The organism is Parabacteroides sp. AF18-52, assembly GCF_003479145.1.
Lineage (GTDB): Bacteria > Bacteroidota > Bacteroidia > Bacteroidales > Tannerellaceae > Parabacteroides > Parabacteroides faecis.
Genome location: NZ_QUGR01000015.1, coordinates 30,389 through 88,059, shown reverse-complemented (window position 1 = coordinate 88,059; position 57,671 = coordinate 30,389). Strand labels below are relative to the sequence as shown.

The 57,671-nt window shown below is 41.4% G+C and carries 38 protein-coding genes, 1 pseudogene and 1 CRISPR repeat array (1 of these 40 cut by a window edge); of the genes and pseudogenes, 26 read left to right on the top strand and 13 right to left on the bottom strand.

The window, feature by feature from the left end; translation table 11 throughout:
* From DWX23_RS19805 to DWX23_RS19775, 7 genes are all read left to right on the top strand, one after another.
* Positions 1–2,557, top strand: the 3' portion of a protein-coding gene (locus tag DWX23_RS19805) for an SUMF1/EgtB/PvdO family nonheme iron enzyme (protein ID WP_122375732.1). Its footprint begins 1,433 nt before the window's first position; only the last 2,557 of its 3,990 coding nucleotides appear in the window; the start codon falls outside the window, past its left edge; its stop codon occupies positions 2,555–2,557.
* Between the two features lie 7 nt (positions 2,558–2,564).
* Positions 2,565–4,118 carry a hypothetical protein gene (locus DWX23_RS19800; protein ID WP_122375731.1) on the top strand — a complete coding sequence of 518 codons (1,554 nt, stop codon included), beginning with the start codon at positions 2,565–2,567 and terminating at the stop codon, positions 4,116–4,118.
* Positions 4,119–4,325: 207 nt separating this feature from the next.
* Positions 4,326–5,207, top strand: a complete 882-nt coding sequence (locus DWX23_RS19795; protein ID WP_233587696.1) for a FecR family protein — start codon at positions 4,326–4,328, stop codon at positions 5,205–5,207.
* A 128-nt stretch (positions 5,208–5,335) separates the two neighbouring features.
* On the top strand, positions 5,336–8,710 hold the full coding sequence (locus DWX23_RS19790; protein WP_233587694.1) for a TonB-dependent receptor: 3,375 nt from the start codon (positions 5,336–5,338) through the stop codon (positions 8,708–8,710).
* Positions 8,711–8,724: 14 nt separating this feature from the next.
* On the top strand, positions 8,725–10,485 hold the full coding sequence (locus DWX23_RS19785) for a RagB/SusD family nutrient uptake outer membrane protein (RefSeq protein ID WP_122375730.1): 1,761 nt from the start codon (positions 8,725–8,727) through the stop codon (positions 10,483–10,485).
* Between the two features lie 69 nt (positions 10,486–10,554).
* Positions 10,555–13,695 carry an FAD-dependent oxidoreductase gene (locus tag DWX23_RS19780; protein WP_122375729.1) on the top strand — a complete coding sequence of 1,047 codons (3,141 nt, stop codon included), beginning with the start codon at positions 10,555–10,557 and terminating at the stop codon, positions 13,693–13,695.
* A 1-nt stretch (position 13,696) separates the two neighbouring features.
* Entirely contained in the window at positions 13,697–15,586 is a 1,890-nt protein-coding gene (locus DWX23_RS19775; RefSeq protein WP_122375728.1) for an FAD-dependent oxidoreductase, read from the top strand.
* Positions 15,587–15,599: 13 nt separating this feature from the next.
* Here the strand turns inward: DWX23_RS19775 and DWX23_RS19770 are convergent, their stop codons facing one another.
* From DWX23_RS19770 to trmD, 4 genes are all read right to left on the bottom strand, one after another.
* Positions 15,600–16,157 carry an RNA polymerase sigma factor gene (locus DWX23_RS19770; RefSeq protein ID WP_147382557.1) on the bottom strand — a complete coding sequence of 186 codons (558 nt, stop codon included), beginning with the start codon at positions 16,155–16,157 and terminating at the stop codon, positions 15,600–15,602.
* A gap of 104 nt (positions 16,158–16,261) precedes the next feature.
* Positions 16,262–17,116, bottom strand: coding sequence for a sugar phosphate isomerase/epimerase (locus DWX23_RS19765; RefSeq protein ID WP_122356186.1), 855 nt, complete (start codon positions 17,114–17,116; stop codon positions 16,262–16,264).
* A 21-nt stretch (positions 17,117–17,137) separates the two neighbouring features.
* Complete coding sequence (locus DWX23_RS19760; RefSeq protein ID WP_122375726.1) at positions 17,138–18,652, bottom strand: Gfo/Idh/MocA family oxidoreductase; 1,515 nt, start codon at positions 18,650–18,652, stop codon at positions 17,138–17,140.
* 379 nt (positions 18,653–19,031) lie between these two features.
* Positions 19,032–19,712, bottom strand: coding sequence for a tRNA (guanosine(37)-N1)-methyltransferase TrmD (gene trmD / locus DWX23_RS19755; protein WP_122356190.1), 681 nt, complete (start codon positions 19,710–19,712; stop codon positions 19,032–19,034).
* Positions 19,713–19,977: 265 nt separating this feature from the next.
* Here trmD and nrfA point away from each other — a divergent pair, with 265 nt between their 5' ends.
* The gene (nrfA, locus tag DWX23_RS19750; RefSeq protein ID WP_122375725.1) at positions 19,978–21,456 is read left to right on the top strand and encodes an ammonia-forming cytochrome c nitrite reductase; all 1,479 of its coding nucleotides are present in this window, start codon (positions 19,978–19,980) and stop codon (positions 21,454–21,456) included.
* Here nrfA and DWX23_RS19745 read toward each other — a convergent pair.
* Positions 21,445–23,738: pseudogene (locus DWX23_RS19745) on the bottom strand (ATP-binding protein). The gene nrfA and the pseudogene DWX23_RS19745 sit on opposite strands and share 12 nt — an antisense overlap.
* Before the next feature lie 311 nt (positions 23,739–24,049).
* On the opposite strand from DWX23_RS19745, the gene pheT reads away from it, so the two are divergent.
* The 3 genes from pheT to DWX23_RS19730 all read left to right on the top strand — a co-directional run bounded on the left by pheT (position 24,050) and on the right by DWX23_RS19730 (position 28,283).
* On the top strand, positions 24,050–26,512 hold the full coding sequence (gene pheT / locus DWX23_RS19740) for a phenylalanine--tRNA ligase subunit beta (protein ID WP_122375724.1): 2,463 nt from the start codon (positions 24,050–24,052) through the stop codon (positions 26,510–26,512).
* 35 nt (positions 26,513–26,547) lie between these two features.
* On the top strand, positions 26,548–27,282 hold the full coding sequence (locus DWX23_RS19735) for a YebC/PmpR family DNA-binding transcriptional regulator (protein ID WP_122375723.1): 735 nt from the start codon (positions 26,548–26,550) through the stop codon (positions 27,280–27,282).
* Between the two features lie 260 nt (positions 27,283–27,542).
* Positions 27,543–28,283, top strand: a complete 741-nt coding sequence (locus DWX23_RS19730; RefSeq protein ID WP_122356200.1) for a hypothetical protein — start codon at positions 27,543–27,545, stop codon at positions 28,281–28,283.
* 19 nt (positions 28,284–28,302) lie between these two features.
* Here DWX23_RS19730 and DWX23_RS19725 read toward each other — a convergent pair whose 3' ends face one another.
* From DWX23_RS19725 to DWX23_RS19715, 3 genes are all read right to left on the bottom strand, one after another.
* Positions 28,303–29,349: a 6-bladed beta-propeller gene (locus DWX23_RS19725; protein WP_122375747.1), complete on the bottom strand. Its 1,047-nt coding sequence runs from the start codon at positions 29,347–29,349 to the stop codon at positions 28,303–28,305.
* A gap of 107 nt (positions 29,350–29,456) precedes the next feature.
* On the bottom strand, positions 29,457–30,221 hold the full coding sequence (yaaA, locus tag DWX23_RS19720; protein ID WP_122356202.1) for a peroxide stress protein YaaA: 765 nt from the start codon (positions 30,219–30,221) through the stop codon (positions 29,457–29,459).
* Between the two features lie 16 nt (positions 30,222–30,237).
* Positions 30,238–31,434: a peroxiredoxin gene (locus tag DWX23_RS19715; protein WP_122375722.1), complete on the bottom strand. Its 1,197-nt coding sequence runs from the start codon at positions 31,432–31,434 to the stop codon at positions 30,238–30,240.
* Positions 31,435–32,468: 1,034 nt separating this feature from the next.
* On the opposite strand from DWX23_RS19715, the gene DWX23_RS19710 reads away from it, so the two are divergent.
* The 3 genes from DWX23_RS19710 (at position 32,469) to DWX23_RS19700 (ending at position 36,296) form a co-directional block, all read left to right on the top strand.
* A complete protein-coding gene (locus DWX23_RS19710) occupies positions 32,469–34,520 on the top strand; it encodes a DUF4595 domain-containing protein (RefSeq protein ID WP_122375721.1) in 2,052 nt (683 codons plus the stop codon).
* Positions 34,521–34,701: 181 nt separating this feature from the next.
* Positions 34,702–35,766 carry a YhcG family protein gene (locus DWX23_RS19705; protein WP_199673349.1) on the top strand — a complete coding sequence of 355 codons (1,065 nt, stop codon included), beginning with the start codon at positions 34,702–34,704 and terminating at the stop codon, positions 35,764–35,766.
* Positions 35,767–35,780: 14 nt separating this feature from the next.
* Positions 35,781–36,296, top strand: a complete 516-nt coding sequence (locus DWX23_RS19700) for a phospholipase D-like domain-containing protein (RefSeq protein ID WP_122375719.1) — start codon at positions 35,781–35,783, stop codon at positions 36,294–36,296.
* A 54-nt stretch (positions 36,297–36,350) separates the two neighbouring features.
* Here the strand turns inward: DWX23_RS19700 and DWX23_RS19695 are convergent, their stop codons facing one another.
* Positions 36,351–36,725 (bottom strand): lipocalin family protein, encoded by a 375-nt coding sequence (locus DWX23_RS19695; protein ID WP_122375718.1) that lies wholly within the window; start codon positions 36,723–36,725, stop codon positions 36,351–36,353.
* Between the two features lie 150 nt (positions 36,726–36,875).
* On the opposite strand from DWX23_RS19695, the gene DWX23_RS19690 reads away from it, so the two are divergent.
* Positions 36,876–37,661 carry an ADP-ribosylglycohydrolase family protein gene (locus DWX23_RS19690; protein ID WP_122375717.1) on the top strand — a complete coding sequence of 262 codons (786 nt, stop codon included), beginning with the start codon at positions 36,876–36,878 and terminating at the stop codon, positions 37,659–37,661.
* A gap of 21 nt (positions 37,662–37,682) precedes the next feature.
* Here DWX23_RS19690 and DWX23_RS19685 read toward each other — a convergent pair whose 3' ends face one another.
* The 4 genes from DWX23_RS19685 to DWX23_RS19670 form a co-directional block, all read right to left on the bottom strand.
* Complete coding sequence (locus DWX23_RS19685; RefSeq protein WP_122375716.1) at positions 37,683–38,060, bottom strand: 4-fold beta flower protein; 378 nt, start codon at positions 38,058–38,060, stop codon at positions 37,683–37,685.
* A gap of 95 nt (positions 38,061–38,155) precedes the next feature.
* The gene (locus DWX23_RS19680) at positions 38,156–38,938 is read right to left on the bottom strand and encodes a hypothetical protein (protein ID WP_122375715.1); all 783 of its coding nucleotides are present in this window, start codon (positions 38,936–38,938) and stop codon (positions 38,156–38,158) included.
* A 208-nt stretch (positions 38,939–39,146) separates the two neighbouring features.
* Positions 39,147–39,737 carry a hypothetical protein gene (locus DWX23_RS19675; protein WP_122375714.1) on the bottom strand — a complete coding sequence of 197 codons (591 nt, stop codon included), beginning with the start codon at positions 39,735–39,737 and terminating at the stop codon, positions 39,147–39,149.
* Positions 39,738–39,743: 6 nt separating this feature from the next.
* Positions 39,744–40,250, bottom strand: a complete 507-nt coding sequence (locus DWX23_RS19670) for an RNA polymerase sigma factor (protein WP_122375713.1) — start codon at positions 40,248–40,250, stop codon at positions 39,744–39,746.
* A gap of 103 nt (positions 40,251–40,353) precedes the next feature.
* On the opposite strand from DWX23_RS19670, the gene DWX23_RS19665 reads away from it, so the two are divergent.
* From DWX23_RS19665 to cas2, 11 genes are all read left to right on the top strand, one after another.
* Entirely contained in the window at positions 40,354–40,932 is a 579-nt protein-coding gene (locus tag DWX23_RS19665) for a Crp/Fnr family transcriptional regulator (protein ID WP_122375712.1), read from the top strand.
* Between the two features lie 69 nt (positions 40,933–41,001).
* Positions 41,002–43,374, top strand: coding sequence for a carboxypeptidase-like regulatory domain-containing protein (locus DWX23_RS19660; protein WP_122375711.1), 2,373 nt, complete (start codon positions 41,002–41,004; stop codon positions 43,372–43,374).
* Positions 43,375–43,562: 188 nt separating this feature from the next.
* Entirely contained in the window at positions 43,563–46,151 is a 2,589-nt protein-coding gene (clpB, locus tag DWX23_RS19655) for an ATP-dependent chaperone ClpB (RefSeq protein ID WP_122375710.1), read from the top strand.
* Positions 46,152–46,169: 18 nt separating this feature from the next.
* A complete protein-coding gene (gene cas6, locus DWX23_RS19650; protein ID WP_233587693.1) occupies positions 46,170–47,051 on the top strand; it encodes a CRISPR-associated endoribonuclease Cas6 in 882 nt (293 codons plus the stop codon).
* A gap of 240 nt (positions 47,052–47,291) precedes the next feature.
* The gene (locus DWX23_RS19645; protein WP_147382556.1) at positions 47,292–49,085 is read left to right on the top strand and encodes a hypothetical protein; all 1,794 of its coding nucleotides are present in this window, start codon (positions 47,292–47,294) and stop codon (positions 49,083–49,085) included.
* 13 nt (positions 49,086–49,098) lie between these two features.
* Entirely contained in the window at positions 49,099–50,052 is a 954-nt protein-coding gene (cas7b, locus tag DWX23_RS19640; RefSeq protein ID WP_122375708.1) for a type I-B CRISPR-associated protein Cas7/Csh2, read from the top strand.
* An 8-nt stretch (positions 50,053–50,060) separates the two neighbouring features.
* Positions 50,061–50,759, top strand: coding sequence for a CRISPR-associated protein Cas5 (cas5, locus tag DWX23_RS19635; protein WP_122375707.1), 699 nt, complete (start codon positions 50,061–50,063; stop codon positions 50,757–50,759).
* Positions 50,756–53,173 (top strand): CRISPR-associated helicase Cas3', encoded by a 2,418-nt coding sequence (gene cas3, locus DWX23_RS19630; protein WP_122375706.1) that lies wholly within the window; start codon positions 50,756–50,758, stop codon positions 53,171–53,173. The genes cas5 and cas3 overlap by 4 nt, the downstream gene beginning before the upstream one ends.
* Positions 53,173–53,691: a CRISPR-associated protein Cas4 gene (gene cas4 / locus DWX23_RS19625; RefSeq protein WP_122375705.1), complete on the top strand. Its 519-nt coding sequence runs from the start codon at positions 53,173–53,175 to the stop codon at positions 53,689–53,691. The genes cas3 and cas4 overlap by 1 nt, the downstream gene beginning before the upstream one ends.
* Positions 53,688–54,704 (top strand): type I-B CRISPR-associated endonuclease Cas1b, encoded by a 1,017-nt coding sequence (gene cas1b / locus DWX23_RS19620; protein WP_122375704.1) that lies wholly within the window; start codon positions 53,688–53,690, stop codon positions 54,702–54,704. Before cas4 ends, cas1b begins: the two co-directional genes overlap by 4 nt.
* Entirely contained in the window at positions 54,705–54,968 is a 264-nt protein-coding gene (gene cas2, locus DWX23_RS19615; protein ID WP_122375703.1) for a CRISPR-associated endonuclease Cas2, read from the top strand.
* A 223-nt stretch (positions 54,969–55,191) separates the two neighbouring features.
* Positions 55,192–57,543: direct repeats of the CRISPR family, unit length 29 nt; unit sequence CTATAAATAGAACCTGACGGAATTGAAAC.
* Positions 57,544–57,671 lie beyond the last annotated feature (128 nt).

Below are 57,671 nucleotides of genomic sequence, written 5' to 3'. Positions count from 1 at the left end.
CTGGCTGCCTTCCGGTAAGATCATGGCCATATCTAATATCGGTTATAACGGCGTGCCTTGTGTCAACGGTAACGACGAAGTAGGTAATATGTGCCTGTACGATCCGAAGGACGGTTCGTTGCGCCGTCTGACATTCGACCAGGATGCTAACTGGTCGCCGGTGTTGATGAATAACGGCAAGGTGATGTACACCCGTTGGGAATATACCGACCTGACGCATTATTTCTCCCGCTTTGTCATGCACATGAATCCGGACGGAACGGAACAGAAAGCACTTTACGGTAGCGGTTCTTATTTTCCGAACAGTACGTTCGATGCCAAGCCGATCCCTGGACAGGCATCCGGTTTTATCGGAATTATTTCCGGTCATCATGGCGTTGCACGTTCCGGTCGCCTGATCCTGTTCGATCCGTCCAAAGGACGTAAGGCTGAACTGGGAATGGTGCAGGAGTTACCTTTCCGTGACCGAAAGATAGAACCGATCGTTAAAGACCGTTTGGTGGATGATGTCTGGCCTCAGTTCATTAAACCTTATCCATTGAATGATAAATATTTCCTGGTAGCTGCCAAATTGAATCCGAATGCTCTGTGGGGTATTTATCTGGTGGATGTATTCGACAATTTAACATTGATTGCAGAATTTGAAGGCGAAGGATTGATCCATCCGATACCGGTCAGAAAGACACCGGTTCCTCCGGTTATCCCTGATCGTACGAAACCCGGAACGAAAGAGGCGACAGTCTTCATTCAGGATATTTACGAAGGAGAAGGATTGAAAGGCGTACCACGCGGTACGGTGAAAGCCTTCCGTGTGCTTTCTTATGAATATGCTTATAACAGAACACCGTCCGATCATTGGGCGCAGGGTGTTCAGAGCGGATGGGATATTAAACGTTTGCTCGGAACCGTTCCGGTAGAAGAAGATGGTTCAGCCTTGTTCACTATACCGGCGAATACGCCTATCTCGCTTCAGCCGCTCGATTCGTGCGGACGTGCGGTACAATGGATGAGGAGCTGGCTGACCGGTATGCCGGGTGAAACCGTTTCCTGTATCGGTTGCCATGAGGATCAGAATCAGATACCTATCCCGAAACGGGTGGTAGCTTCGACAATCAAACCGCATGCCATCACCCTCCCGGAAGGAGGCCAGCGTCCGTTCACCTTTGAACTGGAAGTTCAGCCGATCCTCGACCGGGCTTGTATTGCTTGTCATGACGGTTCCAATAAATTAGCTGACTTTACCGGTGGACGTATCGACAAATTCTCCGGATTTGGTGAAAGTTACCTGAACCTGCATCCATACGTACATCGCCAAGGGCCGGAAGCGGAAATCGAAGTGTTGAACCCTTATGAATATCATGCCTCCACCAGCCAGTTGATCAAGATGCTGAGAACGGGACATCATGGTGTGGAATTAACAGATAAGGAATGGGGTACGCTATATAACTGGATTGACTTTAATGCTCCTTACCATAGTAAGTTTAAGGCAAATATATTTAAAGGCATAGAACAGATCAGCCGTCGTACGGAACTGACCGAAAAATATGCCGGCTCGGGTGTGGACTGGCAGATAGAAATCCGCAACTATGCCGACTATTTGGCTAAACAGCCGAAACCGTCTCCTGTAAAACCTGAACGTCAGGAATATAAAGATAAAGAGGTGAAGGTGAAAGGCTGGCCTTTTGATGCGGATGCAGCCAAAGATATGTTGGCAAAAGAACAGGAGACAAAGAAAAGTATCGAACTGGCTCCGGGCATTGTCATGAATTTTGTCCGTATCCCTGCCGGTCAGTTTGTCATGGGTACAAACCGGAAACATTCCGATTATTCGCCGGCAAACAAGCAGGAAGTGAAAAAAGCCTTCTGGATGGCGGAGATCGAAGTAAGTAACGAACAATTCCGTACGATCTTCCCGGATCATAACAGCCGTTTCGTCAACCAACTTTGGAAAGACCATGTACACGAGGGATATCCGGCTAACAATCCGGAGCAACCTGCTATCCGTGTCAGTTGGGAAGAAGCAATGGCTTTCTGCAAGAAGTTAAGTGAGAAAACAGGCTTGAAAGTGACATTGCCGACAGAGGTGCAATGGGAATGGGCTTGTCGTGCGGGTAGCGGAGACGATTTCTGGTACGGAGCGTTGAATACGGACTTCTCCCAATATGAAAATATGGGTGATAAGCAGTTGAACAAACTGGCGGTAAGAGGTGTGAATCCCCAGCCGATGAGTCCTTCTGATCCCTGGTATAAATATTATACTTTCCAACCGAAAGATAATAATGTAGACGACGGTAACATGCTGATGGTGAAAGGTGGTGGTTATCAGGCAAACCCGTGGGGATTGTATGACATGCAGGGCAATATAGCCGAATGGACACGTTCCGATTATCTGCCTTATCCGTACAGCGAGAAAATGCAGGGTAGCGGATCGGAAAAAGTTGTTCGCGGCGGTTCATGGACCGACCATCCGAAAACGGCAACAGCGTACTATCGCAAATCTTACCTGCCCTGGCAGAAAGTTCATAATGTAGGTTTCCGTGTGATTATAGAAGATTAAGTATAAAGTGAGCGCATTTAAATATGTAATAATTGGATTGGCAGTCGGGGTAACATTCGTTTGTAATGCGCAAACGAAGTTACCTCCGGCATGGCAATCTTCCCTCGTCAGAATCAGTGATGAAGGCACTTTGACGTATGTTCCGGATGAAGACGGAAATACGATCCCGGATTTCAGCCGGGTAGGTTATCACCACGGGGATAAAAGTATTCCCGTATATTCGGTCGTAAAAGAGGTCTTTCCTGCTGAAGAGGGAGATAGCGGTGCATTGATCCAGCAGGCTATCGATGAAGTTGCACGCAGAAGTCCGGATGAGAACGGGCATCGCAGGACCATATTGTTGAAACGGGGTGTGTATAAGATAGCCGGTACGATTGTCATCCATACGAGCGGCATTGTCCTGAAAGGAGAAGGAGACAATATCAATGAAACCCGTTTGATTGCTACCGGAAAAGAAAGACGTTCGTTGATACAGGTGAAAGGTCGTGGGGATATGCAGGAAGTACAGGGTACAAGAGTGAAGATCACAGATGATTTTGTACCGGTCGGCAGTCATTCCTTCTGCGTATCTTCAACCGGAGGATTCAAAGCGGGTGACCGTGTGATCGTTTACCGTCCCGGCACACAGGAGTGGATACATGCCATTAAGATGGACCAGATCGTGGAACGGAAAGGTACGCGCCAATGGACACCGCAGGAATATAACCTGGCGTTTGAACGGGAGATCGTCAAAGTAGAAGGAAACCGTATTTTTATCGACAATCCCGTCGTTATGCAAATGGATAAAAGATTCGGTGGTGGAGAGGTCTATACATATCGTTTTGACGGACGTATCAGCGAAGTCGGTGTATCTGATATCTGCTTTGAGTCTGAATTCGAAGATTACGAGGATCTGGAACATGCTTGGATCGCCGTCGAACTGGATAAGGCGGAGAATTGTTGGGTGAAAAATATTACCGCCCGTTATTTTGCTTACTCGGCTGTCAGTTGTGAACGTTCTGCCAAAAATGTTTCTGTAATAGATTGCCGTTGCCTGGAATCGAAATCTTTGATAACAGGGGGATATCGTTACTCTTTCAACAACTGGGGACAACAAAACCTCTTTATGAACTGCCAGGCTACGGAAGGCCGTCATGATTATGTGACCGGTGCACAGGTTTGCGGACCGAACGTATTCTATAACTGCACGGCTTCCCAGACATTTGCGGATATAGGTCCGCATCATCGTTGGGCGATCGGTACCTTATATGATAATATCGTAACCGATGGAGAAATAAATGTACAGGATCGCGGACAGATGGGAAGCGGTCATGGCTGGGCAGGTGTGACGCAGGTCGTATGGAACTGCCGGGTAAAACGCGCAGCGGTACAGAGTCCGTGGACTTCCGGAAAGAATTATTGTATCGGCTTGAAAGGGGAGAAGTATCCCGGTCATTTTACAGATCGTCCGGATGGCATCTGGGAAGGACGGAATGAAATCAATATCTTCCCCCGTTCCTTGTATATGGCCCAATTGATGGCCCGGCAGAAAAAGAAAGATTTGTGTATTTTAATTAGATAGGTAGTTAGCAACAGCGTAAAGGCGCAGACGATTTTTTTCGTTCTGCGCTTTTTATTTGGGGAGTATATCAGATATGTGCTGATAAATACATCTGTTTGTCAAAAAATACAGCCTTGTTTGTAAGTAATGTCTTGTTTAATTGTGTCATACTATTGAAAACGATACAGATATAGTTAAAGAATAAGAGATATAAGTACACAAACAATAATGATGAACAAGCAGATCAATAAAATATTGGAAGAGAATTTGCTGGATGAAGTAAATGTGAATAAAGAATGGGAACGACTTTATGACACGATTTTACAGGAATCTATGGCTCATTCTGTTTTGAAGAGAAAAAGAAAACTTTTTTCCCATTTTCTGAAATTAGTTGCAGCTGTATTGTTAGGAGCTTTTCTTGCAACCGCTTTTTTTCAGATGAATCCGAAAGATCACTCTTTGAAAAGCTGTTCCTATAAAATAATGACAGGTAAAGGCGAGAAAAGTTTCCTGCAACTTCCTGACGGGACTAAAGTATGGTTAAATACTTGTACTTCACTTGAATATTCGGTGGATTATGGAGTAAATAACCGGAACATAGTCTTGGTTGGTGAAGCCTATTTCGAAGTAGCCAAAAACAGGGATATACCGTTTATTGTAAAAACAGATGGCTTGGAAGTAAAAGCGTTAGGTACGGCCTTTAATGTCTGTGCGTATGAAAATGAAGCCAAATTGACGACAACACTTTTTTCCGGACAAGTGATGGTACATCCTTTCTCTACAAAACAAGAAATCTTATTGAATCCCGATCAGGTAGCTATTTATCATAAAAATGAAAACAAGATAGAGACAATGCCTTATCAGACGCAACTGTTCACTGAATGGAGAGCAGGAGGATTGTCTTTCGAAATGATGTATCTGGAAGAAATAGCGAAGTTACTGGAGCGTAATTATGATGTTGTATTTCATTTCAGGAACCAGCGGATAAAGACATTACGTTTTAGTGGTTATTTTAATAATAATGAATCACTTACGGATATCCTGAAAGTAATAAAAATAAATACATCTATTAATTTTCGGATGGTCAAAGATACGGTTATTATTGAATAGATAGTGTGAATATATAAATATCATAGCCTATGGAATAAAAAGTATAGAAGAAAAAATCATGTATTGTTGTACTTATTATAGCCTATATTCTTATAAACTGATAGTTGTTTAATCTTAAATTAATGATTATGCTAAATTATTTTTCCATAAGGAGTCAGAAAAAATACGGTAGAGTTTGGTATTGCTTTTTCAGGTATATTATACTCATCTGCCTTTGTGCTTTTGTGCTTCCGGTACAGGCTACAACCGGTAAATCGCAAGTGATTACCCTGAATATTTCGCAGGGGAACATTACGGATATATTTAAAGAGATAGAAAAGCAGAGTGACTATCATTTTTTTTATAATGATGAGCAGATCGATACCAATAAGCAAGTGAAAATAAATGTTTTCTCTTCTTCTATAGAGGATGTTCTCAAACAATTGTTTAAAGGAACAAATATTACATATAAGGTAGTAGATCACAGTTATATTGTGTTGACCAATAAATATTTTAAAAATATATCTCCTAATCCGGGTCAGAAAGGTAAGCGTATAACCGGCAGGGTTGTAGATCCGACTGATTCTCCTTTAATAGGTGTAAATGTGGTAGTCGAGGGAACAACTTCGGGTACGATAACCGATCAGAACGGGCAATATTCATTAGAAAATGTTCCGGACAATGCTAATTTACTTTTTTCCTATGTGGGTTATTTACCCCGGACTATAAAAACCGGGAATGAAACCTTACTTAATGTAATCCTGGAAGAAGACACGAAAAGGTTGGACGAAGTGGTGGTGGTAGGATATGGAACCCAGAAAAGGATCAATCTTACCGGAGCGGTACAGAATATTACCAGCCAGGATCTTATCAAACGTAATGTCGGTAATACGTCTACAGCTCTGCAGGGATTGATCCCCGGTGTTTCTGTGGTACAATCATCCGGTAGGCCGGGAGCCGACGGCGGTAATATTACTATCCGGGGAACGGGATCCCTGAACTCTTCTACCTCTCCTCTTATTCTCATTGATGGAGTAGAAGGAGACATCAACAACGTCGATATGAATGCCATTGAATCTGTTTCTATACTGAAAGATGCGGCATCTGCATCTATCTACGGATCGAGAGCTTCCAATGGGGTAGTCCTGGTTACAACGAAACGTGCCCAGGGGGAAGGTGTAAAAGTTTCCTATAACGGTTATGTCGGTTTGAATACACCAACTTCCATGCCTGATCCGGTAAATGCGATCGAGTACATGGAAGCGGTGAATGTTGCTCGTGCCAATGCCGATATGGATCCCCAGTATTCGGAGGATATTCTTAATATATACAGAACACAAGGGGCGGATAACATTAATTATTACGATACGGATTGGAGAAAGGCTGTGATTAAAAATACGGCATTAGTACATAACCACTCTGTCAGTTTAAGCGGAGGATCCAAGATGTTCCATGTTTTTGCAAATGGCGGTTACTATTATCAGGATGGACAAATCTCGAATAACACCTATTCCCGTATGACCTTGCGTCTAAATACAGATGCCCAGTTGACCAAATGGCTGAAGGTTGGTTTGGATGTCAATATTCGTCAGTCGAAAGCAACTAATCCCTGTCTGGACAGCCCGGAAAGCATAATCAACAAAGCTCTTACTTTCACCCCTGTCTTTTCAGGTGTGAATAATGACGGCAGTTGGGGATTCGGACAGAATGGCGACAATCCTATAGCTGTATCCAAAGTAGCCGGTGTTGCGACAGGTGTAACGCCTGAGTTGGGTATAAAAGGATTTGTCTTACTACAGCCTTTCAAAGGTTTTGAAGCATTGGCTAGTTACAGCAGTCGTAAAGTCGAGTATAAGTCGGATTCATTCATCAATCCTTACGACACCTATGAAAACGGTGTTTTTAAAACGACTTATCCGGCTAACGGAAATTCGAAATATGAAGGATGGAGCCAGACGATCACCAATCAGTTCAATGCCCAGGCCTCTTATGAAACGAACATACTCAGAAATTATTTGAAAATATTGGCAGGTATGCAGACAGAAGAACTGACCAACCGGGGATTTTCTGCAAGCAGAAAAGGTTTTGAGTTTGAAGGATTTGAAGAGTTGAATCATGGTGATATTTCAACAGCATCTAATGCCGGAACACGTAACGAATGGGCGATGATGTCGTATTTTGCACGTGTGAATTATGCTTTTGCAGATCGTTATTTGCTGGAGTTGAACGGCAGATGGGATGCTTCTTCCCGTTTTATGAAAGGGCATCGGTGGGGCTTTTTTCCTTCATTTTCTGTTGGTTGGAGAATCTCTGAAGAGTCTTTTTTTCTCCCGGCTAAAAAGTGGGTGGATAATTTAAAAATACGTGCTTCTTATGGAACCTTGGGAAATCAGGATATTATTTTAGGAGGTAATCCCGTTTATTTCCCCTATGCTGCGTCCATAGCTTCCGGTTACGGTTATTGGTTTGATAAGAAAGAAGGGACAGGTGTTGCACAGACCCAGGTAGCCAACGAAAAGATTTCATGGGAAAAGTCGACCCAGTTCAATGCCGGAATAGATGCCGCATTACTCAATTCACGTTTGAGCGTGAATTTTGATTATTATATCCGGAATATAAATAATATGCTTCAACAATTTCCTATCCCGATGTATGTAGGATTGTCATCACCCTGGGAAAATGCCGGTTCTATGCGAAATAACGGCTGGGACCTGTCGGTTTCCTGGCGTGACCGGATAGGAAATGTCGGTTACCATATTACCGGAAATTTATCGGATGTGAAAAATGAAGTTACCAATCTGTATGGGAATGAATATATAGATACACAAATTATCCGCGAAGGACTTCCGCTCCGTTCCTGGTACGGATATGTATCTGATGGTTATTTTCAGACTCAGGAAGAGATCGATGCCTCACCTGTATATGGCGGAAACAAAGAGAATATAAAACCGGGATATATAAGATATAAAGATATTAGCGGACCGGACGGAAAACCGGATGGCGAAATAAATGATTACGACCGTACCGTGATCGGTAATCCGTATGCTCGGTATGAATTTAGTTTAAATCTCGGAGCAGAATGGAAAGGTTTTGATTTTACTGTATTCTTACAAGGTGTTGGAAAACGGGATATCCTATATACTGAAGCGGGGGCACGTCCTTTCTATGTTGGGCGTACTATTTTTAAGAACCAGTTGGATTATTGGACACCGGAAAACAGGAATGCAGAATTCCCGTTGCTTCTGATCGACGGATCCGGCAATAATCCGAATAATATCGTATCTGATTTCTGGATCAAGAGCGGAGCTTATTTACGTATGAAAAATATGGTTGTCGGATATACGTTGCCTAAAAAAATATTAAGTAAATTGCATATCGATAATTTACGAATCTATGCCAGTGCCCAGAATTTATTTACGATTTGTAGTGCTTATAAAGGTTATGATCCTGAAAATTCAGTAGATAGAGGTAGTTTCTACCCGGTAATGCAGACTTTTACATTTGGTGTTGATATTCGTTTTTAAAAAATTATAGATATATGAAAAAGTTATTATTCAATATAATACCAGGAATCATTGTCATAATGCTGGCAGGATGTTCCGATTTTCTCGACAAAACATCTTCCGATTATTCATCTTCCGGTTTCTATCAGTCTGAAGCGGCTATTAAAAGTGGAGCTGAAGGAGTGTATAATTATTTATATATGGAGCTTGGCTATGCCATACCTTTTAATATTTCACTTGATCATTATACCGGTATGGCCTTTGAACGAAATGAAAATACGACGATAGGAGCGGGTGGCGGACTCAATCCGGATAATAATGAAGTAAAAACATTCTGGAATAAATTATATATTGTGATTGCCCGCGCCAACTCCGTGATATACGGATCAAAAGAGTATATTGACGGACTGGGTGATAATGCTCATCAGTATTTGGCAGAAGTGAAAGTGCTCAGGGCGTTCGCCTATTATAATCTGATAGCGACATATGGGGATGTTCCTTTCTTCACAGATCCGGTCACTATTGAGCAATATAAAGAAACTAGGGTTTCCAGAGAAGATATACTTGATTTTATTCTGACTGACCTGGAAGAATCCGCATCAGCTTTACCCTGGATTGCTACAAGCCGTGGACGTGTGGATAAAGCGGTTGCATACGGTTTAAAAGCCCGGGCTGCTCTTTTAGGCGGTAGTCTCAATTATAGGGGACAAGGGGCGGATTATTTCCGTATATCGGCCGAGGCCGCTGGGAAAGTGATCGGACAGAGATCACTGGCTCAGAGTTTTGATGATTTGTTTAATATAACCGGACAGGCAAAGGCTGATGTCAGGAACGAAATGTTATGGGAATTAATGTATTCTGACCAGGGAATAAAAAAGACCCATGTGGTTGCCTTCGGTCAGGTATCCAGAAATACCGGGCAGACAGGTAGACATCCGTCCATGCTTTTAGCAGATACGTATGAATGCATAGACGGAAAGCGTATCGACGAATCTTCATTATACGATCCGCGATATCCGCAGAAGAACCGTGATCCCCGTTTCCGTTCTACACTTTGGATGCACGGCGATACGGCCACTGTGAATAATGGCAATCTTGTACGCCAGATAATCAATGCCTATGATATAGAGGCTCAGTTTTATGATTTCTCTTCAAATACCTGGTATCTGGCAAATAATGCAGATATAAACAGTTCGGCGGCATGGGCCAGTTTTTGTAATGCCGGTGTTGGATATATCTGGGCTAAATTCAGTAATGAAACAGCCGAGAATATCAGTGCCCAAAGTTGTAATATACCGATTATGCGTTATGCTGAAGTCTTATTGACTTATGCAGAGGCTAAAATAGAGTTGAATGAACTGGATAATACGGTATATGATGCTATTAACCAGGTGCGTAACCGGGTAGCTATGCCGGATGTATCGGCAGACCGGATAGGAAATCAGGATAAAATGCGCCAACTGGTCCGTCGTGAACGTAAAGTGGAATTTGCTTTGGAAGGATTGCATCATGTGGATATGAGACGATGGGGGATCGGTGATTTGGAAAATGGCCAACCTACCTACGGACTTCCTTTGCCGGAGATTGGTTATGAAGGTCTGGCTTCTACGGATATACCCAACTTTAAAACGTCTGAACGGACTGATTTGAATGATATCCCCAATTATGACGCTTATAAAAGTAAACTGAAAGTTCGTGACCGGAATCGTTTCTGGAATAAAAAATTTGAATTATGGCCTGTTCCTCAGTTGGAAAGAGACCGGAATCCAAATCTTTCGCAGAATGAAGGTTATTGATAAACCAAAGCGACACAGGTGCCTGTATAGGCATCCTGTGTTGTCCTCAAATAAACGATTTTAGAATTTATGGTAACACGTCGAGATTTTCTTAAAGTGACAGCTGCCGGAAGTGCCTTGCTTACTGTGGGGGATTTTACGGAAGCGAAGAACAGGATGCATCCTTTTATCCAGTCTCCGGAATATTGTAATGAAACTTCACGTGATATTCCTTTTCTGGAAGAAACGGATGTTATTGTTGTAGGTGGCAGTTCCGGAGCTGTTGCAGCAGCCGTAGCAGCCAGGCGTGCCGGAAGTAATGTTTTTCTGATAGCTCCGCTTCCCTATTTGGGAGATGATATTTGCGGCTCATTCATGTATCAGGTCGATAAACGGAAAGAACAGCCTCAAACAGCCCTTGCCCGGAAAATATACTTTCCGGAGAATGATCCCCGTGAAACGTATCCGGATAAATCCGAGAGCCAGATACTTTATACACAATATAAAAGCCCTCTTCCCCTTCATGTGAAAACCATATTGGAGAATGAACTGATCGATAACGGTATCCATTTTCTTTATAGTAGCTATGTAACCGATGTAATAAAAGATATAAAAGGTACTTTGGCAGGCGTGGTACTGGTGAACCGTTCAGGCCGGCAGGCTATCCGTGCCAAAGCAGTGATCGATGCAACACCACACGCTTTAATTGCGGAATTATGTGGTATCCCTTTCACTCCTTTTACTCCTGGAAATCATATTTTTGAGTATACGGTTGTCGGTAATTCCGTTAAAGAAGCTCCGGAGATCTGTTCAGCGGAAACGATGCCTTTTACTTTCTCATCCGAGGGGAAAGAGTATCCTGTTATCCGTTATACTTTCAATTATCCCCTGAAAGGGAAGACGCATGCTTCTTTTATGGAAGCCGAGCAGTTTATCAGAGATATAACCTGGGATGCCGACCAGGTGGATAGCTCGGATGTACTTTGGTACATTCCGTCCTGGCATATCATTCCGGAAAGCAGTTATTCCGAAAAAATACAGTCTTTAGCGTCGCTTCCGCAAACCACATATGTTCCTAGCCTCATTAAATATCAGGAAGATGGAATAGATACAGTTCTTTCTGTTCATGCTTTGCCGAAAGAGGCGTTTACTTGTAATAAAGTCGAAAACCTCTGGCTAATGGGACCTTGTGCCGCTTTACCGAGAGATATTGCAGCTTGGTTGTTCCGTCCGGTAAACGGTATGACTTTAGGTGAAATTATAGGCGAACATGTTTCAAACAGTATTGCCGGAATAAAAATTGAAAAACAGATACAGGTCGTACCGGTAACGGCTCACGGCAGTAACTTTGGAGAAGTCAGAGAAATGCTGCATCCCCTGCGTCCCCAATCTGATAACGGTTATGTTCATTTGCCGCAAGGGGTATTACCTGTTTGGGGTAATTATGACGTGGTGGTAATGGGAGGAGGGACAGCCGGAGCCCCTGCCGGAATAGGTGCAGCCCGTCAAAAATCTAAAACATTGGTCCTGGAATATTTGCATGGTTTGGGTGGACTGGCAACACTGGGATTCATCGGTTGTTATTGGGATGGATTCCGGGAAGGATTTACGTCGGAGATAGATGAGGGTGTTAGAAAAATGGCTCCCGCCGATCATCCCAGGCAGATAAAATCGGATGGCAGATTCAGGGCTGACTGGAAAATGGAGTGGTACCGTCGGGAATTACGGAAAAACAAAGCAGATATATGGTACGGAGTAATAGGTTGCGGAGCGTTGGTGAAAAATGATAAGGTGGAGGGGATCATTATTGCTACCCCTTGGGGAAGAGGAGTCGTTTTAGCCAATACCGTAATTGACAGTACCGGAAGTGCTGATATCGCTATTGCAGCCGGAGCAAGTTACGAATACACCGGCAAAAAAAATATAGCAGTACAAGGCGGAGGACTTTCCCGTTTTAATCCGAATGACTATTATAACAATACAGACTGGACCCTGATTGACGATTCGGATGTGTTGGATGTTAGCCGGTTGTTCGTTCAGAGTAAAGTGAAATACAAAGGTCAGTATGATGTAGGAAAACTTCCTCAGACGCGCGAAAGAAGGCGGATGATCGGTGAATATGTTATCTCTGTGTACGATATCATTCATCATCGCCATTATCCGGATACCATTTCTTATCATCGCAGTTCCTTTGATACGCACGGTATGACTGTCGACCCTTTCTTTACCTTGAATCCTCCGGGTAAGCGGCATGTCATTTATGATGCGGATGTCCCGTTGAGGGCTTTGTTGCCGAAGGGATTGGATGGAATATTAGTAACGGGGCTGGGAGCGAGTGCCCATAGAGATGCTATGCCTGTGATCCGTATGCAGCCATGTTTGCAGAATCAAGGATATTCGGTCGGTTATCTGGCGGCTACAGCCAATAAAGAGCAGAAGCCGTTACGAAAAGTAAATATAAAACAGATACAAAAACATTTGGTCGGTAAAGGGATCCTTCCGGAGAGAGTATTGAAAGAGAAGGAGTTTAAAGGATTTACCGGTAAAGATCTGGAGGTTGCCGTCGAAAATGTCACCGATAATTATAAAGACCTGGAGGTTCTTTTAGCTGAAAAAGATAGATGTATTCCTTTGCTGAAAAAGAAAATAGGAACAGTCTCGGGTGAGGCGGAATTAATTTATGCCGGTATTTTGTGTACTTTGGGTGACAAGGAGCACGCCCGGATAATAGCAGAAAAGATCCGGTCTTGTAAAGAATGGGATAAAGGTTGGCATTATACTGCATCTGCGCAATTCGGGGAGTGTATGAGCACATTGGATCGTCTGATCATGGTGTTGGGTAATACCGGTGATCCTGCCGTATTGCCGGTGATATTGGAAAAGGCACAATTGCTCCGGCTGGAAGATCATTTCTCTCATTTCCGCGCGATAACTACCGCTTGCGAGTGTATCTGTAGCCGGGATGCGGTTCCTGTATTGCGAAAACTGCTTACGCTGGAAGGGATGCGTTATCATGATTTACCTTCTTATGCAGTGGCAAGAAACCGGGTGGTCCCCTATATCCATGATATAACTTATCGCAACCGGATATTGAAAGAATTATTAGTTGCCGGAAGCTTATATATTTGTGGTGATGCCGATAAATTAGGCGAGAGTGTACTACGGAGGTATGCTGGTGGCTTGGAAGGGCACTATGCCCGTTTTGCTTATGAAACATTAAAAGACGGATGAAATGAAATATGATCTATTGAAAAGAATATGGATAATTTATCTTTTGTTTTTAACGGGGTGTCATCCGGAAACAAAAGTGGATGTTCTGATCATCGGCGGTGGTGCAAGCGGTAGTACTGCAGGCATTCAGGCTGCACGGATGGGAAGCAATACGTTGATCCTGGAAGAACATGAATGGTTGGGTGGCGCATTGACTTCAGCGGGGGTGAGTTGTATCGACGGTTGTTATAATTTGCCTGGTGGTTTGTTCGGGGAATTCAGAAAAGGATTGATAGAACACTATGGTAGCGAAGACGTGATGCATACTGCTTGGGTTTCGACTATTGCTGCGGAGCCTTCGGCTATGAATAAGGTTCTGAAGGGGATGGCTGCCAAAGAAAAGTTACTTTCCGTATGGTATAATTCGTTGGTGAAGGAAATTACTCCTTTGCAGGAAGGTTGGCTTGTGACGATCGACAAATCGGGAGAGCAGCAGACAATCCGTACCAAGGTTTTGATCGATGGAACGGAATTGGGAGATGTAGCGAAACTATGTAACGTGAAATACGACATCGGAATGGAGGCACGTAGTATTTGCGGTGAGTCGATAGCCCCGGAGCAAGCCAATGATATTGTACAGGATATTACGTATGTCGCTGTTCTGAAAGACTATGGGAAAGATGTCACTATCCCTTGTCCGGAAAATTACGACCCTTCCGTCTTCTATTGTACATGTAAAACACCTGAATGTACGGATCCTAAAGAACCTGATCGGGTGTGGGACTGTGATCACATGATGCGGTACGGGAAATTGCCGAACAATAAGTATATGATTAACTGGCCAATCGAAGGCAATGACTTTTACGTGAATTTGATTGAAATGTCCTCTTCCGAACGTGAAGTGGCTCTGGATATGGCAAAGAACTTTACAATGTGTTATTTGTATTTTCTTCAGACGGAACTGGGATATAACACACTAGGCTTGGCCGATGATGAATATCCTACAGCTGACAAGTTACCCTTCATACCTTATCATCGTGAATCACGCCGTATACATGGAAAAGTGCGTTTCACGCTAAATCACATAACGGACCCTTACAATCAACCGGAAAAATTATATCGAACCTGTATTGCAGTCGGTGACTACCCGGTAGACCATCATCATGCCCGTTACTCAGGCTGGACCGAGTTGCCTAATCTGTATTTCTATCCGGTTCCCTCTTTCGGACTACCGTTGGGTTCTCTTTTGCCGGAAGATATAGAAAATCTGATTGTTACCGAAAAATCTATATCTGTGTCTAACCTGGCTAACGGTACTACCCGGACCCAACCTGTTTTGATGCAGATAGGCCAGGCGGCAGGAGCTTTGGCTGCTCTTGCCGTCCGGGGAGAAAAGTACCCTTCGGAAATTCCGGTGCGGAATGTTCAGAACGTTTTGTTGGATGCAGGTTGTTATTTGTTGCCTTATCTTGATCTGCCGGTGGAAGATAAACATTTCGGAGCTTTGCAACGGATCGGTTCTACAGGAATTTTACGGGGAAGAGGAGCTAATTATGGTTGGGCTAATCAGACCTGGTTCGACGCAGATTCCCTGTTAACCGGAAATACCGTACGGAAAGGTTTAAAAGACTGTTATCCTCAACTTGATCCGGATTTGCCGGATTCTACCTTAACATTAGCAGAGGCATTTACTTTTATAAGTGAATTAGGAAAGGCCGTGAAGGCGAATAAAGAGAGTTTTATGGAGGATGAACCTGCGTCTTTGTGGAAAAAGCTTGGGTTGGCCAATTATAATTCGTCCAGGAAAATAACGCGCAGGGAATTTGCCGTTTTGCTGGATGAATTGATAGACCCGTTCAATAATATTCCGGTAAATGTAAAAGGGGAGATAGTAACGGAAGGGAAGGAATAGGAAAAGCCTATTATCAAAAAAGAGCCAGATAGTCTTTCAATCGGGCTTTCAATATTTTTAGCGCACGGTAGATCTGGGTATCTACCGTGCGTACTGATATATTTAGCTTTTGTGCGATCTGTTGATTTTTTAGCCCTTTGAGACGGCTCAGGATAAATATTGTTTTACATTGGGGAGGGAGTTGTTTGATGGTGTTCTTGATGATTTGTTCCATTTCGATGATACTTAGTACCGTGTCGGGAGTTGCATGGGAATCGGAGATATCCGCCTGAGTATTTTCCTGAATATTTTTTTCGCTTATATGGAAAGGAACAGATCGCAGATAGTTAAGACATTCATTTTGAACGGAGCGGAATAAATAAGCTTTCAAAGAAGTATGTATATCTATTTCTTCTCGTTTTTCCCAAAAGCGTAAGAAAACATTTTGTAAAAGATCCTTTGCTTCATCCGAAGAAGCAATGAATTTCCGGCAAGAAAAATAGAGTGGCATATAGAACGCTTTGAATAAAGCATTGAACGCATCTATGTTTCCTTCTTTGATTCGCTTGATTATTTCTTCGTCTCGTATCATTAATACATTTGTATATGAATAAAAAAAACATGGGAATGTCACCGGATAGATTTCCGGTTGAACATTCCCCATATAAAGCAGACGGTTAACATGTACGCATGGGATTAAAGTATCTCATTTGTTACTTTATTAAAATAAATTATACATTTTTGGATATCAGGAACGGAATTATCCCAGTTATATTCATATTCGATTGAGAATACGCCTTTAAAACCCTGTGCTTTCAGTTCCTTCAACATCCCTTCGACATCCAGTATGCCTGTCCCCCAGATCACATCGTGTTGTTCCTTTTCTCCCGCCTTTTTAGCTGCGATATCCTTGAAGTGAAGTGAGATGAGGCGTCCGTTCAGTTTTTTCAGGCATGCTATCTGATCGAGTCCTTCCCTGCGCCAATGTCCGACATCGGCACACGAACCGAGCGAAGGGTTACGTCCGGAGATAGCCTGCAATAAGTTCTCCGGTTTCCAGTAATCGGATGGTTGGGGATGGTTGTGTACCGATATCCGGACTCCGTACTGTTTTGACAGTTTTTCTACCAGGTCCCAGTCGCCGAGTGCCGGTTCGCAGGTGATGAACTCCATTTCCATCGCCTGGGCAAAACGGAACATCTTTTCCCAGTCAGAGGATTTCTCCGCAACATATACACCGCAACCGACGATCTTTATCCCTTTGGATGCAGCCAGTTCTTTCAGTTCTTTTTGGGCTTGGGCATCCAGATTGAAGTCGAAAACCCGGTCACCCCATTTGCCGCCCAGCTTATGTCCGGGGTATACTTCTATGTATTTCAAGCCTAACTCCCGGGTTTTGTCGAGTGCTTCCGTCAGTGTGAACAGATGGAAACTATACGACTGCATTCCCAGTCGCCAGCCGTTCTTTTCCGCTTTGGTCTGTGCCTGCACGGGGATGACAAGCAAGCCGCAAGCCAGTACCAGTAAGATATTGAATATTCGCTTTTTCATGATCGATTCGTTTTAGTGGGGTTATTGGGGCATATCCGGTAAGGAGAAACCATTGTTGTAGGTGTGCCTGATCCATTCGTCGGCCATTTCTGCCGCGTTGAATTCGGCAAAGCGGCGGTCGAAACGGGGATCGCCGTCTATCACTTTGAAATCGTCTACCGTTACGATCTTTATTTTGTCCGTCGGAGAGATATTCGTGAAGCGCATGTGTTCACCGTCCCACTGCAACTCGCGGTGCAATCCCTGTAATCCGGAGAGCCGCACTGCCAAGACACCCATCACGACCATCTCGTTGAACGGGCCTGAGAACTGGAAATTGGAAGAGGATTCCGTCCGGTTTTCGGGCGACTCCTTGCAGGCACGTATCCAGTCTTGTTCATGGGCGTTAGTCGACCAGATATCGCCGTTACCGCCTTTGATCCTGGCAAGGGTCGGTTTTGGTTGGTTGAAATGTTCCATATCGGAGACAGGCAATAAAGTCGGGTTCATTCCGTAACAGCCGGTCATGATCTTTCCTTTCGTGCCGATGAAAATGATCCCCCCGTTTTCATCACCCATCATCTGACCGTCTTTCAGTTCGTCCGGTCGTGGAGGCATCAAGCCACCATCGTACCAGTAGACTTTTACTTCCGGCATTTTCACATTTCCTTTGACCGGACGCTCCGGGAAGGTATAGGTTACGATCTGGGCATGAGGGGGAGAATACAGGTTACTCAGTGTGGAGCTACCAATAACGCTGGTCGGATATTTGAGGTCGAGTGCCCAGTACAGCGGGTCCATGATATGGCAGGCCATATCGCCTAATGCTCCTGTACCGAAGTCCCACCAGCCGCGCCAGTTCCAGGGTGTGTACACCGGATGGTAAGGACGCTTCTGTGCCGGACCGATAAAGAGGTCCCAATCCAGAGTCTTCGGGCACTTGGCCGCCTCCTTTGGTTGCATTAATCCCTGCGGCCAGATCGGACGGTCGGTCCAGCAGTGGACTTCATATACCTCACCGATGATGCCTGCCTGTATCCATTCTGCGATCTGGCGGCACCAGTCGAATGAATTTCCCTGGTTACCCATCTGTGTGGCTACCTTATATTTTCTGGCTAGTTTAGTGAGTAGACGCGATTCGTAGACCGAGTGAGTTAGCGGTTTTTGTGTATAGCAATGTTTCCCCAATGTGATGGCATGGGCGGTGACCCCGGCATGGGTATGGTCGGGCGTTGCTACCATGACAGCGTCGATGGATTTTCCTATCTCGTCAAACATGACACGCCAGTCTTTGAAACGTTTGGCATTCGGATAATCCTTGAATGTTTTATCGGCATAATGCCAGTCGACATCACAGAGTGCGACGATATTTTCCGTGTTCATATTTGCCAGGTTACGGCGTCCCATGCCACCGACACCGATTCCGGCGATATTCAGTTTGTCACTCGGAGCCGTATGCCCGAAAGTCCTGCCGAGTACGGAACCCGGTACAATAGTCAGGCCGACAGCAGCTACCGCTCCTGTCTTCAGAAAATTTCTTCTTGAAATGTTTTTCATAACTATTATTGTTAAAGTAAACTTTACTAGAGTGACAAAATCTGACTTAGGCTTACTTACAACAGAAGTCCCTTTTTTGTTTATTTTAACCAAATGGGAGCTGAGAAATCGGGTTTACTTTGGCTCTATATGTTGAGGTGGTCGGGTTTTTACAGGGAAGAATGGGAAAGGTAAAAAAATAACTTTTTTGAGAAAAGGCAATTGTCAAAATGTAACTATCCTACCGGGTAAATCGGATTAATATAGCGGGTAAATGAAAATACCCTAGCGGGTAATATTTTTTAACGTATCTATATGTTCCTGAAATAACCGATAGGAAATCATTTTGTCAAAAGCTTATATTCCTGTAGTGGTGGTAATTTCTTGCTAAAAAGATGGATCATTTGTCTTTCAGCAAATCCGGACGCAACCGGGCAGTCCGTTCCTGTGCTTGCTGCAAACGCCATTCGTCTATCTTCCGTTGGTGGCCGGAGAGAAGGACATCGGGTACTTTCCAACCTTTGTATTCGGCAGGACGTGAATAAACGGGCGGGGCGAGCAGGTTATCCTGGAAAGAGTCGGAGAGGGCGCTTTGTTCGTCACCGATGGCTCCGGGGATCAATCGTACGACCGCATCGGTGATAATGGCGGCTGCCAGTTCGCCACCCGTCAACACATAATCGCCAACAGATATCTCTTTGGTGATCAGATGCTCCCGGATGCGGTAGTCTATACCTTTATAATGACCGCACAAAATAATCATATTATCCAGCAACGACATGCTGTTCGCCATCGGCTGGTTGAATGTTTCCCCGTCCGGCGACGTATAGATCACCTCGTCATATTCCCGTTCGCTTTTCAGTGCAGTTATAGCCCGGTCGATCGGTTCGATCTGCATCACCATACCGGCCTCACCCCCGAAAGGATAATCGTCTACACGCCGCCACTTATTGGTTGTGTAGTCACGCAGGTTATGTAAATGAATTTCAGCCAGGCCCTTGTCCTGTGCCCGTTTTACAATGGAACAATTGATCATTCCATCGATCATTTCAGGAAGTACAGTAAGTATGTCGATACGCATAATAAGAATCTCTCGTTGGATATTTTTATCTGATAAAACGATGCAAAAATACGACATTATTTTGGGATGAGGATGCAAATGCATATAAGATTCGCCGGGAGGACAGAGGATATGCGGAATGAGGACGAATCTTTTCCTGTTATAAATGACAGATATAGCTTGGCTCGTTGTTTCTTTTTACTAAATTTGCGTCACGGTCCGAAACTTTGGAAAATCAAAGGTTTTTGAAGAGTGTGGGTGAGATAATACGAACAAATTGATTCAAATGAATAATAAGCTGAATATAAGATATCTGTATCTGGTCTTGTTGGGGGTAGTCATATTGGGAATATTGGCTGTGTCTGTCGGATATGGGCTTGTCAGGGAGGATAATATTACTTTTATCGATGATGTAAATACCGGGAATCAGGAAATAAATGAAAATTCATCTGCGAACAAACTCGAATTACGTTATTCCAAAGAATACCGTAGCTGGAAAAACACTGCGGATACCAGCTTTGCCAGTCTCTTCAACGGAAACCAGGCCGTAGACCTCTTGGCAGAACGCCCGAACCTCGTTATTCTATGGGCCGGGTATGCCTTCTCTAAAAGTTACTGTACACCGAGAGGACATATGTACGCGATCGATGATATGTACACCAGTTTGAGGACGGGGGCACCCGAAGGAGAAAATGACGGTCCCCAACCGGCTGCCTGCTGGGCCTGCAAAAGTTCGGATGCATCACGTTTGATAGATAAGATCGGGCGGGAAGCTTTTTATAAAAGGAAATGGGCTGCCTGGGGAAGTGAGATCATTAATCCGGTTGCTTGTGCGGATTGCCATGATCCGGAGAGTATGGAGTTGCATATCCCCCGTTTGTTTCTGACTGAAGCTTACACGCGGAAAGGTATGAGCATAGATAATGTGTCGGAGCAGGAGATGCGTTCGCTGGTTTGTGCGCAGTGTCATAGTGAATATTATTTTTCAAAAGAAGATAAACGGGTGGTCCTTCCCTGGGACAATGGATATTCGGTGGAAGATATCGAGGCGTATTATGACCGGATCGGTTTTTCCGACTATGTCCATAAACTGAGCAGGACACCTTTGCTGAAAGCACAGCATCCCGATTATGAACTGGCACAGATGGGGATTCATGCCCGCCGGGGTGTTTCCTGCGGAGAATGCCACATGCCTTATGTGGGTGAAAACCAGGAAGGTTATAACGACCACCATGTACAAAGCCCTCTGGCTATGATCGACCGGACCTGCCAGACTTGCCATCGTGAGACTGAAGAAACCTTGCGTCAGGATGTCTATGACCGTCAGACCAAAGTGGCGGAAATACGTGAGCAATTGGAAACGGAATTGGCGAAAGCGCATATCGAAGCAAAATTTGCCTGGGACCGGGGAGCTACGGAGAAACAAATGGAACAGGTGCTGAAACTGATCAGGCAGGCACAATGGCGCTGGGATTTTTGTGTCGCATCGCACGGAGCTTCTTTTCATGCTCCGCAGGAGGTGTTGCGCGTCTTAGGAACCGGGATCGATAAGGTCATGCAGGCACAGATGGATATAATGAAGATTCTTTTTAAGCTCGGATATTCAGGCGATGTTCCCATGCCGGATATTTCTACGAAAGAAAAAGCACAGAAGTATATCGGTCTCGATATACAAACCGAAAATGAAGCCAAAGAAGCTTTTCTGAAGACAGTGATACCTCAATGGCGCGAAGAGGCTAAAGCCAATAAACTGTTAACTGAGTGATGCGGGTTCATAAGGTAGCGATACAGTGAACTTGCTGCCTTTTCCTTCTTCTGACTCCAGCTGGATCGTTCCTTTGAATGTCTTGATTATACTTTGACTGATAGCCAGTCCCAGACCGGTGCCTTTGGCAAACTCATCCAGTTTCTGGAAACGTTCGAATACCTGTTGTATCTTATCCGTAGGGATTCCTTTTCCCGTATCCCTGACAGACAGTAGGATAAACCGGTTGTCGGAACTGTATTCATACTTGATCTCGATATATCCCTGCGTCGTGAATTTAGTCGCATTGTTGATGAAGTTCGTAAGAACCTGTGTTAAGCGGATGCGGTCGGTGTTGATGATAGCGGGTGTTTCCGGTACTTTTTTCCGCAACTCTACCCCTTGAGGCATCAGTAACCGGTGCGTATTGTATACATCATCCATCAATTCATTCATATTGCACATTTCGTAAGCAAATGAAATATGCCCGGATTCTATGCGGGACAGATCCAGAATATCATTGATAAGTTTTAGTAGCTGATCGCTGTTTTTATTGATCAGACCTATAAATTCCAATCTCTCCTCTTCCTCCAGTTCCATGTCTTCGGAAGCTATCAATTGGGAGAAGCCGACGATCGCATTTAACGGCGTACGTATCTCATGGCTCATGTTTGCTAAAAAAACAGACTTCATTTGATCCGACTCTTCCGCTTTCCTGCGGGCATTGATCAGCTCATCCTCCGTGTCTTTTGTATGTTGTATATTCAGGCAAAGCCCGTTTACTTCGATCTCGGTTTCTCCGTTCGAGATATTTATGTTTTGTGCATAACGGAACTCCCACCAAAGATATCCCTTTTGGTTAAAGTTGTAGCGTCTTTTAGTGATTTGCCGGGAGGCGAAGCCATGATCCAGTTTGTAACGGTTTAGCAGAAAGTCCGCTTGTTCGCTGGGATGGATCGCTTTCTGGAAACGGTCTGCACTGATCGGCTCTTCCGGTATATTCAGATAATGGTAGAATTCCTTGTCGAACAGGAAGGTACCGTTCTTGTAACGGAAAGTAAAAATGTTACCGCTTTCCAGGGCAAATGACAGGAACTCTTTTTCCTGTCTCAGGTTTTCCTGTATCTCTTTTTTCCGGATGTTCTCTCTTTTGTAAAGTATACGCTGATAAGTGATAATAATGATGAGGGAGATCCCGACCAGAATAAGCAAGAATATGAAATATATCTTATACTGTATATAAAAAGGCATGTTCACGAACAAAGAACCTGCAGGTAATTTACTTCTGCTGATGCCCCATTGTTCCAATACCTTGTAATCGAATACGTACGCTTTACTCGTTTCTGTAATTTGTGAGAAATTACTTGTCGGGACGCCTTTCAGTATATCCGCAATACGGTTGGCAGCCAGGATCGTTAATCCCTCGAGAGGGGTGACGAAGCCGCCGGCTACTCCGTTGTTACTTCGATCATTTCATAAATAACGGAAAAGCCGGGAAATGAACTGAAACGGCCCAGGGAAAGAGTCAGATAATCTCTTTTGGTGGCGAGATAGGCTTTATTGTAGTAGTTTTCGCCCAGCCCTTTTATCAGTGACCGGGTCGATTTACCGTTGATTGTACTTACATACATAATATCCGGCTCTATTTTCTTTTCCCCGTTCAGGGAAATACCGTTCTTTCCGGAGATGCGTATCCTGTCGGGCGAGTAAAGGTCATTCATCTTACAGATATCTTTGATCTGCTCGTTCATATCTTCCAGGATCATTTGGTCGATGTACTCCCCATCGGTAACCCTGACTACGATACATTTTCCGATCAGCTGTTCGATCAGTTTTATATTCGTTTTATAATCCGGCTTATCGTGGAATCCGGTGATATTAGGATATTTCTGAAGAAAGGATGTATTGGGATAATTGACTCCGGTGAAAACGACCGGGATTGTTGTAATACACGGATGATCGCAGGTCAGTAGAATGTTCAATGCCTGATCGTCGAACGTCAGGATAATATCCGGTTCCCAGGAACACAGTTCATTCAGTTTCTCGAAAAGATTTATTTTTTGCTTTTTCTCCAGGTTCTGTTCACAGTCCAGGTAATAGGAATAAATTTCTGCCTGAATATCTTTTTCTTGTAACTGCTTTGCCAGGATTTTTTTCATTTCCTTATAAGCGGGGAAATTGGATTCGTAAGATTGAATGATCAATATATGTTTTTTCTTTGCTGCATGAGAACAGGAGCTGAAAAGCAGGAGATATAACAGCGGAAGGAAGATTGATTGTACCAATGAAGATTTGCCTGACATATAGTTATTATGATGAATGCTAGTGTTTTAAATCATTTACTTAGGTTTTCCAATCGTCTTGTTAGTTCCCTCGCTAATCTCATCGGTTGAAAATACGCATCTAAGTTAGATTGATTTTTTTATTAGGCAAAGAAATTTGGAATGAATTGTCAGGAATAACCGTTGATTTATAAGTTTTTTAAAACAATGCAAGAATAAAGTCTGTGCACGTTTTGAATAATAGTTCTATTATTTGTACTTTTGCCAGTCAAATTGGCGTTAGCGGAAAAACCGCAGATGCAAAGTAGCGTGATTGAATAAATTTTAGAACAATGAATATATCTTACAACTGGCTGAAAGAGTATCTTGATTTCGACTTGCAGCCCGAAGAAGTATCAGCAGCACTAACCTCTATCGGTTTGGAAACCGGGGGAGTAGAAGAAGTTCAAACTATCAAAGGTGGCCTGGAAGGACTGGTTATCGGTGAAGTCCTGACCTGTGTGGAACACCCGAATTCAGATCACCTGCATATTACTACAGTAAATGTAGGCGGTGAAGAACCTTTGCAGATCGTTTGTGGCGCACCTAATGTCGCAGCAGGCCAGAAAGTGGTTGTCGCTGTGAACGGTACGAAACTCTATGACGGTGACGAAGTCTTTACGATCAAACGGTCGAAGATTCGCGGCGTCGAGTCTAACGGAATGATCTGTGCGGAAGACGAGATCGGTATCGGGACAGACCATGCCGGTATTATCGTATTGCCTGCTGATGCAGTTGTAGGAACTCCGGCCAAGGAGTATTATAATGTAAAGAGCGACTACGTGCTGGAAGTGGATATCACTCCGAACCGTGTGGACGGAACTTCTCATTTCGGTGTAGCCCGCGACCTGGCCGCTTACCTGAAACAGAACGGTAAGCCGACAGAACTGAAACGCCCGTCGGTGGACGCTTTCAAGATCGACGATGAAACTCCGGCTATCGAAGTGACCGTTGAAAATACGGAAGCCTGTCCGCGTTACTCCGGTGTGACGATCAAAGGCGTAACGGTAAAAGAAAGTCCGGAATGGTTGAAAAACCGTTTGACTATAATCGGTCTGCGTCCTATTAATAATGTAGTGGACGTGACTAACTTTGTATTGCATGAAATGGGGCAGCCTCTGCACTCGTTCGATGCTGGTAAAGTAAAAGGAAACAAAGTGATTGTGAAAACACAGCCGGAAGGAACGAAGTTCGTTACCCTGGACGGTGTTGAACGTACGTTGACCGATCATGATCTGATGATCTGTAACACGGAAGACGCGATGTGTATCGGTGGTGTGTTCGGTGGCCTGGATTCAGGTGTGACGGAACAGACTACGGATGTGTTCCTGGAATCGGCTTGTTTCCATCCGACATGGATCCGTAAGACGGCTCGTCGTTTCGGTTTGAATACCGATGCTTCTTTCCGTTTCGAACGTGGTCTGGATGCAAACAATACCATTTATGTATTGAAGCGTGCCGCTCTGTTGATCCAGGAAGTAGCTGGCGGTAAGATTACCGGTGCTATCCAGGATGTTTATCCGAGTCCGATGCTGCCTTATACGGTAGAACTGACTTATAACAAGATCAATGCCCTGATCGGTAAGGATATTCCGGTGGAAACGGTTAAAAGTATTCTGGAAAGCCTGGAAATGGAAATCGTTTCAGAGACTGAAGAAGGTCTGACTATCCATGTTCCGGTTTACCGTATCGACGTACAGCGTGATGTCGATGTGATAGAAGATATCCTTCGTATCTACGGATATAATAATATAGAGTTCAGTGAGAATGTAAAATCGAACTTGAGCTACAAGACTGCTACTGACCGTGGTTACCAGTTGCAGAACCTGATATCAGAACAGCTCTGCGGTTCGGGTTTCAATGAAATCATGAACAATTCGCTGACTCGTTCCGCTTATTACGATGAACTGACTACTTATCCGGTTTCTCATTGCGTCATGCTGATGAACCCGTTAAGTGCAGACCTGAACGGTATGCGTCAGACGTTGTTGTTCGGCGGTCTGGAAAGCATCGAACACAATGCGAAACGTAAGAACGGCAATATCCGTTTCTTCGAATTCGGAAACTGTTACGATTATAATGTTGAAAAGAAACGCGAAGACGCAACTTTAGCTGAATTCTCGGAAGACTATCGCCTGGGATTATGGGTTTGCGGTAACCGTGTAGAGAACAGTTGGGCACATGCCGACGAGAAATCCAGCGTATACGAACTGAAGGCTTACGTTGAAAATATCCTGGCACGCCTGGGTGTCGACAGAAAGAAAGTGATCTTCGGAAACCTGAGCAACGATATCTATTCGTCAGGTATCAGCATCACGACCGGTTCAGGACGTGAGTTGGGTACTTTCGGTATTGTCAGCCGTAAGATATGCAAGTCTATGGATATCGACTTTGACGTATATTTTGCCGAATTATCCTGGACACTGCTGATGAAAGAAACGAAGAAGAGCAAGGTTACTTTCTCTGAGATATCTAAGTTCCCGGCAGTAAAACGTGACCTGGCGTTGTTGCTTGACAAATCGGTACAATTTGCCGAAATCGAGAAGATTGCCCGCGACAGCGAACGCAAGCTTCTGAAGGATATCTCCCTGTTCGACGTTTACGAAGGCAAGAACCTGCCGGCAGGAAAGAAATCGTATGCCGTAAGTTTCTACTTGCAGGATGAGACAAAGACATTGAACGACAAACAAATCGATGCGATCATGCAGAAGATCCGGAAGAATCTGGAAGACAAACTGGGCGCATCATTGAGATAATGATTCATTTATAACAATAAAAACATTCATATAATATGGGAAGAGCGTTTGAGTTCCGTAAAGCAAGAAAATTTAAACGTTGGGGTAATATGGCCCGCGTATTCACGAAACTGGGTAAGGAAATCACTATTGCGGCGAAAGCCGGCGGTCCTGATCCGGAAAACAATCCCCACTTGCGCGCTTTGATGCAGAACGCCAAGAAGGAGAACATGCCGAAGGACAATGTAGAACGTGCCATTAAGCGTGCTGTAGAAAAAGACTTCACCGGTTATAAGGAAATGAACTATGAAGGATACGGCCCGTATGGTATCGCTATCTTCGTGGAAACAGCGACAGACAATACAACCCGTACGGTTGCTAATGTGCGCAGCTACTTCAACAAACACGGTGGTTCGCTGGGTACAAGCGGTAGCCTTGAATTCCTGTTCGACCATAAGTGTGTATTCCATATTGCCAAGAAGGAAGGTATTTCGCTGGAAGACCTGGAACTCGAACTGATCGACTATGGTGTGGATGAAGTGGATGAGGACGAAGAAGAAGTAATTATCTACGGTGAATTTGCACAGAACTCGGCTATCCAGAAATATCTGGAAGAGAACGGTTTTGAGATCACAAGCAGCGAGTTTGTCCGTATCCCGAACGACTTGAAAGAAGTAACGCCTGAGCAGCGTGAAGCTTTGGACAAGCTGATCGAGAAGCTGGAAGACGACGACGACGTACAGAACGTTTTCCACAATATCAAGGAAGACGATAGCGAAGACGAAGAATAATTCTACCCCCGAAAGGTGAGTCGCCATCGTCTGTATCCGGAGATGCAGAGGGCGCATAACATATGCAGAGTTTCGCAGTATTATTTAATTATTAATTGAATAGTCTGCGAAACTCTGCTTTTTTTATGTATTATACCTCCCCGGATCGTTTTTACACATACTTTTTTTCATATCATTTACTTTTTTTGTACTTTCGCGCCGAACTTATATATATATTTTCATTAGACTCTGAACTAGTATTTTTATTAAACTCTATCAGTATGAAAAAGGTAATTTTTCTTTGGGCATTCGTATGCCTGAGCGTATTGTGTAACCAGGTTTCCGCTCAGAAGGAACTGGGAATTTTCAACTCTCTTTCAGTAGGTGTAAGTGCTGGTACGACAGGTATCGGCGTTGATGTGGCAACTCCTGTTACACCTCATTTTGCTATTCGCGGTGGTGTTTCTTTCATGCCGGGTATTCATATTAATACAGATGCGGATGTGAACCTGTCGGATCCGGAACTGGGTGAAAAAACATCTACCCTTGACCTGAGAGGTACTACGAAACGTGCTTCCGGCGAATTGTTGGTCAATTATTATCCGTTCCTGAGCTCTTCTTTCTTTGTGACTGCCGGTGCTTATTTCGGTGGTAAGGAGATGATAAAAATCGACGGGCACAGTGATGAACTGGCTGAATACATACAGAATGGCGGTGATGCAAATATCGTTATCGGCGACCAGACGATCGCAGTCGATAAGAACGGTAATGTGTCTGGCGGCCTTAAAGTATCGGGATTCCGTCCTTATATCGGTCTGGGATTCGGACGTGCAGTGCCTAAGAAACGTATCGGCGTGCAGTTTGAATTGGGTGTACAGTTCCATGGCTCACCTAAACTTTACACAAGTTCCGGTGATCTGGGCAGCGCGTTGACCGATAGCGACGACAGCTTCTCAAAGATCATGGATAAGCTGACTGTTTATCCGGTCATGAAAGTCCGTTTCTGCGGCAGATTGTTCTAATTAAAAAGTAGTTATTCTTTTATGCTTTCATCCGGACAATGAACAGAACGGGGTTATCCTCTTCTGTACGGTCCGGAAAAGTATTTTTCACTTCTTCCCCCGAACGGCAGTAACAGAAAGAACTGTTGTAAACATCCAGTGCCTGCAAGTCGGGAACTCTTCCCGTATGATAGAAATTATCTTCAAAACCTCCTGTTACATTATAAGCATATTCTTCGCGGCGGTCATAACAGAACGTGTAATTCTGTTCCTCGTCGGCAGCATTCGAATAGGTGGAAACCAGGTAACGTCCGGCTATACACAGAGGCAGGATCGAGGAATATTCATCATGGATATTCAGTTGGTTCCGGCTGATCAGGTAAAGCGTGTCGGCGAGTAGTTCGTCCGGCTGCGTGGAGGGCGAATAGGCATACACATTTCCGTCGGCAACGGACAACTCCGTGGAGAAACAGGCACCGAGATAGAAACGTCCCAGGTCGGCAGCCGTCAGTTTACGGGCATCCTGCAGGTTGAGTGTCGTGTCGAATTTATAGAGCCATTGGTCCATGCACTGTTTATTGGCATCTTCTTTGGAAGGCGACAATGCCTGTGCCGTTATCCAGATATGGCGATCGTAATACATCAGGCGGGTAGGGGCTTTCAGCGGGTTGATACCGGCAAGGCTTTTCCTTTCCAGTAACGCCCCGTCGTAATCATAATAATAGACGTTTTCCTTGTTATCCATAACAATCAGTTGTTTTTCGAGCGGGTCGATGACATAGTCGGCAACAGGAAAATGCTGGTTGCTGGTGATGCGGTTGATGAACTTGCCGGAGCAGTCGAAATGGTAAAGCTGGCCGTCGCTTACCAGAAACAGTTCATTCCTGTCGCGTTTGATCTGTGTGGCATATTTCAACCGGCAGTCCGATTTTGTTTCCAGGGGAACAGCTATCACCTCCTCGGCAATATCCGACAGGGAACCTTTGTCGGTACTCTTCACCAACATACCTTCGCTAATAATCCGGTAACCTTCATTTATATAGATTATACTAACGAGCAAAAGCAACAGTAAACAGGTCTTTTTCATTTCATAATTCATTTAAAAGAGGAACGTAAATATAACGTTTTTATCTTTCGATTATTGAGTGGAAGGTCGATTTCTTTTGTACTGGAGATAATAATATATAATCCCCTTTAGCTTTGCAGGAAAACCCAGTTGTCTCCATCTGACAAACTTTCATTGTAGGTAAAACCTTCCCAGGAGAAATCTTTGAGAGCTTCGGGGTCGGTGATCCGGTTTTTCAGAATGTACCGGGTCATTTGTCCGCGTGCCATTTTCGTATAGATCACGATGGTCTGTATTTTTCCGTTTTTCCATACCTTGAACTCCGGCGTGATGATGCGGACGGCTTTCTCCACCTCTTTCCAGTTGTATGCCCCCTGGATTTCCTGGCTGGCAAGATTCATCAGGATGTTGCCGTTCTTTTTCACTTCATCGATCAGCAACTCGGTCTGACGCGGACGCCAGTAATTATACATATTCCCTTCACCCAGTTCCGGCAGTTTCACTTCATATTCCATCCGGTAAGGTTTGATCAGGTCGAGCGGGCGCAGTAGTCCGTAGCAGATAGATGCGATCCGCAGATGCTCGTCGGCATACAGGAAATCATCTTCCGAAAAGTCCTTCGGGTTGATATTTTTGAAGACAACTCCGGTATATGCCAGCAATGCTTGCAGGGGATGTACTTCTTCCGTATGGAACTCCTGAAACCGGTTGTAATTTTCCAGTGCCAGCTTAGGATTTAATTTCAATATCTTTTTCAGCTCATCCGACGAGAACTGTGCCATATTCAAGGCTATTTCTTTCGCTTCCTGTGCAAAACGGGGCATTGTCCCTGCGGGGGCCTTTATTTTAGAGGTGCCGGTCATCGTTTTTGCCGACGTGAGGATGATTAGCATATTTCTTTATCTGAATTTATTTTTTACTTAGTTTCTCATTTAATAGGTCACTTAGGGGCTGGTAGATCTCGTTGTAACCTCTGTATAACGTTTTACCTTCCGGCGAAATAACCATCAGGATCGGAACTCCGTTGAAGTAGTATTCTTCTTTAATAAACTTATTGTTTTCCTGTGAGGTATAGACGGTGTGCCACGGCTGGTCGAATAGAGGTTGTGTTTCAGGACTCTCCTTTAATATTTCCGGAAGATTATCGTCTTTGGTAAACCCGATCACTTCAAAACCTTTATTGTGATATTCCTTATATAGCTCCAGCAGGCGAGGGTGTAACCATATCGTACCGGGGCAGAGTCCCCAATGATAGATAAGTAAATATTTACCTCGGTAGTCGGAAAGGGATACTTTATTTCCGTTATTATCCGTGACAGTAAAATCCGGGGGCATATTGCCAGGCTCGATATTTTCTTTCACCTTTAGCATTCTGGCTAATATTTTTCCAGTTGTTGATGCAAGTATTTCAGGAGTAAAGCGTGAAAAGCGTTCTTTGAATTCCGGAAAGCTGACATCGGAAAGTCTATTCAGATATTCTAGGGCTGCATATTCGCTGTCATTAATCGTATAGCGAAATACTTTGGTAATTTCCTTCAACTCTTGTGAACGGCAATTTGTGTATGCTCTATTATAGTGCATAATAGAATCAGAATAAGCCTTGTCTGTATTTTGCAAATTGATATAATAAATCATTTTGCGATATATCTTATTCCTTTCGATAGTCATGCTGTCTTCTAATTCGATGATGCGATTCAACCGGGGATCATTATAAAGACCTCCCTGCTTGTGTAAAGCCGGAAAGAATTCCGTATTACCTGTCAATTGTATTTGGTCGCCGGGACGGGCATAAAGTTGGCATCCTCTGTTACAAGACTCTAGCCGTTGGGTATACTTCGGGTGATGTTCAACGATGATATTTGATGTCTGGCTGATCATATCATTAAAAGAAAAAGAGCCGTCTTTCAAAATAATAAGCGTATCGCTCATAACCTCCTCCCAGTCGGGTATGGAATACTGGACGAAAAGAATTGTATCTCCGGCTAGCAAACCTTCGACTTGTGCATCTATATGTAATCCTTTGTCATTCTTTGGTGAGCATGAAAATAAAAATGTGAGGCTTAGTATAATGAAGCCCTCTAGTTTCATCTTATGAATATTCTTCATCTCGTATTTTATTATAGCTTTAACAAAGATAATGGTTTTACAGGAAGCACAAACTCCTTAGACTTGAATATTTAGTTTTAGATATTTGATAAACGACTATTGATCTCTGATGTTTTTTGTCTTTTAGCATGCACGAAATTAATTTTATGCTTGCGAAAAAGAAAACTTATCATTATCTTTCGCATTAAATAACAAGGGCTTAAAACTTAAATCTATTGCTTATGTGTGTTAAATATGCGTTCAATAAGAACCCGCTGAACCGTGAGATAGGGGAAACAAGACTCCGAAAGACATCACCAACTCTAAACAAATCCGTGCTGAATCGATCCGTTTCAATAATGTTGTCTATTGTGCTTCACCCGAGCTGAAACATAAGCTGAAGGTTATACTGCTTGTTCGCGCTGTACTTCCCAAGCGAAAAGAGATGACGGAGAAGGAACCGTTGGAAAATATCTTTTCCAAATTGAAAGAAGAACGCTTGGTTTCTTCCACCTATTGTATGTTGTTTTAACCATTGCAGCTATTATCAGGTATTGATGGATTTGAAAAGCTGAACGAGCAGGGGGAAATAATCTGGCTGAGGAGGAGAAAAAAGAAGTGTTATATGCTAAGGGATAATTGGTTGACGGGAATAAGGAATGAAGAAAAGATAAAAGAATAGAGTTTCTGCGTACCGTTTTTGTTAAAGTAGCATTACAACTCAGAAGAAAAATAAACAGCTCACAGGGCGTTTCTGTGTTAAACATTTTATATATTTGTTCCGGCAAAGGATTTATTTCCTGGGCTGACATAAATTTTATAGAAGCGTTTAGCTTATTCCTTATCAAAGAAATCTGGACAATTTCTTATCAAAGTGGAGTAATTTGAAACGTTCATCCTTGTTGTATATGTATTTCATATATGATAAAGGTGTGAGCTGTTTTTTTATCTCTTTGGTAGGGCAGTCCAGAGCCTCTTTGATAGGATAAACTAACAGGCTCACACTTCTTTTCTATACTGACACTCCGGGCCTCGGTGTTACGAATACTAGTATTATGAAACACATGTTACACAAGTGGATTATTCCTATCGTTTTGTTTATCGGGTTTATTGTGGCATTTCCTTTGACGGCGTTATCTCAGAAGACGTTGAGGCTGGATTTGAAGAAAGAAATAGGATATGAATATCCTATAGTATCATCTTTAAAAAGTTCTCAGAAAATGGTTAGTCAATTAATCGTTTATAGAAAATCTAACAATGAAAAGTTACAAACTCTTCAGTTTAAATATGATAATCAAGGGAAGGTCGCAGAAATAAAGGGGTTCGGAATTACTGAAGCGGTTACAGGGGTGGAATGTGGACATCTTTTTTTTGAACGTTCAGGGAATAACTTAACTTTAAGTGGTTATGCTTTAGATGAACAAGGAACTGTAATATCTCCTAAATTAGATGTTGTAAATTGTACTTTGAATGAGATGGGTTATATTATTAAGGAACAAGAAATAGGAGATGATTCTTACTTAACTTTTGAATATGATGAAAATGGATATACTCAATCTTATACGTATCATTCTGGTACTTATACATCATCACAAGATTATACGTGGGAAGATGGTAATATCCAAAATGGAAATGGAGGAAGTGACGAATATTATATTTATACCAATGTTATAAATAAGAGTAATATAGATTTGAGCAAAATATTAGATGTTCAGACATTTCAGGAAGATGTTTGGTGGTTTGCAGTTGCTGGTTTTAAAGGTAATCCGAATAAAAACTTGTTACAAGGAATTAAAAAGAACAATTCTGCTACTCCTTATTATACCTATAAATATCAATTTGATGAAAATGGATATGTGATTAGAATAGAAAGTGTTTTTGGAAATGATGAATCAAAAGGTAATTATTATATTATATCTTATGATGGGGATATCTCTCCCGATCCAACCCCAGACAACAAGCCAACCACCGAGGACGAACTTGGAGGTGCTATTGATAACGCTCCGGAAGGTACCGAAGATAGTCCTACTGAAATATTTATCCCCAGCGGCGGTATAACTTTACATAAACCTTTGAACGTTTATAAACATATCCGTTTGAAAGGTGGCTCATTAATAAGAGGGAACGATAACCCGTATGCCATGCTCCGTATCCATTCCGGCTATTCTTTGGAATTGGATGATATAACGATCGATGGTAACGGAGTTTCCTTAAAAGATGGTTCGCTGATTGTGTATGGTAAACTGAAACTAAAAGACGGTGTTACAATAAAGAATTGTAAAAGAATTGAAGCCGATACCCCTTCCGGTGCTGTTTGTATTGCTAAAGGTGGTGAACTGACAATGGATGGAGGAACAATTACCGGTAATATCGGTGCTTATGGAAGTGCAGTTTATAATGAAGGTATATTTACCATGACCGATGGTGAAATTTCATCCAATACCGGTCAGATTGGAGCTGTGGCGAATAATGGCGGTGGTCAGTTCATTATGACTGGCGGCAAAATATCTTCAAACAAAGTGACGGATGGCTGTGGGGGCGTCTTTGTCAGTGAGCATTGCTTTTTCCGTATGACTGGTGGTGAGATTTCCGGAAATGAAGATTGTGCCCTTTACACCTGGGCGAATTTACAAATCGGCGGACAGGCAAAAGTGGATGGATTGACTTTAATGAATGACGGAAATCGTCTGTTGGTCAATCCTTCTTTACGAAACAACTGGCAGATTAGTTATGTGGAAACACCTCCTGTCGGAACAATTGTTGCTGTCGGTTATAATGGCTATCAGTTGGCTGATAGTGATTTACAAAAAGTGATATATTATAATAATGTGTCTCAGTTAAAACTTGCCGGTAATAGTATAGTTACTTATCAAACAGAAACTAACGTAAATAAAATAAATACCGATAAATTCCGTCTCTCAGTTTTTGGTAACCAAGTAAAAGTGGAAGGGCTTCTTGCTTATACCCGTTTTATAATCTATGAAATTAGAGGAAGAGCAGTAGTTTCACATATTACTGATGGAAATGGTCAGTATTGCTTCTCGTTGGAGAATGGCATTTATCTGCTGACCTGTAAAGATCAGAAAAGGAAGTTTCTTGTTAAGTAAATCTTCTTTAGGGAATATTGATAATAAATTGTAAACTTGTTGTGTACTTGCCTACTATTTAGGTAAGTACACAACAAGTTTTTCTTAAATCTATGTTGAAAACAGATAAACTCTCTTCCCTACTGTAAATCAAGTAGCAAACTTTATTACCTTTGTGTAACCCCTTCTAATTTGAAGTAAAATGAAAAATATAGAAATGATTTTACCCGAAGAGAATAGTTTGTATACGGACGTTTGTAAGATAATTGACAACAGGCGTATCCGGGTGGCGACTTATCTGAATACGGAAATATGTTTGATAAACTGGCATGTTGGTAAACGGATTAAAGAGGATGTGCTTTATAATCAACGTGCAGATTATGGAAAACAAATTGTGAAGCAATTAGCTAAACGTCTGACAGAAAAATATGGTAACGGTTGGGGGGATCGTAAACTTTTACATTGTATACGCGCTGCGTATATTTTTTCAGAAGAAGAGATTGTATACGCAACGCGTATACAATTGACATGGACTCATTTGCGTTCATTAATGTTTATTGAAGATAAACTTGCCCGATCTTTTTATATGGAAATGTGTCATATTGAACATTGGGATACTCGAACATTGGATCAAAAGATAGATGGACAGTTGTATGAGCGAACTGCCATCAGCAGAAAACCTGAAAATGTGATAAAGAAAGAATTAGCATATGTAAAAGATACAAACCAACTTCTTCCAGATTTGGTGTTTCGTAGTAGTTATTTTCTTGATATGCTCGGTTTGTCTGATTGCTTTTCTGAGAAAGATTTGGAATCGGCTATTATTACACAAATGCAGCAGTTTATTAATGAGTTAGGTTCTGATTTCGCTTTTTTAAGTCGTCAAAAACGTATCACAGTGGATGCTGTAGATTATTATATCGATCTACTTTTTTTTCATCGTGGGCTTCGTAGATTAGTAGCCATTGACTTGAAACTTGGAAAATTTAAACCAGAGTATGAAGGACAAATGCTGCTCTATCTTCGTTATCTAAACAAAAATGAACGAAAAGAATATGAAGAATCTCCTATAGGTCTTATTCTATGTTCTGAAGGAAATACAGAGCATATTGAGTATTTGATGCTAGATGAAGAAAGTCCAATTAAAGTTGCACAATATTATACTCAACTGCCCGATAAGAATTTGTTGTCTGAAAAATTGCAACGTGCTGTTGCTATAGCTAAAGCACATTATACCGAAAGAGAACTTGACAGAAAAGATAAATAATAAAGATATATTCTATGCTCCAATACATCAAAAACGAACAACATTACTCTTTCCTGATTGAAGCTATCCGGCAGGCGAAGCGGACGGTTTGGATCGGGACGGCTGATATAAAAGATCTTTACATCAAAGAAGGAAAAGATGCTGTCCCTTTACTTAAACTGTTGGAGCAAAAGGTCAGGGAAGGTGTCGAAGTACGTTTGATCCATGCAAAGGAACCGGGGCAGAACTTCCGTGATGACTTCGATAAATATCCTTTGCTTTGGAGCCGTATGGAACGCGTACTTTGTCCTCGTGTTCATTTTAAGCTATTGATATTCGATTTGAAGCAGGTCTACATCGGATCGGCAAACTTAACGGGAGCCGCCTTAGGAATGAAAGGAAAAGATAACCGTAACTTCGAGGCAGGAGTTTTTACCTCGGTGGAAGAGCTGGTGACGGAAGCCGTCGAACAGTTCGATGAGCTTTGGATGGGGATTCCCTGTAAGACCTGTAAACGGAAGAAATATTGTTCGGACAGGATTATGGCATGATTGAAGATACCCATTGCCTATAAACCTATTCTATCTATAGGCAATGGCTTTTCTTTATTTTTTTGAATATGTTCTGGTATAATTGTCTCTGGTGAGAGTCAGTGAGTTTTCGGTTATCTTGTCGATCTTTAATGTGTCGGCGAATGAGAGCGTTTGTCCGTTACCGATACTTTTCCCCTGAAGGACCAGGGCATCTGTATTATCCACTTTAATGGTCTCCCACTTCTCATAAACCAGTGTCGCCATATTGATGGAAGAAGCAAGTCCGTCGTCTTTCAGTTCGAAACCTTCCATCTGTTCGGGCATTCCGTTGATCGGGGCTATCCAGGAACCTTTTAATTGGTTTGTAAGATTACTGTTTCCGCTGCAAGCAATAAATACCAGTGTGGTAATAGGCAATAAGAGACCACACAAAATAGTTTTTTTCATATTAAATGCTGTTTTGAATTTGAATAAGTGCACAAATATATCCGAAGGCTTTAAAAAATCGATGATTTGTATAGTTTTTTTAGTATAAGCGAGTCATGTTTGAATATATTTATTATTTTTATGCAATAGAAGAATATTAATTAACATACGATGATAGGTGCAATAGCAGGAGACATTATCGGCTCCGTTTATGAATTCGATAATATAAAGACAATGGATTTTCCGTTGTTTACAGATGAAAGTAATTATACGGACGATACGATCATGACGGTCGCTATAGCTGATTGGTTACTGAATAGGGGAAACCTTGTTGGAATCATGCAGGAGTACGGACGTAAATATCCGTGTCCGATGGGTGGTTATGGTGCTCGTTTCAGCCATTGGCTACAGGAGGAAAAACCGCAACCTTATGACAGTTGGGGGAATGGTTCGGCGATGCGGGTGAGTGCTGTCGGATGGGGATGCATTTCGTTGGTAGAGGCGTTGGTCGTTGCTAAAGGAACTGCTATGGTCTCTCATGACCATCCCGAGGGGATTAAAGGAGCGCAGGCCACTGCTACTGCTGTTTATATGGCACGGGATGGGAATAGTAAGCAGGAGATCAAGCGATCTATTGAATCTCTTTTTTCTTATGATCTGGACCGTACTTGTGACGAGATACGTCCGGACTATCGTTTTGATGTCAGTTGCCAGGGAACGGTTCCCGAAGCAATTATTGCCTTTCTGGAAAGTACGGACTTTGAGAACGCCATCCGCCTGGCCGTCTCATTAGGTGGCGACAGCGATACGCTGGCTTGCATCACCGGAGGAATTGCCGGGGCTTATTATGGTGTACCGGATGATATTCAACAGGAAGTTATGAAACGAATACCACGAGAGTTTCAGGAAATAGTGAAGCGATTAAATGCTAGATCATTAAGTTATCGGAACAGTTGAAGAATTTGTCTTTAGTATTTCTTACTCCGTTTCGTTTTTCTTTAAAGTTATATATCCATTAGCATAATTTCCGATGGTTTTATAATTGCTGTCGAGTATATAACCATTAGAATAATAGCCTAGTGTCTTTTTGTTTTTGTCTAAAATGTAACCATTAGAGCAATAGGCTATTGTTTCTCCTGACTTATTGAGAATGAAACCATTATTGTAAGTATAAGGTGCATTATTCTTGAATATAGCCTTGATATCATTGAGGTCTGCAACCTTGTTTGCTTTACTGTCTGTAATGGTTGTTTCTTTCTTGAAAGAAGAGGCCGTCTGGTTACGCGTTGTATTGCAACATACAATAGTGATTGTACATAAAGGGAAAAGTAATAATAGTAAATCTTTTGTTCTCATGTGTTTATGCTTGTTGGTTATAAGTTTTTCTATGTGTGTAAAGATATGGAATAAGTGAAATAACCATATATCATTTGTATTAAATATCGATGAATTTATGGCATCTGGCTCCACACACTATTCTCCGCATCTTCAATTGAAAATACATCTTTTTCTTCGTCGTAAGATAAAGTGAATTTATAATATGTATCGGGGGTTGTATAACGGTATGTATCTGGGAACAGATCATTACTCAGATTGGAGCGGTTTATTTTTGGAAGTAATTTAACAATATGGATCTTATCATCCATGGTAATGTAAAGCTCGGCATCTCTTTCTCCACAATATGAAAATACGATCGCTTTATAATGTTGTGGATTCGTTTTATATCTGAATGGTTGGATAGGTACTCGGCTTTTCACCATAACAGTTGTAGACTCGGGAACATTCTTCAATTCAAAATCCAGTAAACAATTGTTATGTACCAAAATATCAGAAAGATGTGTTGATACTTTTCCTGAATATAGGCAAGACAAACAATCGGCAGCTAATAATTTATCTTCGGTTGTTTGGTCAAAAATCTTTGTAGATGTAGTATCTGTGTAAGATATAAAATTAGCATAATAGTTTTGAGAAGCAAAGAGAATAATCGGGCCTAACCCCGGACTGATCCAATCTATGCCATCCTCATTTTCGATTATGTTGGGACCCCAAATATAGCAGGGAGTATCTTTAGGAATGGCTTTGAGCGTATTTTTGTCTATCGCATAATCATATATCGACTCATAATTTACTATCAGTACCCAATTCTTTCGGGCAGACAGGTCGATATTTGAAATAGCTTCGAATACTTCAATGGGAATATCTTCCTTTTCTATCTCCTTATCTTTTTCGCTCAATAGATATTTATTGCACGAGATACATCCTGATATACAAAGAATAGTAAATAATAAGTCGAATATGTTATTTCTTGTCATGCTGTTAATATGGTATATTAGACCCGATTTTACAAAGTGAAAACCTTGATGTACAAAGATATTCTTTTATTTCAGAAACGAACAGGATTATACATCGCTAATTCGAACACACAAATGGATTTGAGTTTGCCTATTCCTCTTCCATCTTCCGAATCTCTTCCATCTCCTTATTCAACCGTTTGAACTGTGCCGGTAAGACATATTTCAGATTTATGAATATGGAGGCAGCCATGATAGCCATGATAAGTAGTAACATGATAGCCCCTTCGGTAGTAGTAAACAGAGGCGCATTGATCATCAGGAAAATGCCGGCTATTCCCACCGGGCTGCAATAGTAATTCCTTTTCGTCACATTCAGTTTATATAACTCCAGTTCCCGTATAGTCTTTTTATTTTCAAGATATGAATCTGTTATATCCAGCTTTCTCAGATTCAGATAATATTTTATCAGTCCCCATGAAGCAAAGCAGGAAAAAGCCAGAAACAACACTATTCCAATATAGAAATTAACCATGTTATGGATATGAATGTGTGAAAATAATATAGTAAGTATAACTACCGGAAAAGGTATTCTGAACAACAAAAGTAACAGATTCTTTCTTTTCATCCGGTTTGTTTCTGCCGAAATCTTTTTCATCAGGGCTGTTCTATTCAGATGTACATTCGCTGCAATTTGCTGGTTTTCCTGTTTCCAGCTGTTTTTTATATTATCGAGTTCCATAACGATTCATTTATAGGGGTTCATTTGTTTTCTTAATTGCTCTTTTATCCGGTTCAAACGTGTACTGACGTTTGTCCTGGACAGACCGAGGATTTGAGAGATCTCTTCGTATGATTTATCATCCAGATACAATAGGATAATCGCCTTGTTCTGTTCCGATAAACTTTCGATGCACTGATAGAGTTGGCCGATTTCAGAGGAGTTGTCGGTCGGGACTTCGAGGATATCACTGCCGTCCGCTACCTTCAACTCATCGAAAAACAATACTTTGTTATTGTCCCGCTTTCGTTTGACATTCAACGCCACGTTGAGCGAGACGCGATAGATCCAGGTCGATATTTTGGAGTCGCCTTTAAACTTCGGGTACGACTTCCACAATTCGAGGATGATGTCATTGATCAGGTCTTTCCTGTCGTGCGTGGTATAAGCATACACCCGGGCGATCTTGATCAGTATGCTTATGTTCGATTCCAGCGAAGAAAGGAAGTCTGCTTCACCTTTTATCATATTCATTTCTCTTTTAGTTTGTATTGGATTAGTACCCCGGCGCGTGAAAAAGTCACAGTGCACGATCTTTTTTATTGTATGGCGAATATAATACTATATCTTTGTATGTATGATTGATTTGAAAGAGTTTGTGTCCCGCCTGAATATTTCTGAAGAGCTATCCGGTGTATTTATGGAAATGGGGGAGATCGTGAACCTTAAACGCAAGGAGTACTTTGTCCGTCAGGGAGAACCATGCCGGTACCTGGGTGCCGTATTGGACGGGCAATTTCGTTTCAGTCATTGTGATGCAGAGGGTGAGGAACGGACGATCGGCTTCAATACTAACGGCTTTGTAACAGAATATTATGCCTTGCTGAACCATGTCCCGGCCAGATATTCCATACAGACGATTTCTGAAGCTGTCGTTTACAGGTTGACTTATCAGCAGGTTATCGACTTTTACGAATATAGTATGGAAGGTCAGCGTTTCGGACGGCATATAGCCGAGCAACTATTCTTTCGTCGTGACGAACTGATCTTTTCCTTTCGTTGTGACACGCCGGAAGAACGTTACAAGAAATTACTGAAAGTTGCGGATCATTCCATGAATAAATTAACCCTGAAAGATGTAGCTTCATTGATCGGTGTAACTCCCGAAACTGTGAGCCGTATCCGAAGAAAACTATCGGATGAGGACGAGTCTTGACAATTATCAAGAACTTTCAAACGGAGACCATCTACCTTTGTCGCGGATTAATTAACGCGATAAACAAAGATGAACTATTTAAGACACCTTCTATTTGCAGGAGTTTTACTCCTGCTTTTACCCCTTGGCATTCAGGCACAACTTACTCAAACTGTCCGTGGACAAATCGTAGATATGGAAACCAAAGTTCCGTTGATCGGGGCTACCGTTATGTTAGCAGGTAGCAGTACAGGCGTTACAACCGATGCGGCAGGTAATTTCTCTCTCGGTAGTGTACCTGTCGGTCGAGTCAATCTTCAACTCTCTTATCTGGGATATGAACCATTACAACTTTCCGAACTGCAACTGACCAGTGGAAAAGAACTGGTCCTTGCTATCGAAATGAAAGAAAGCCGGCAGGCACTGAACGAAGTGGTAGTCATCGCCCACCGACGGAAAGACCTTCCCCAGAACGATATGGCTTCTGTCAGTGCACGTACCTTTTCGGTTGAAGAGGCAAGACGTTATGCCGGAGCAGTGGATGATCCGGCACGTATGGCAGCAAACTTTGCCGGAGTCACGACCGGAGCGGCGGAAACAAATGTTATTATTATCCGTGGAAACGCTCCTTCCGGGGTTTTGTGGAGGATGGAAGGGGTAGATATTCCTGTCCCGAGTCATTTCAATGGCGGTGATGACGTGCCAGGGGGAGGTGCATTTACGATGTTCAGTAGTTCCATGCTTGCTAATTCGGATTTTTATACCGGAGCATTTCCTGCAGAATATGGGAATGCCGTTGCCGGTGTGTTCGATATGAAGTTCCGTAACGGGAATGACAGGAAGCACGAATTTACGGCACAGTTGGGGATACAAGGTGCGGAGTTTGCGGCCGAAGGCCCTTTCAAGAGAGACTATGACGGCTCTTATCTATTTAATGTACGCGTATCCACGTTGGGTATTATCAAGTCTTTCATATCGGAAATGTCCGGTAAACAATCTATCCATTATGAAGATGTAGCTTTCAAGATCAACTTGCCTACACGACGTATGGGTACATTTTCCCTATGGGGCATCGGAGGAAACTCGCAGTCGGAAAGAGAAGCGGAAGACGATCCGGCTGAATGGACGACGCCTCCGGTAAGTACGGATATGAAAATGGCCTACCGGGCCGGTGCAGCCGGTATTTCATACAAGCAGTCGTTCAACTCTTCCCTGTATCTGTCCACCACGCTTGCGGCTACTTTGTCGGATACGGATTTCGAATTCGGCAGGCGCAGAGTTGAGCAACCGACTACTTCCATTCCCGATATCGATAATTTGAACCGTAGCTATAAACTATCGTTGTCTTCCCGGCTCAATCATCGTCATTCCTCCCGTTGGCACAGTCGTTACGGCATCCGTTGGGATCAATTATTCGATAAGATCGATTACCGGAAATCGGATGATGAAAGGATCATGCAAGCCGTTGCTAATAAACACTGTAATACCCAGTTGTTGCAAGCCTATGCACAAACCAAATATGCTTTCAACCGCTCTTTCTCGCTGACCGGTGGTCTCAATACAACCTTATTTGCACTGAACGGAGATTTTGCTATTGAACCGCGTCTTTCCGTTGAATGGACTCTCAGCAGCCATCATTCCCTTATGTTGGGTACGGGACTTCATTCGCAGATAGCACCTCTCTATTTCTATTTTATGGAAGTTCCGGCGGCAGACGGAGGTATTACTACACCCAATACAGACCTGAAGATGACACGTTCCTTACATAATGTATTGAGTTATAACTGGGCTATCTCTCCGCTTCTAAGGCTGAAAGTCGAACCTTATTTTCAATATTTGTATAATGTCCCGGTGTTGCAGGGCGGAACATTTTCTACCATTAACCTCACCGTGCAGCCCCCTTTGTTCTATCAGCCTTTCGTGAACACGGGTAAAGGCATGAATGTCGGTATTGATTTTACCCTGGAGCGTTTCCTGCAATCGGGATACTATTATATGGTGACCTTCTCGCTTTTCGACTCCCGTTATAAAGATGATAAGGGCGATTGGCATAATACGCTGTTCAATACGCGGTATGTTGCAAATATCCTGGGAGGAAAAGAATTTACTTTCCGCCGGAAGAACGGCTTAAATAGAGTCTTGGGACTGAATGCCCGTATCGCCCTTTCGGGTTACCGTCCAACTTCTCCGGTCGATCTGAAAGCGACATTGGAGCAGCAAGATATTGTGTATGACGAGTCTACGCCGTTTATCCATCGTCGCAAAGGTATCAGCCCCGTATCGGATATCTCCCTGACTTACCGGGTGAATTATCGAAGATGCTCCGGAACCGTTGCTATCCAGGTGAAAAACCTAATAGGAAAACAATATATGGGACAGTCATACAACCAGGCAACACAGCAGATAGAGGATTTTTATTTCAACAGTATGATTCCTTTTATCAGTTATAAGATGGAATTCTGAATGGGCTAATCCGGAGTAATCCTGCTTTTGCGCAAACCTTTTTTGCTTTCTTGTTGTTTTCTTACCGAAAGTGCAAAATGTGTAGTAATAATACTGACAAAATGACTTATTTTCGTTATGGTATTTATTTTGTAGAGTTATCAGTGAAAGTTAAAAATAAAGAAGATAACAAGAAAGTAATATAAGGTATGAATTTAAACAATTTTACAATTAAATCACAAGAGGCTGTTCAGCAGGCGGTGCAGTTGGTTCAGAAGAATAACCAACAGGTGATCGAACCTGTTCATTTGCTGAAGGCTGTCATTATGACGGGTGAAAGCATTACAAACTTTCTCTTCCAGAAACTGGGTGTCAATATCCAGAATCTGAACATGGTGCTGGATCGTCAGATAGAATCCTATCCGAAAGTATCCGGTGGCGAACCTTACCTGTCGAGCGAATCGAATGCCGTTTTGCAGAAAGCAATCGATTATTCCGGTAAGATGGGTGACCAGTATGTTTCTCTGGAACATATCATTCTCGCTTTGTTTACCGTAAAAAGTACGGCTTCGCAGATCTTGAAAGATGCCGGTGTTACGGAAAAAGAACTGGAGAAAGCGATCGAGGAATTGCGTAAGGGAAATAAAGTAACGAGCCAGTCGGCAGAAGACACATACGACTCTCTGAATAAATACGCCATCAATCTGAACGAACGTGCCCGTAGCGGCAAGCTCGACCCGGTGATCGGTCGTGATGACGAGATCCGTCGTGTGCTTCAGATCCTGAGCCGTCGTACAAAGAATAACCCGATCCTGATCGGTGAGCCGGGTGTCGGTAAAACAGCTATCGCCGAAGGCTTGGCACACCGTATCGTTCGTGGTGACGTTCCGGAGAATCTGAAATCAAAACAGATCTTCTCCCTGGATATGGGTGCATTGATTGCCGGTGCCAAATATAAAGGAGAATTTGAGGAACGGTTGAAATCCGTAGTCAACGAGGTGACCAAGTCGGAAGGCGAGATCATCCTTTTCATCGATGAGATCCATACATTGGTAGGAGCCGGTAAGAGCGACGGGGCTATGGATGCCGCCAATATCCTGAAACCGGCGTTGGCACGTGGTGAATTGCGTTCTATCGGTGCAACGACACTGGATGAATATCAGAAATATTTTGAAAAAGATAAAGCGCTGGAACGTCGTTTTCAGGTTGTGATGGTCGAAGAACCGGATGAACTGGATACTATTTCGATTCTGCGTGGTCTGAAAGAGAAGTACGAAAACCATCATAAGGTACGTATCAAAGACGATGCCATTATTGCTGCCGTCCAGCTTTCGACACGGTACATTACCGACCGTTTCCTGCCGGATAAGGCGATCGACCTGATGGATGAGGCTGCTGCCCGTCTGCGTTTGCAGGTGGATTCGGTACCCGAATCATTGGACGAAGTTTCCCGCCGTATTAAACAGCTGGAGATCGAACGCGAAGCCATCAAACGTGAAAACGATAAGACGAAACTGGAGCAGTTGAACAAGGAAATCGCCAACCTCAAAGAAGAAGAAAAGAAACAGAAAGCCCAGTGGGAAAGCGAAAAGGAACAGATCAACAAGATCCAGCAGAATAAGATCGACATCGAGAACCTGAAGTTTGAAGCCGATAAGGCAGAACGTGAAGGCGATTACGGCAAAGTAGCTGAGATCCGTTACGGCAAACTGCAGGCGAAAGAAGAAGAGATCAAGGAAATACAGGCCAAGCTGCACACTATGCAGGGTGCTGCCGCCATGATCAAAGAGGAAGTCGACAGCGAAGACATTGCCGATGTGGTATCCCGTTGGACCGGTATTCCCGTCAACAAGATGATGCAGAGCGAACGCGACAAACTACTCCGCTTGGAAGACGAATTGCATACCCGTGTGATCGGTCAGGAAGAGGCTATTACAGCCATTGCGGATGCGGTGCGTCGTAGCCGTGCCGGATTGCAGGATCCGAAACGTCCGATCGGTTCGTTCATCTTCCTCGGTACGACTGGTGTGGGTAAGACCGAGCTTGCCAAAGCGTTGGCTGAATACCTGTTTGACGATGAGAACAGCATGACCCGTATTGATATGAGTGAGTATCAAGAGAAATTCAGTGCGACTCGTCTGATCGGTGCACCTCCGGGATATGTCGGTTACGATGAAGGTGGCCAGTTGACGGAAGCAATCCGCCGTAAACCTTATTCTGTCGTCCTGTTCGACGAGATCGAAAAGGCGCATCCGGACGTATTCAATATCCTGTTGCAGGTATTGGACGACGGTCGTTTGACGGATAACAAGGGACGCGTCGTGAACTTCAAGAACTCGATCATCATCATGACCAGCAATATGGGTTCATCCCTGATTCGTGAAAGCTTCGAGAAGATCACGCCCGACAACCGCGAAAAAGTGATCGATGAAACCCGTATACAGGTACTGGAATTACTGAAGAAATCCATTCGTCCGGAATTTCTGAACCGTATCGACGAGATCATCATGTTCACTCCGCTGAATGAGGAAGAGATCCGTAAGATCGTTACCTTGCAGTTGAACAGTGTGAAGAAGATGCTGGCTAACAATGGTGTTGCCTTGAATTTTACGGATGCTGCCGTCGATTTTATCTCGGATGCAGGTTACGATTCCCAGTTCGGTGCCCGTCCGGTGAAACGTGCTATCCAAAAATATGTCCTTAACGAACTGTCGAAGGAGATACTGGGTATGAAGATCGATAAGAACCGTCCGATCATTATCGATCGGGAAGGGGATGGACTGGTATTTAAGAATTAAATATAATTCTATTTGAATATGAAAAGGCTCTGGTTCTTTATAGAACTGGAGCCTTTGTGTTTATTAACATATACGATTTGGGATATCGAGTATGTTAATTACTTAGCTTTACAGTCAAAAGAAAACGCAATGAGATTTAAAATAGTATTACAAGTTGACAAGAAATACGGGAATCGTTTGCCTTTTAATTATCAGTATGAGCAGATGGCGGTTATCTACAAAATTCTTTCGTTGTCGAATGAATCTTATGCAAACTGGTTACATGATAATGGGTTTGAACTGGAGGGAAAACAATTCAAGCTATTCACATATTCATCTTTGATTATACCGTCTCTAGGGTTGGATAAGGAGCATGGGTGTTTGTATATAAACAGCGATACAGTAGAATGGTATATATCTTTCCTTCCCGAAAAATCAACACGGCAATTTATTCAAGGTATTTTTATGGAACAAACATTTCAATTGGGTAATAGGCAGAACGTTGTTCAATTCAAGGTACAGAGTGTAGAGATGTTACCTGCTTTGAACTGCGAAGAGGAAGCTGAGTTTAAGACATTATCACCCATGTGCATTTCCCGTCGAGAGGAAAATGGTAAAACGGTATATCTTTCTCCTGCTGATCCTTATGCGAAAGGTGCTATTCTAGTGAGTTTGCTTAATCGGTATGTGGCTTATTATGGAAAACCTTATCAAGGAAAGTTAGATTATGACTTTATTGTATTAGATAAACCTAGGTCAAAATTAATAACTATAAAAGCTGGAACACCTCAACAAACGAGAGTAAAGGGTTATCTTTGTAATTTTAGGATGAAAGCTCCAAAAGAGTTAATGAATATAATGTATGAGTCAGGAATTGCTGAAAAAGGTAGCTCTGGTTTTGGAATGGTTGAAATAAAATAAAAAACCTCACTTTATCTTTTAGACAAAGTGAGGTAAAAACCTTGAGGTTCGATTAGTAGTTAAAATAAACACATTTGAAATTAACTAAATTTCAATTCCTTTTGGTTTTTGATGCATCTTTTCGACTATTGGGACAAAGATAGTTTACTTGGTGCATTCTATTCTATTTCGGGGGCAAAGATATATAAAACATTTCATTTTAAAATTACTAATGCGTTAATATTTTTATGTAATCATATTATGAGCTTAGATACAGTAATAAAAATAGGTCAATTCTATCGTAAAACCAAAAAAGCGTGGAAATACCATGATCAGATAAATTGGGCGATAAATGACGTAAAAGCGTTAGAAAAGAAGAAAGATAAAGAAGGAAATACCATTACTACCACATTCTATGAAGTGAATGTTGTTGATGATGGGGATCGTTTTTCTTTTGACTTCGATTCTATGTCACGTATTATAGACGAAGATAAGATCAAGTCTATTTATTATCTAAATTTCAAGACATCGAAAAAAGATTCTTCCAAGCGTTACTTGTTAGGAGATTTGGTATATTCTTGTTATGAAGATAAAAAGGGGATGCTGGTAGAAGGCGGAAATTATAGGATGTATGGAACATGGGCTGATAAAGAAAAAAATGGAATTGTAGAAAAGAAATCTTCTTTTTGGTTGAGCGAAGATGCTGCAAGCCGTATGGATAATCCATTTATTCAAAAGTTTCGTTCCGAATTCAGGAGAAAGGCTGAATATATTGAGCAATTTCTTAAAAATCAGACCTCTGTTGTGCTACACTTTAACTTCGAAGGGAAAAGCTGGCAAGATATGGATGGTATAGTTGATAATATAGATGTTATTCTGACGGAAAGTCTTGTAAAACGCCTTCCGGATACTGATAAGGTTATGTTGGATAAGTATCTATATAAAACATTGGGTGGTGTTACTCCCGGATTTGGAGAAACAGGATATAAGAATCGTTTGTTTACGCGTGATGATATCATCAGTTTAATGTATGCGGGAAATGCAGCAGAGAAGCCACTGATGCGTATAGGAGGAATAGGTATAATAGCTTTGCCTCATTCAGAGCAGCTGACATCAGATATGGTTGTTTGTTTTTTTGAACGGGATAAAAACACATTGGAGCAGGAAGATAAGCAAGAAGCCGATATGACATTTGTGGATGAGGAAGATTCATGTGATTCATCCTTTGGAGGTTTATTGAGAAACGATTTTGATGACTCTGTTAAATTTGATATCATTTTTACAAATGTTCCGGCTTCTCCGGCTGGTGTTTTTTCAGACTTGATAGAATTTTCAGATGTACAGAAATCTCTATTAAGAAGGGTTCATAAACGGATTGTTGAATGTAGACTGGAAGTTGAGGAAATGGCTTATGCTGAATTTCCTAATGCTAAGGGTTTTAAATATCATATCCGTAACTCTTTTCAGAATTTATTGGGTGATGTGACGAAAGATAAGAAAAAGTTCCAGTCCCATATCTTGAAAGCTTTGCCTCAGATTTATACGGATACTTATTATGAAGATCCTATTTTGCTACCTGCATTTTTGGAAAAGGTAGAATATAATATCCGAAACGATAATACAAATTTTAATCTACTGAAATATGATTTTTATTTTCTAATGAAAATACAAAAAAAGAATACGCTTATGACGATTAAAGATTCAAAAAGTTATGCTTTAGGTAAACAACTAGGTATAATGGCTCAACAGTTTGCGTCATGGAAGAAAGATTGTCCGATTAAATCATTTGAGAAATCTTATGTAGGGAATCTTTCCCGGAGAACAGCTTCGTTGGACGAGTTGGTAAAGTTTGCTGCTTTTCTTAATGAAAAGTTGGTTATGCATGGTTTGACTAAAAAGTGGGTAAAAGAAGCCTATATGGAGTTTGCTGATATCGTTAAAGATTTTGGCGGAGAGAAGTATAGCAAATATAATTGCTCACTTGGTTTTTTTGAAAGTTATTACGATTCGAGAAAACCTATTGAGGAAAAAGAAGAAATAACGGATGCTAATTAAATTATGAATATAAATGGAAAATCAACAGGAAAAATCAGAAATTCTTTTTTGGTACGATAGTACTTATTCAATACCTAATGGTGACCCTTTTACAGGGGAACAACGTTATGATGATGAAACAAAACGTATTTTAGTAAGTGACGTTCGTATTAAGCGTTTTATCCGGGATTATTTTATTCAACAGAATGAAATAGAGAAAGATAAATATGATATATATGTTTTCAATGATAAGTCACAGATTGCAGAAGGTAGTAAAGAATCAGGTTCTTCTGCCAGGATGAAATCTCTGAGAGTAAAATATAAATGTGAAAAATTAGATAAGAAGAAACCGGAAGAGGAAGCACTGAATTTAATAAAACATTGTATCGATGTTCGTTTATTCGGTGGGATCTCCACTGAAAAAGATGCAGCTGTAAATATTACAGGTCCGGTACAATTTGCTCTTCTTAATCCATCTATGAATAAGATTGATTTGCGTATTCATCAAAATACGTCTGTTTTTTCATCCAGTGCAGATAAATCGGGGGGAGCAATTGGTACGACAACAGTAGTGCCTTATGCTCTTAATCAGATTCACGGTTGGATTAATCCTTATTCGGCAAAGAATAGTGGACTGACTACTGAAGATGTACAGGAAATGTTTAAAGCACTTTGGAACAGTATAAATAATGCAAATACCCGAAGTAAATCCAATCAGAATTCAGTGCTGTTGCTTCAGATTGTTTATCATACTCCGAATGATAAATTGTATGGTGTCGATAAATTAGTAACGATAACATCCGAGAAAGAAGAAGAGCAAATACGTGGAATGGCTGATTTTCAGTTTGATTTTAATGGGTTAAAAGCCGTGGTAGATTCCCCAAAAGTGAAAGAAGTACGCTTCTATACGGAAATAGAGTCTATAAAAAATGCACTTCTTGCTTTGGGAAATGAGAAAATCAAGTCAATCGATATATTTACAAAATAATCTGGGGTATGAAAGGTGTTCGATTAAATATAAAAGGAAATTGGGCACAGTTTCGACGATCTGAGACCAATAATAATCCGCTCTCTCATGATTTGATAACAAAGACGGCACTCGTTGGTATGATCGGAGCTGTGCTTGGTAAGAATCGGGAGGAAATGAGATGCCTGTTCCCTATTTTGTGTGATGACTTGAAATATGGGGTACAGGTAAAGAATGAGGTAAAGAAGCAATCATGGGGGTTTACTTTTCGAAGTGCAACAAATGATTGGGATAAAGTACCGAAGCAGATGGAGTTTCTTCGTAATCCTGAGTATGAAGTTATACTTTGCCTTGTTAATCAGCGTTCGGAAGCTTTATTTACATCATTTGTCGATTATTGCAAGGAGGGAAAAGCTTGTTATAATCCTGTGTTAGGATTACACAATTGTCCTGCAGAAATCCGATGGGAGGAAGACGGTGAAATTGAATGTGTGGCCGATGGTGTGTTTTCTACAAAAGGGTTTGTTACAAGCAAACATATTCCGGAGGGATTGGAAACGAATACGTTACGTATAGGTTTTGACCGGATACCCTGTTTTCAGAATAATGATTTCTGGAACTTACCTGAAGGTTATGTCTCAATCGTTTATCCATCTGCCGGTCATTCGATTAAGGTACGAGGTGAACATTATTTGTTTAATGGAGAAACACAGTGGTGTCTGATATGAATTATTGGTCGCATATAGACAAGCTATTAGAAGTTCATATTTGCGGGGTTATTGAAAAATCCCGCAAATATACTTCTTTATCGATCACTGAAGCGGCTGCTCTTTTTCATGATTTTGGAAAGATAAATCCTAATTTTCAGAAAAAACTAGCAGGTGTTAATGGCGGGAGATATTCAAATCATTCTTATTTATCTGTATTTGCATTTGTTTATTTTGCAAAGACAAATGGGGAAGCCTGCCGACAGTTGCTTAAGGCTGAAAATACTTCTGACTATAAGATTAAGTTTCGGCAGGTAATCGCATTGATAGCCCATCATCATGGAGATTTACCTAATTTTGTAGATTTATTGAATTTGGAAGAAATAACTAATGCGGCTATGTTTGTCGAAAAGAATGAGTTGCCGTTTTCTTCCTTTCTGTCCAAGCAATTGTCAATCAAACATAACCTGTTTTCAATAGATTATGATGAATTTGACTTTCAAAATTCTAGTAGGTTCGTAAAACATCTACACTTGAAATTTTGGCGTGTAAATGCTTTGCAGTATTTTATGGATACCCAATTCGGATTTGCATCGTTAATACATGCAGATAAAAGAGATGCCGGAAATAATGTTTGGTATCAATTTGAGGATCGGATTCCACAGGCTATCGAAGATATGGATTTGGCGTTAGCTCGGAAATTTCAACTGTTTGATCAAGGGCCAGTTTCATCTGATTTAAATCGTTTGAGAACGGCCATTCGGGTAGAGGCTACAAAGAATATTTCTCGCCATTTATTATCATCCGGGAGAGTATTCACTATAACAGCTCCAACTGGTGCGGGAAAAACTTATACGTTATTATCTGTTGCTAAAGAAATACAACGTCAAAAAGGACCGTTGGGTATCATATATGCTTTACCTTTCCTCTCTATCACCGAACAAGTTCAACGGATATTGGATGAAGATGGTATTGATTATTTGCCAGTGAATTCGAAAGTAAATAATCAAGAATTGGTTACAGCCTTGGAGCTGTATGAGGTAAATCCGACTTTAGAAAATTTGCAAAAGATACTTCAACAAGATTTTGCTGAACATTCATTTGACCATCCTTTTATTATAACAACCTTTGTTCAATTTTTTGAAACCCTGGTAAGTAATAAGAATGCAACGCTATTGAAATTACCTAATTTCTCAAATCGAATATTCCTCATAGATGAGTTGCAAGCATTGCCTCCACGTCTATATATCTTTTTTTCTGCATGGCTGGAAGCTTTTTGCCGTAAAAATAATTCGTATGTTATATTGTCTACCGCGACTATGCCCAAATTAGATTTTCCGGTAAAGGATTATACCGATGAATCGGTTGACCCATATCTGTTGTTTAAAGAATATTCTGATAATCAGCCAATAGAATTGATAACTCCTGAAAGATATTTCTCGGATAAAACGTTTAATCGGTATAAAATACATTTGGTAGATAATGACAAATTTATGCTACAGGATTTGGTTGACCATGTTTTGAGTCAGACTAAATCTTGTCTGGTGATTTTGAATACTATCGGTGATACAAAGGAGCTATATGAGAAACTGGAAGAATTATCTCATGTCATCCTACTAAATACTCACTTTACCCCTTCTGATCGGAGTGAAAAAATAAAAATGGCAAAAGCCTTTTTGAATGCGAATGAAAAGGTTATTTTGATATCTACTCAATTGATCGAGGCTGGTGTTGATATTGATTTTCCTGTAGTATATCGGGATTTATGTCCGTTGCCAAGTCTTATTCAAAGTGCCGGAAGATGTAATAGGAATAATACTTTTCCGGAAATGGGAGATGTTTATTTCTTCCAATTAAAAAAGGAACAAGGAAAAGCTAGTTCAGAAGTAATCTACAAAGGAGAGGCTGCAGAGTTTCTTCGTTTTTGTAAGGAATATATTACTGATGGGATAGAAGAAAATAAATTATATGCTGTCCAGTCTGATTTCTTTTCTTCTATTCGGGATTCTCTTTCTATAGGTGATTTTAAGAAGGGAAACAAATCAATAAATATGATTGAATGTGTCAATAATGCTGAGTTTGAACGTTTGGGAGAGTTTCAATTAATAGATAATGATCTGTTTGGTGAACAGTATAAATATTATATTCCAAAAGATGAAAATGATTTTAGTTGTGAAGAGTTGGCCGACTTAGTGATACAGTCTTTAAGTACAACAGGATTTGAAGAGAGTAGAAAAGTTCGGATAGAAATTAATAATAGACTTAAGGAGTTAAGTGATAGGATAATAAATGTGCGTTTGAATTTGAAGAAAGATCAAGTGGCTCCTGCTTATCGAAATGAAAAAACTTATTTTGATATACGCGTCTTATCTGATTTGAATAATTATTCATTTGAAAAAGGTTTAGAGTTAGGAACAAATAACTTATTACTATAATGCGGCATGTAACAGGTACATTGATTTCTTATTATTTCTATTGTAAACGTAGAATGTGGCTTCATGCCAATGATATTCGTTTTGAAGATACTTCGGATGATGTGGCTATGGGGCGTCTTATTGAAGATTCTACTTATTTACAACGTGACAGTAACTATGAACAAGTAGAATTGGATGGCATTAAGATTGATTTTTATGATCATAAGAATCGGGTTATACATGAAACTAAAAAATCTCCTAAATTTGAGCAAACACATATTTGGCAGTTGAAATACTATATGTATGTTTTACTGAAAAATGGAATGGAGGGTGTGACAGGTATTTTGGAATATCCGACAGAGCGTAAGACACATAAAATAGAACTTAGTTCAGATGATGTGGTTGAAATAGATCGGATGGTATCAGAAATCAAGAGATTTATTCAGTCTGAGGATTGTCCGTCACTTATAAAAAGTGTTCGATGTAAAAATTGTAGTTATTATGAATTTTGTTATATTACGGAGGAGGATGAAATATGAAGAAAACTTATTATTTATTTAATCCGGGTAAACTCAGTAGAAAAGATAATACTTTGAAGTTTGTTCCTGTAACAGAAGATGAAAATGGTCTTGAACACGATGGGCAACCCCGATTTATACCTATAGAAGGTGTCAGTGAGTTTTTTGTTTTCGGATCATTGGTCGCAAATAGTGCTTTGTTTAATTTTTTAGGACAAAATGATATCGCTGTACACTTTTTTGATTATTATGAAAATTATACCGGATCTTTTATGCCTAAAGATTATTTGCTGTCCGGTAAAATGTTATTAGCTCAAACGTCTAATTATGAAAATTGTTCTAAACGTTTGGTTGTGGCACAAAAATTCATTGAGGGAGCATCATATAATATGATAAAGAATCTTCAATATTATAATCGTAGGGGGAAAGATATGGAGCCCATGATTGAACAGATGAAAAGTTATGCTTCTAAATTGGACCAAGCTCAGAGTGTGCAGGAGGTGATGGGATTAGAGGGTAATATCCGTCAGGTTTATTATGAGTCGTTTAATTTGATATTGAATGATTTTCAAATGAACGGGAGAAGCAAACAGCCACCTCAGAATGAGGTTAATGCTTTGATTTCATTTGGGAATATGATGTGTTATAGTTTTTGTCTGCGAGCTATTCATCAGACGCAACTGAATCCTACGATTAGTTATTTGCATACTCCGGGAGAGCGTCGTTATTCACTTGCCTTAGATTTAGCAGAGATATTTAAACCGATCATTGTAGATCGTACAATTTTTAAAGTTTTAAATAGAAAGGAACTTCAAAGCAAACATTTTAATACCTCATTAAATAAATGTATTTTAAATGAGGCAGGAAAAAAAGTTTTTGTTAAAGCGATTGAAGATCGTATGTCTGAAACAATTCAGCATCGTAGTCTTAAACGTAATGTCAGCTATAGGCATTTAGTAAAATTGGAATGTTATAAGCTTAGTAAGCATTTATTGGGAATGGAAGAATATAAACCTTTTAAAATGTGGTGGTAGATGTATATTATTCTTGTATATGATATGGGAGAGAAAAGAGTTGCAAAAATGCTTCGTCTTTGTCGAAAATATTTAAATTGGATTCAGAATTCTGTATTTGAAGGAGAATTGAGCGATGTTAAATTGAAAGAACTGAAGATTCAGGCTGGAGAAATAATGGATAAGAATGAGGATAGCTTAATTATTTTTTCAAATCGCTGGGATAAGTGGATGGATCGGGAAGTGATTGGAAAAGAGCGATCTAGTATTGATCAGTTTTTATGAAAGTTGTCAATGTCAGTTTTTATGAGTAAAAAGTGAGTATATAAAACTTCTCTGTGTTTCAAGACGTTCTTTGACATGCTGAAAATCAGATCAATAATATAAGTTGTCGATTCCCTGTTATTTTTATATAATTGGGGGTCGACAACTTTATTTACAAAAAAATGCCAGGTGGGTATCGTGAAAAGCCTTGTATTTTCGTTGATAATAGCTATTTTTGTAACGGCTATAAATAGAACCTGACGGAATTGAAACAAAGGCAGCCATCCGTGAATTGGTGAATGAGCTGCTATAAATAGAACCTGACGGAATTGAAACTTGTTATGGGTTGGTAAAAATCAAACTAGAATAGCCTATAAATAGAACCTGACGGAATTGAAACATAATCACCCATATCAATAAGCACATTCTTTTTCTCTATAAATAGAACCTGACGGAATTGAAACTTTGCAGCCGCTCAAACGTTGTTTCTTTTGAAATCATCTATAAATAGAACCTGACGGAATTGAAACTTTTAAGTATATCCGTTTCCAGATCAACGCTTAACTATAAATAGAACCTGACGGAATTGAAACCTAGCATCTGTTGACAATAATACCCATTCACCTACAAACTATAAATAGAACCTGACGGAATTGAAACAAATATGGCTAGTCCATGAGGCGCCATTGACTTTTCTATAAATAGAACCTGACGGAATTGAAACATTCTTAACAACAAGTCTTTTGATTGTCCTGTACACTATAAATAGAACCTGACGGAATTGAAACTAATTAAAGATTGCTCTTATATTGCGCAGATGGATTCTATAAATAGAACCTGACGGAATTGAAACTCATGTGGGAAATAGCAGGTTAGCTCTTTCCTCGTCTATAAATAGAACCTGACGGAATTGAAACATTAAGTTGCTGGGCATTGCGGATAAACCTGCTGCTATAAATAGAACCTGACGGAATTGAAACGAAACAGTGTCCTGATCGTCCCCTGCAAGTGGCTCACTATAAATAGAACCTGACGGAATTGAAACTTGAAGAAGAATGGAAGATCACAGCCCTGGATAACCTATAAATAGAACCTGACGGAATTGAAACAATGTAATACTTAATTCCGAACTACAAAACTTTTGTACCTATAAATAGAACCTGACGGAATTGAAACAGGATTAAACCTAATACGATTAATAATGCACCTAGCTATAAATAGAACCTGACGGAATTGAAACATAAATATGCAAGTACAACCTTTGCATCTTTGCCACTATAAATAGAACCTGACGGAATTGAAACCTGGAATAATCACTTTACCGGCTACCATCGTCGACTATAAATAGAACCTGACGGAATTGAAACGAACATGAGGTTGTAAAAGTGGCAGCCGATAAACGCTATAAATAGAACCTGACGGAATTGAAACCACTTTTGGTGCAGTCTGATTGGAAAAGATTTAGATGCTATAAATAGAACCTGACGGAATTGAAACTGACTCAAAGACAGCTTGCTAACGAGATAGGGGTTACTATAAATAGAACCTGACGGAATTGAAACTATATTTGTATCAAATAACAGAACAATGAGGATTGTCTATAAATAGAACCTGACGGAATTGAAACTTTGACTATAGCCGTAGGGTCGGAACTGTATCCAAAACTATAAATAGAACCTGACGGAATTGAAACTATCGTTTATGCAGTTTATGTTCGCTGACACAATGCTATAAATAGAACCTGACGGAATTGAAACGAACGAAGACCTTCAACAACAGATTAAAGCTGCCCCCTATAAATAGAACCTGACGGAATTGAAACAGGAACTATCAAATATGAAGGATTTTATTTTTTACCCTATAAATAGAACCTGACGGAATTGAAACGCGCATGGGACCTACCGAACGTTTGGTAAACGTTTTCCTATAAATAGAACCTGACGGAATTGAAACTGTTAAATCCTGGCTTGCATTACCGTCAGCGATCTCGCTATAAATAGAACCTGACGGAATTGAAACTAGTCTTCGGCAGACTGTTTGGTTTTCGCTGCAATCTATAAATAGAACCTGACGGAATTGAAACCTCAATATGTCCGGTTGGTTGTGGTGTAACCGTTGTACTATAAATAGAACCTGACGGAATTGAAACTGGGAAAGCGGCGCGGGGTAAGTTATCAGAAGCGTCTACTATAAATAGAACCTGACGGAATTGAAACATGACAGCTCCGATCATACCGGCATACTTTCCGATCAGCTATAAATAGAACCTGACGGAATTGAAACAATAATAAAAAAGATGTATGTAGATTGGTTGAAAACTATAAATAGAACCTGACGGAATTGAAACCAAAAGAGATAAACAGAAACTTCAAAATCAAGGTAATCTATAAATAGAACCTAACGGAATTGAAACAGTAGCTGACCTAGTAACAAACGGAAACTACGGTTTCTATAAATAGAACCTAACGGAATTGAAACAACCGTACAATTGCATGACGGTTCAAAATTGCAGCTCTATAAATAGAACCTAACGGAATACAGGGTATGGATTGATGTGTCAAAACGTCTATCTTCTATAAATTGTCTAGTCCTAAATAACCGTTACAGTTATTGGACAAAAATAATACATTTGGCAGGGGCTATCCGACTTTGGACAGCCCCTTTTTTTGTTTAGCCACGAGGTTATATGACTGGTAGCCGATAAAATCTGACAATGTGGATTTT

What these genes read in the sequence shown, in the direction of transcription:
- DWX23_RS19795 (WP_233587696.1), top strand. Translation starts at nt 4,326, where the DNA reads ATGATGAACAAGCAGATCAATAAAATATTGGAAGAGAATTTGCTGGAT.
- DWX23_RS19790 (WP_233587694.1), top strand. Translation starts at nt 5,336, where the DNA reads ATGCTAAATTATTTTTCCATAAGGAGTCAGAAAAAATACGGTAGAGTT.
- DWX23_RS19785 (WP_122375730.1), top strand. Translation starts at nt 8,725, where the DNA reads ATGAAAAAGTTATTATTCAATATAATACCAGGAATCATTGTCATAATG.
- DWX23_RS19780 (WP_122375729.1), top strand. Translation starts at nt 10,555, where the DNA reads ATGGTAACACGTCGAGATTTTCTTAAAGTGACAGCTGCCGGAAGTGCC.
- DWX23_RS19775 (WP_122375728.1), top strand. Translation starts at nt 13,697, where the DNA reads ATGAAATATGATCTATTGAAAAGAATATGGATAATTTATCTTTTGTTT.
- DWX23_RS19770 (WP_147382557.1), bottom strand. Translation starts at nt 16,157, where the DNA reads ATGATACGAGACGAAGAAATAATCAAGCGAATCAAAGAAGGAAACATA.
- DWX23_RS19765 (WP_122356186.1), bottom strand. Translation starts at nt 17,116, where the DNA reads ATGAAAAAGCGAATATTCAATATCTTACTGGTACTGGCTTGCGGCTTG.
- DWX23_RS19760 (WP_122375726.1), bottom strand. Translation starts at nt 18,652, where the DNA reads ATGAAAAACATTTCAAGAAGAAATTTTCTGAAGACAGGAGCGGTAGCT.
- trmD (WP_122356190.1), bottom strand. Translation starts at nt 19,712, where the DNA reads ATGCGTATCGACATACTTACTGTACTTCCTGAAATGATCGATGGAATG.
- nrfA (WP_122375725.1), top strand. Translation starts at nt 19,978, where the DNA reads ATGAATAATAAGCTGAATATAAGATATCTGTATCTGGTCTTGTTGGGG.
- pheT (WP_122375724.1), top strand. Translation starts at nt 24,050, where the DNA reads ATGAATATATCTTACAACTGGCTGAAAGAGTATCTTGATTTCGACTTG.
- DWX23_RS19735 (WP_122375723.1), top strand. Translation starts at nt 26,548, where the DNA reads ATGGGAAGAGCGTTTGAGTTCCGTAAAGCAAGAAAATTTAAACGTTGG.
- DWX23_RS19730 (WP_122356200.1), top strand. Translation starts at nt 27,543, where the DNA reads ATGAAAAAGGTAATTTTTCTTTGGGCATTCGTATGCCTGAGCGTATTG.
- DWX23_RS19725 (WP_122375747.1), bottom strand. Translation starts at nt 29,349, where the DNA reads ATGAAAAAGACCTGTTTACTGTTGCTTTTGCTCGTTAGTATAATCTAT.
- yaaA (WP_122356202.1), bottom strand. Translation starts at nt 30,221, where the DNA reads ATGCTAATCATCCTCACGTCGGCAAAAACGATGACCGGCACCTCTAAA.
- DWX23_RS19715 (WP_122375722.1), bottom strand. Translation starts at nt 31,434, where the DNA reads ATGAAGAATATTCATAAGATGAAACTAGAGGGCTTCATTATACTAAGC.
- DWX23_RS19710 (WP_122375721.1), top strand. Translation starts at nt 32,469, where the DNA reads ATGAAACACATGTTACACAAGTGGATTATTCCTATCGTTTTGTTTATC.
- DWX23_RS19705 (WP_199673349.1), top strand. Translation starts at nt 34,702, where the DNA reads ATGAAAAATATAGAAATGATTTTACCCGAAGAGAATAGTTTGTATACG.
- DWX23_RS19700 (WP_122375719.1), top strand. Translation starts at nt 35,781, where the DNA reads ATGCTCCAATACATCAAAAACGAACAACATTACTCTTTCCTGATTGAA.
- DWX23_RS19695 (WP_122375718.1), bottom strand. Translation starts at nt 36,725, where the DNA reads ATGAAAAAAACTATTTTGTGTGGTCTCTTATTGCCTATTACCACACTG.
- DWX23_RS19690 (WP_122375717.1), top strand. Translation starts at nt 36,876, where the DNA reads ATGATAGGTGCAATAGCAGGAGACATTATCGGCTCCGTTTATGAATTC.
- DWX23_RS19685 (WP_122375716.1), bottom strand. Translation starts at nt 38,060, where the DNA reads ATGAGAACAAAAGATTTACTATTATTACTTTTCCCTTTATGTACAATC.
- DWX23_RS19675 (WP_122375714.1), bottom strand. Translation starts at nt 39,737, where the DNA reads ATGGAACTCGATAATATAAAAAACAGCTGGAAACAGGAAAACCAGCAA.
- DWX23_RS19670 (WP_122375713.1), bottom strand. Translation starts at nt 40,250, where the DNA reads ATGAATATGATAAAAGGTGAAGCAGACTTCCTTTCTTCGCTGGAATCG.
- DWX23_RS19665 (WP_122375712.1), top strand. Translation starts at nt 40,354, where the DNA reads ATGATTGATTTGAAAGAGTTTGTGTCCCGCCTGAATATTTCTGAAGAG.
- DWX23_RS19660 (WP_122375711.1), top strand. Translation starts at nt 41,002, where the DNA reads ATGAACTATTTAAGACACCTTCTATTTGCAGGAGTTTTACTCCTGCTT.
- clpB (WP_122375710.1), top strand. Translation starts at nt 43,563, where the DNA reads ATGAATTTAAACAATTTTACAATTAAATCACAAGAGGCTGTTCAGCAG.
- cas6 (WP_233587693.1), top strand. Translation starts at nt 46,170, where the DNA reads ATGAAAAGGCTCTGGTTCTTTATAGAACTGGAGCCTTTGTGTTTATTA.
- DWX23_RS19645 (WP_147382556.1), top strand. Translation starts at nt 47,292, where the DNA reads ATGAGCTTAGATACAGTAATAAAAATAGGTCAATTCTATCGTAAAACC.
- cas7b (WP_122375708.1), top strand. Translation starts at nt 49,099, where the DNA reads ATGGAAAATCAACAGGAAAAATCAGAAATTCTTTTTTGGTACGATAGT.
- cas5 (WP_122375707.1), top strand. Translation starts at nt 50,061, where the DNA reads ATGAAAGGTGTTCGATTAAATATAAAAGGAAATTGGGCACAGTTTCGA.
- cas3 (WP_122375706.1), top strand. Translation starts at nt 50,756, where the DNA reads ATGAATTATTGGTCGCATATAGACAAGCTATTAGAAGTTCATATTTGC.
- cas4 (WP_122375705.1), top strand. Translation starts at nt 53,173, where the DNA reads ATGCGGCATGTAACAGGTACATTGATTTCTTATTATTTCTATTGTAAA.
- cas1b (WP_122375704.1), top strand. Translation starts at nt 53,688, where the DNA reads ATGAAGAAAACTTATTATTTATTTAATCCGGGTAAACTCAGTAGAAAA.
- cas2 (WP_122375703.1), top strand. Translation starts at nt 54,705, where the DNA reads ATGTATATTATTCTTGTATATGATATGGGAGAGAAAAGAGTTGCAAAA.